This window comes from Streptomyces cinerochromogenes (assembly GCF_014648635.1).
Lineage (GTDB): Bacteria > Actinomycetota > Actinomycetes > Streptomycetales > Streptomycetaceae > Streptomyces > Streptomyces cinerochromogenes.
The window spans coordinates 1-54845 of the sequence record NZ_BMRM01000030.1 but is presented as its reverse complement, the minus strand read 5'-3'; the positions used below and the strand labels follow the sequence as shown (position 1 = coordinate 54845).

56 protein-coding genes and 1 riboswitch (1 of these 57 running past the window's edge) are annotated in these 54845 nt (G+C 72.7%); of the genes, 29 read left to right on the top strand and 27 right to left on the bottom strand.

Going from position 1 to position 54845, the window contains the following annotated elements; genetic code table 11:
• From IEZ20_RS36960 to IEZ20_RS36940, 5 genes are all read right to left on the bottom strand, one after another.
• On the bottom strand, nt 1-46 hold the beginning of the coding sequence (locus tag IEZ20_RS36960; RefSeq protein ID WP_189307054.1) for a cobyric acid synthase. It extends 1463 nt beyond the left edge of the window; 46 of the gene's 1509 nt are visible here — the first part of the coding sequence; the start codon lies at nt 44-46; the stop codon falls past the left edge of the window.
• Entirely contained in the window at nt 43-987 is a 945-nt protein-coding gene (locus tag IEZ20_RS36955; RefSeq protein ID WP_189307052.1) for a cobalamin biosynthesis protein, read from the bottom strand. The genes IEZ20_RS36960 and IEZ20_RS36955 overlap by 4 nt, the downstream gene beginning before the upstream one ends.
• 112 nt (nt 988-1099) lie before the next feature.
• Nucleotides 1100-1241, bottom strand: a riboswitch (cobalamin riboswitch).
• A gap of 128 nt (nt 1242-1369) precedes the next feature.
• Nucleotides 1370-1597: a hypothetical protein gene (locus IEZ20_RS36950; RefSeq protein WP_189307050.1), complete on the bottom strand. Its 228-nt coding sequence runs from the start codon at nt 1595-1597 to the stop codon at nt 1370-1372.
• A 35-nt stretch (nt 1598-1632) separates the two neighbouring features.
• A complete protein-coding gene (locus IEZ20_RS36945; protein WP_189307049.1) occupies nt 1633-2904 on the bottom strand; it encodes an inorganic phosphate transporter in 1272 nt (423 codons plus the stop codon).
• A gap of 143 nt (nt 2905-3047) precedes the next feature.
• Complete coding sequence (locus IEZ20_RS36940) at nt 3048-3992, bottom strand: lysozyme (RefSeq protein WP_229896454.1); 945 nt, start codon at nt 3990-3992, stop codon at nt 3048-3050.
• 239 nt (nt 3993-4231) lie between these two features.
• On the opposite strand from IEZ20_RS36940, the gene IEZ20_RS36935 reads away from it, so the two are divergent.
• From IEZ20_RS36935 to IEZ20_RS36925, 3 genes are all read left to right on the top strand, one after another.
• Nucleotides 4232-4909 (top strand): class II aldolase/adducin family protein, encoded by a 678-nt coding sequence (locus tag IEZ20_RS36935; protein ID WP_189307047.1) that lies wholly within the window; start codon nt 4232-4234, stop codon nt 4907-4909.
• Between the two features lie 157 nt (nt 4910-5066).
• Entirely contained in the window at nt 5067-6203 is a 1137-nt protein-coding gene (locus tag IEZ20_RS36930; RefSeq protein ID WP_189307045.1) for an alpha/beta hydrolase, read from the top strand.
• Between the two features lie 220 nt (nt 6204-6423).
• On the top strand, nt 6424-7842 hold the full coding sequence (locus IEZ20_RS36925) for a hypothetical protein (protein ID WP_189307043.1): 1419 nt from the start codon (nt 6424-6426) through the stop codon (nt 7840-7842).
• A gap of 48 nt (nt 7843-7890) precedes the next feature.
• On the opposite strand, the gene IEZ20_RS36920 is transcribed toward IEZ20_RS36925, so the two are convergent.
• Complete coding sequence (locus IEZ20_RS36920) at nt 7891-8307, bottom strand: VOC family protein (RefSeq protein WP_229896453.1); 417 nt, start codon at nt 8305-8307, stop codon at nt 7891-7893.
• Between the two features lie 217 nt (nt 8308-8524).
• Here IEZ20_RS36920 and IEZ20_RS36915 point away from each other — a divergent pair, with 217 nt between their 5' ends.
• From IEZ20_RS36915 to IEZ20_RS36895, 5 genes are all read left to right on the top strand, one after another.
• Entirely contained in the window at nt 8525-9361 is an 837-nt protein-coding gene (locus IEZ20_RS36915) for a hypothetical protein (RefSeq protein ID WP_229896452.1), read from the top strand.
• 95 nt (nt 9362-9456) lie between these two features.
• A complete protein-coding gene (locus tag IEZ20_RS36910) occupies nt 9457-11055 on the top strand; it encodes an ABC-F family ATP-binding cassette domain-containing protein (protein WP_189307038.1) in 1599 nt (532 codons plus the stop codon).
• Between the two features lie 363 nt (nt 11056-11418).
• The gene (locus tag IEZ20_RS36905; protein WP_004002281.1) at nt 11419-11640 is read left to right on the top strand and encodes a helix-turn-helix domain-containing protein; all 222 of its coding nucleotides are present in this window, start codon (nt 11419-11421) and stop codon (nt 11638-11640) included.
• A gap of 117 nt (nt 11641-11757) precedes the next feature.
• Nucleotides 11758-12561, top strand: coding sequence for an enoyl-CoA hydratase/isomerase family protein (locus IEZ20_RS36900; RefSeq protein WP_189307036.1), 804 nt, complete (start codon nt 11758-11760; stop codon nt 12559-12561).
• Entirely contained in the window at nt 12558-12716 is a 159-nt protein-coding gene (locus IEZ20_RS36895; protein WP_189307034.1) for a hypothetical protein, read from the top strand. Before IEZ20_RS36900 ends, IEZ20_RS36895 begins: the two co-directional genes overlap by 4 nt.
• A 143-nt stretch (nt 12717-12859) precedes the next feature.
• On the opposite strand, the gene IEZ20_RS36890 is transcribed toward IEZ20_RS36895, so the two are convergent.
• The 5 genes from IEZ20_RS36890 to IEZ20_RS36870 all read right to left on the bottom strand — a co-directional run bounded on the left by IEZ20_RS36890 (nt 12860) and on the right by IEZ20_RS36870 (nt 17680).
• The gene (locus tag IEZ20_RS36890; protein ID WP_189307033.1) at nt 12860-13615 is read right to left on the bottom strand and encodes an SDR family oxidoreductase; all 756 of its coding nucleotides are present in this window, start codon (nt 13613-13615) and stop codon (nt 12860-12862) included.
• A gap of 4 nt (nt 13616-13619) precedes the next feature.
• Nucleotides 13620-15404 (bottom strand): glycoside hydrolase family 15 protein, encoded by a 1785-nt coding sequence (locus IEZ20_RS36885; RefSeq protein WP_189307030.1) that lies wholly within the window; start codon nt 15402-15404, stop codon nt 13620-13622.
• A 98-nt stretch (nt 15405-15502) separates the two neighbouring features.
• The gene (locus IEZ20_RS36880) at nt 15503-16315 is read right to left on the bottom strand and encodes an SURF1 family cytochrome oxidase biogenesis protein (RefSeq protein ID WP_444545269.1); all 813 of its coding nucleotides are present in this window, start codon (nt 16313-16315) and stop codon (nt 15503-15505) included.
• Between the two features lie 49 nt (nt 16316-16364).
• Nucleotides 16365-16598: a metallothionein gene (locus IEZ20_RS36875; protein WP_189307026.1), complete on the bottom strand. Its 234-nt coding sequence runs from the start codon at nt 16596-16598 to the stop codon at nt 16365-16367.
• A gap of 98 nt (nt 16599-16696) precedes the next feature.
• Entirely contained in the window at nt 16697-17680 is a 984-nt protein-coding gene (locus IEZ20_RS36870; RefSeq protein WP_189307024.1) for a DEDDh family exonuclease, read from the bottom strand.
• A gap of 363 nt (nt 17681-18043) precedes the next feature.
• Between IEZ20_RS36870 and IEZ20_RS36865 the strand changes: the two genes are divergently transcribed.
• Both IEZ20_RS36865 and IEZ20_RS36860 read left to right on the top strand, forming a co-directional pair.
• On the top strand, nt 18044-18754 hold the full coding sequence (locus tag IEZ20_RS36865) for a VIT1/CCC1 transporter family protein (protein ID WP_189307022.1): 711 nt from the start codon (nt 18044-18046) through the stop codon (nt 18752-18754).
• A gap of 111 nt (nt 18755-18865) precedes the next feature.
• Entirely contained in the window at nt 18866-19915 is a 1050-nt protein-coding gene (locus IEZ20_RS36860) for a zinc-dependent alcohol dehydrogenase family protein (protein ID WP_189307020.1), read from the top strand.
• A gap of 124 nt (nt 19916-20039) precedes the next feature.
• Here the strand turns inward: IEZ20_RS36860 and IEZ20_RS36855 are convergent, their stop codons facing one another.
• Complete coding sequence (locus IEZ20_RS36855) at nt 20040-21419, bottom strand: CoA transferase (RefSeq protein WP_189307018.1); 1380 nt, start codon at nt 21417-21419, stop codon at nt 20040-20042.
• Nucleotides 21420-21512: 93 nt separating this feature from the next.
• Nucleotides 21513-23039, bottom strand: coding sequence for a S8 family peptidase (locus IEZ20_RS36850; protein ID WP_189307015.1), 1527 nt, complete (start codon nt 23037-23039; stop codon nt 21513-21515).
• A gap of 287 nt (nt 23040-23326) precedes the next feature.
• Here IEZ20_RS36850 and IEZ20_RS36845 point away from each other — a divergent pair, with 287 nt between their 5' ends.
• The 3 genes from IEZ20_RS36845 to moaA all read left to right on the top strand — a co-directional run bounded on the left by IEZ20_RS36845 (nt 23327) and on the right by moaA (nt 26467).
• Nucleotides 23327-23683 (top strand): DUF485 domain-containing protein, encoded by a 357-nt coding sequence (locus IEZ20_RS36845; protein ID WP_189307013.1) that lies wholly within the window; start codon nt 23327-23329, stop codon nt 23681-23683.
• Nucleotides 23680-25305, top strand: a complete 1626-nt coding sequence (locus tag IEZ20_RS36840; RefSeq protein ID WP_189307011.1) for a monocarboxylic acid transporter — start codon at nt 23680-23682, stop codon at nt 25303-25305. The genes IEZ20_RS36845 and IEZ20_RS36840 overlap by 4 nt, the downstream gene beginning before the upstream one ends.
• Nucleotides 25306-25477: 172 nt before the next feature.
• Nucleotides 25478-26467 (top strand): GTP 3',8-cyclase MoaA, encoded by a 990-nt coding sequence (gene moaA / locus IEZ20_RS36835; protein ID WP_229896451.1) that lies wholly within the window; start codon nt 25478-25480, stop codon nt 26465-26467.
• A gap of 103 nt (nt 26468-26570) precedes the next feature.
• Here moaA and IEZ20_RS36830 read toward each other — a convergent pair whose 3' ends face one another.
• On the bottom strand, nt 26571-26789 hold the full coding sequence (locus IEZ20_RS36830; RefSeq protein ID WP_189307007.1) for a hypothetical protein: 219 nt from the start codon (nt 26787-26789) through the stop codon (nt 26571-26573).
• A 225-nt stretch (nt 26790-27014) separates the two neighbouring features.
• On the bottom strand, nt 27015-27395 hold the full coding sequence (locus IEZ20_RS36825; protein WP_189307005.1) for a DUF3099 domain-containing protein: 381 nt from the start codon (nt 27393-27395) through the stop codon (nt 27015-27017).
• Nucleotides 27396-27641: 246 nt separating this feature from the next.
• Between IEZ20_RS36825 and IEZ20_RS36820 the strand changes: the two genes are divergently transcribed.
• A complete protein-coding gene (locus IEZ20_RS36820; protein ID WP_189307003.1) occupies nt 27642-27926 on the top strand; it encodes a GlsB/YeaQ/YmgE family stress response membrane protein in 285 nt (94 codons plus the stop codon).
• A gap of 76 nt (nt 27927-28002) precedes the next feature.
• On the opposite strand, the gene tyrS is transcribed toward IEZ20_RS36820, so the two are convergent.
• From tyrS to IEZ20_RS36805, 3 genes are all read right to left on the bottom strand, one after another.
• Nucleotides 28003-29271, bottom strand: a complete 1269-nt coding sequence (tyrS, locus tag IEZ20_RS36815; RefSeq protein WP_189307001.1) for a tyrosine--tRNA ligase — start codon at nt 29269-29271, stop codon at nt 28003-28005.
• Between the two features lie 66 nt (nt 29272-29337).
• Entirely contained in the window at nt 29338-30729 is a 1392-nt protein-coding gene (locus tag IEZ20_RS36810) for a TldD/PmbA family protein (RefSeq protein ID WP_189306999.1), read from the bottom strand.
• Nucleotides 30726-32249: a TldD/PmbA family protein gene (locus IEZ20_RS36805; RefSeq protein WP_189306997.1), complete on the bottom strand. Its 1524-nt coding sequence runs from the start codon at nt 32247-32249 to the stop codon at nt 30726-30728. The genes IEZ20_RS36810 and IEZ20_RS36805 overlap by 4 nt, the downstream gene beginning before the upstream one ends.
• Nucleotides 32250-32491: 242 nt before the next feature.
• On the opposite strand from IEZ20_RS36805, the gene fabG reads away from it, so the two are divergent.
• From fabG to IEZ20_RS36790, 3 genes are all read left to right on the top strand, one after another.
• Entirely contained in the window at nt 32492-33196 is a 705-nt protein-coding gene (gene fabG / locus IEZ20_RS36800; RefSeq protein WP_189306995.1) for a 3-oxoacyl-[acyl-carrier-protein] reductase, read from the top strand.
• Nucleotides 33197-33201: 5 nt separating this feature from the next.
• Nucleotides 33202-33969, top strand: a complete 768-nt coding sequence (gene fabI, locus IEZ20_RS36795) for an enoyl-ACP reductase FabI (protein ID WP_189306993.1) — start codon at nt 33202-33204, stop codon at nt 33967-33969.
• 157 nt (nt 33970-34126) lie between these two features.
• Nucleotides 34127-34477 carry a hypothetical protein gene (locus IEZ20_RS36790; protein ID WP_189306991.1) on the top strand — a complete coding sequence of 117 codons (351 nt, stop codon included), beginning with the start codon at nt 34127-34129 and terminating at the stop codon, nt 34475-34477.
• Here IEZ20_RS36790 and IEZ20_RS36785 read toward each other — a convergent pair.
• A complete protein-coding gene (locus IEZ20_RS36785) occupies nt 34455-35147 on the bottom strand; it encodes a FadR/GntR family transcriptional regulator (protein WP_189306988.1) in 693 nt (230 codons plus the stop codon). The two genes, IEZ20_RS36790 and IEZ20_RS36785, sit on opposite strands and share 23 nt — an antisense overlap.
• A gap of 124 nt (nt 35148-35271) precedes the next feature.
• On the opposite strand from IEZ20_RS36785, the gene IEZ20_RS36780 reads away from it, so the two are divergent.
• From IEZ20_RS36780 to IEZ20_RS36770, 4 genes are all read left to right on the top strand, one after another.
• Entirely contained in the window at nt 35272-36540 is a 1269-nt protein-coding gene (locus tag IEZ20_RS36780) for a CynX/NimT family MFS transporter (RefSeq protein ID WP_373304042.1), read from the top strand.
• 55 nt (nt 36541-36595) lie between these two features.
• Nucleotides 36596-36715, top strand: coding sequence for an SGM_5486 family transporter-associated protein (locus IEZ20_RS40525; RefSeq protein WP_256464729.1), 120 nt, complete (start codon nt 36596-36598; stop codon nt 36713-36715).
• 173 nt (nt 36716-36888) lie between these two features.
• Nucleotides 36889-37095: a hypothetical protein gene (locus tag IEZ20_RS36775; protein ID WP_189306984.1), complete on the top strand. Its 207-nt coding sequence runs from the start codon at nt 36889-36891 to the stop codon at nt 37093-37095.
• A gap of 78 nt (nt 37096-37173) precedes the next feature.
• A complete protein-coding gene (locus tag IEZ20_RS36770) occupies nt 37174-37692 on the top strand; it encodes a SixA phosphatase family protein (protein WP_189306982.1) in 519 nt (172 codons plus the stop codon).
• 102 nt (nt 37693-37794) lie between these two features.
• On the opposite strand, the gene serB is transcribed toward IEZ20_RS36770, so the two are convergent.
• Nucleotides 37795-39021, bottom strand: a complete 1227-nt coding sequence (serB, locus tag IEZ20_RS36765) for a phosphoserine phosphatase SerB (RefSeq protein WP_189306980.1) — start codon at nt 39019-39021, stop codon at nt 37795-37797.
• Between the two features lie 1083 nt (nt 39022-40104).
• On the opposite strand from serB, the gene IEZ20_RS36760 reads away from it, so the two are divergent.
• The gene (locus IEZ20_RS36760) at nt 40105-42681 is read left to right on the top strand and encodes an ABC transporter ATP-binding protein/permease (protein WP_189307094.1); all 2577 of its coding nucleotides are present in this window, start codon (nt 40105-40107) and stop codon (nt 42679-42681) included.
• A 103-nt stretch (nt 42682-42784) separates the two neighbouring features.
• Here IEZ20_RS36760 and IEZ20_RS36755 read toward each other — a convergent pair whose 3' ends face one another.
• The 3 genes from IEZ20_RS36755 to IEZ20_RS36745 form a co-directional block, all read right to left on the bottom strand.
• A complete protein-coding gene (locus IEZ20_RS36755; protein WP_189306979.1) occupies nt 42785-43561 on the bottom strand; it encodes a transglycosylase SLT domain-containing protein in 777 nt (258 codons plus the stop codon).
• A 301-nt stretch (nt 43562-43862) separates the two neighbouring features.
• Entirely contained in the window at nt 43863-44984 is a 1122-nt protein-coding gene (locus IEZ20_RS36750; RefSeq protein WP_189306976.1) for an S-adenosylmethionine:tRNA ribosyltransferase-isomerase, read from the bottom strand.
• A complete protein-coding gene (locus tag IEZ20_RS36745) occupies nt 44981-45691 on the bottom strand; it encodes an SDR family NAD(P)-dependent oxidoreductase (RefSeq protein WP_189306974.1) in 711 nt (236 codons plus the stop codon). Before IEZ20_RS36745 ends, IEZ20_RS36750 begins: the two co-directional genes overlap by 4 nt.
• A gap of 363 nt (nt 45692-46054) precedes the next feature.
• On the opposite strand from IEZ20_RS36745, the gene IEZ20_RS36740 reads away from it, so the two are divergent.
• The 3 genes from IEZ20_RS36740 to IEZ20_RS36730 all read left to right on the top strand — a co-directional run bounded on the left by IEZ20_RS36740 (nt 46055) and on the right by IEZ20_RS36730 (nt 48248).
• A complete protein-coding gene (locus tag IEZ20_RS36740; RefSeq protein ID WP_189306972.1) occupies nt 46055-47200 on the top strand; it encodes a GAF domain-containing sensor histidine kinase in 1146 nt (381 codons plus the stop codon).
• Nucleotides 47193-47834, top strand: a complete 642-nt coding sequence (locus IEZ20_RS36735; RefSeq protein ID WP_189306970.1) for a response regulator — start codon at nt 47193-47195, stop codon at nt 47832-47834. The genes IEZ20_RS36740 and IEZ20_RS36735 overlap by 8 nt, the downstream gene beginning before the upstream one ends.
• 168 nt (nt 47835-48002) lie before the next feature.
• Nucleotides 48003-48248, top strand: coding sequence for a chaplin (locus tag IEZ20_RS36730; protein WP_189306968.1), 246 nt, complete (start codon nt 48003-48005; stop codon nt 48246-48248).
• Between the two features lie 69 nt (nt 48249-48317).
• On the opposite strand, the gene IEZ20_RS36725 is transcribed toward IEZ20_RS36730, so the two are convergent.
• Complete coding sequence (locus tag IEZ20_RS36725) at nt 48318-49106, bottom strand: Rv1486c family protein (RefSeq protein WP_189306966.1); 789 nt, start codon at nt 49104-49106, stop codon at nt 48318-48320.
• A 151-nt stretch (nt 49107-49257) separates the two neighbouring features.
• Between IEZ20_RS36725 and IEZ20_RS36720 the strand changes: the two genes are divergently transcribed.
• The 3 genes from IEZ20_RS36720 to IEZ20_RS36710 all read left to right on the top strand — a co-directional run bounded on the left by IEZ20_RS36720 (nt 49258) and on the right by IEZ20_RS36710 (nt 51624).
• Nucleotides 49258-50049, top strand: a complete 792-nt coding sequence (locus IEZ20_RS36720; RefSeq protein WP_189306964.1) for an ABC transporter ATP-binding protein — start codon at nt 49258-49260, stop codon at nt 50047-50049.
• 60 nt (nt 50050-50109) lie between these two features.
• A complete protein-coding gene (locus IEZ20_RS36715; protein ID WP_189306962.1) occupies nt 50110-50541 on the top strand; it encodes an NfeD family protein in 432 nt (143 codons plus the stop codon).
• A 123-nt stretch (nt 50542-50664) separates the two neighbouring features.
• On the top strand, nt 50665-51624 hold the full coding sequence (locus tag IEZ20_RS36710) for an SPFH domain-containing protein (RefSeq protein ID WP_189306960.1): 960 nt from the start codon (nt 50665-50667) through the stop codon (nt 51622-51624).
• Between the two features lie 108 nt (nt 51625-51732).
• On the opposite strand, the gene IEZ20_RS36705 is transcribed toward IEZ20_RS36710, so the two are convergent.
• The 3 genes from IEZ20_RS36705 to IEZ20_RS36695 form a co-directional block, all read right to left on the bottom strand.
• Entirely contained in the window at nt 51733-52239 is a 507-nt protein-coding gene (locus IEZ20_RS36705; protein WP_189306958.1) for an HNH endonuclease, read from the bottom strand.
• Nucleotides 52240-52407: 168 nt separating this feature from the next.
• Nucleotides 52408-52947 (bottom strand): YbhB/YbcL family Raf kinase inhibitor-like protein, encoded by a 540-nt coding sequence (locus IEZ20_RS36700; RefSeq protein ID WP_189306957.1) that lies wholly within the window; start codon nt 52945-52947, stop codon nt 52408-52410.
• A gap of 44 nt (nt 52948-52991) precedes the next feature.
• Complete coding sequence (locus IEZ20_RS36695; RefSeq protein ID WP_189306954.1) at nt 52992-53774, bottom strand: sporulation protein; 783 nt, start codon at nt 53772-53774, stop codon at nt 52992-52994.
• Nucleotides 53775-53874: 100 nt separating this feature from the next.
• On the opposite strand from IEZ20_RS36695, the gene IEZ20_RS36690 reads away from it, so the two are divergent.
• Nucleotides 53875-54525, top strand: coding sequence for a DNA-3-methyladenine glycosylase (locus IEZ20_RS36690; protein WP_189306952.1), 651 nt, complete (start codon nt 53875-53877; stop codon nt 54523-54525).
• Nucleotides 54526-54845: the final 320 nt, after the last annotated feature.

Genomic DNA, 54845 nt, shown 5'->3' with positions numbered 1-54845 from the left:
TGCCGGCGTCGGAGGTGGTGCCGGCGACGAGGAGACCACCGTTCACTTCCCGCGTCCTTTCAGCAGCCGGCGTGCGGCGAGCGTGCCGGCGAGGGCGAGCAGGCCGACGCGGCGGGAGAGCCGTACGGCCCGGTCGATGTCGGTGACCCGGACCGGCCGCCCGGCGGCGCCGTTGAGTACGGGCCGGTGCTCGGTACGGCCGCCGTAGGAGAGCGTCCCGCCCAGGCGTACGCCGAGGGCACCCGCGAAGGAGGCCTCCACGGGACCGGCGTTGGGGCTCGGGTGCCTGCCCGCGTCCGTCCTCCAGGCGCGCAGGGCACCGCGCGGATCGGGTCCGGCCGCGGCGGCGAGTACGGCGGTCAGCCGGGCCCCCGGCCAGCCGGCGACGTCGTCGAGGCGGGCGGAGGCCCAGCCGAAGCGCCGCAGCCGGGGGGACTTGTGACCCACCATCGCGTCCAGGGTGTTGACCGCCCGGAACCCGAGGAGCCCCGGGACCCCCGCCACGGCACCCCAGACGAGGGCGCCGACGACGGCGTCCGAGGTGTTCTCGGCGACCGACTCGACCACGGCCCGGGCGATGCCGTCGGCGTCCAGCGCCTGCGGGTCCCGGCCGCACAGGTGGGGCAGCCGGGCCCGTGCGGCCTCGACGTCCCCGGCCTCCAGGGCGCGCCCGACGGCACGGGCCTCGCGGGCGAGCGAGGTGCCGCCGACGACGGCCCAGGTGGCGGCGGCGGTCAGCGCGACGGAGGCGGTGGGGGAGGGGCGTACGGCGCGTGCGGCAAGTGCGCCGAGCGCGACGGCGCCACCGGCGCACACGGTGGTGTGCAGGGCGCCCCAGCCGCGGTGGTCGTGCCACAACGCGCCTTCCACGGCCCCGGCCGCCCGGCCGAAAGCGGCGACGGGATGCCCGCGGCGGGGATCGCCGAGGAGCAGGTCGCCGAGGACGCCGGCGGCGGCGCCGTACGCGTACGTGCGATCGGCACCCATCGGCTCAGCCGGCCGTGGGCGCAGGAACGGTCCCGGTAGGCCTGGTGCTGGTCCTCGATCGGCAGCCGAGCATGGCGATATGTGTCCTCACTCAGGGTGTCCGCGCCCTGGTTCGACGTGTACCGGCGGTGAGAGTTCCTGGCTCCCGGGGTGTTCTTCCCCGGTGACAGTGGCGGGACCGCGCCGGATTCGCACCGGCTTCCTCTCCTGCCGCCGTAGATGGCCTGGGCAGTCCACCACGCGCCCGGAACGGCCGTCAACTTGCCTTTGACCTGCGTGGGGAGAGTGTGCCGATCCCCACACCGCCGGGCGTGCGGGGTGTGCCCGGGTACGGCGGAGGCTCCCTGCGCGGCGTGCGCAGGGAGCCTCCGGTGGTGCGTGGTCAGGCCTTGGCCACGATCAGGTTGATGCCGTACGCCACCGCCGCCGCGCAGGCCGCGAAGCAGAGGTAGGCGCCGGTGACGGCGAGCGCGGCGGAGCCGCCCTGCGCCGTGGCCTTCTCGCGCCGGTTCAGGCCCGCGATGCCGAGGGTGAACAGGGTCACCAGGGCCACGGTGACCCCGAGGCTGACGCCGAACACGGAGCCCAGGGCTGCCCAGTCGATCTTCATGTCGGAGCTGCTTTCTCGTAACCGTGTGCTCGGGGTCAGACCGCGGCGGCCGGCGGGGTGGCCGGGGCGGCGGGGGCCGGTTCGGCGGCCGGGGCGGAGAGGGTCACCGGGGCGGGGATGGTGGCCGTCAGGTCCTCGGTGACCGTGCCCACCGGGGGCGGGGTCACGGCGGCGATGGCGGCGGTGACGACACCGGCCGGCTCGTCGGTCTCCTCGACCACGTTGGTGTGGTCGACGACCTCGCGGCGGGAGATCTTCCAGATCGCGGCGGACGCGGCGATCAGGAAGACGGCGACGACGGCGGTGCCCCAGTCACCCAGGTCGGTGACGGACTCGGCGCCCGCGCCGACCAGCGCGGCGGCCGGGAGGGTGAGCGCCCAGGCGACGAACATGCGGGTCGCGGTGGACCAGCGGACCACACCGCCCTTGCGGCCCAGGCCCGCGCCCATCACCGAGCCGGAGACGACGTGGGTGGTGGAGAGGGAGAAGCCGAGGTGGGAGGAGGCCAGGATGGCGGTCGCGGCGCTGGTCTGGGCGGCGAAGCCCTGGCGCGGCTCCAGGTCGGTCAGGCCCTTGCCCATGGTGCGGATGATGCGCCAGCCGCCGATGTAGGTGCCGAGCGCGATGGCCAGGCCGGCGGAGAGGATCACCCAGGTGGGAGGGTTGGAGCCGGGGGCGATCGAGCCGCCCGCGACGAGGGCGAGGGTGATGATGCCCATCGTCTTCTGGGCGTCGTTGGTGCCGTGCGCGAGGGAGACCAGGCCGGCGGAGGCGATCTGGCCGGCGCGGTAGCCCTTGCGGGTGGCCTCGCCGTCGGCGGTGCCGCCGATGCCGTAGGAGAACCGGGTGGCCAGCAGCGAGGCGAGGCCCGCCACGACCGGCGCGGCGACGGCCGGGAGCAGCACCTTGGTGACGAGGACGTCACCGTGGACGGCGCCGAAGCCGGCGGAGGCGACGGTGGCGCCCACCAGGCCGCCCATCAGGGCGTGCGAGGAGCTGGACGGCAGGCCCACCAGCCAGGTCAGCAGGTTCCAGAGGATCGCGCCGACCAGGGCGGCGAAGATGACCTCGGGACGGATGCCGGTCTCGTCGACGAGACCCTTGGAGATCGTGTTCGCGACCTCCACGGAGAGGAAGGCGCCCACAAGATTGAGGACGGCGGACATGGCAACCGCGATCTTCGGCTTCAGGGCGCCTGTGGAGATGGTGGTGGCCATCGCGTTCGCGGTGTCGTGGAAACCGTTCGTGAAATCGAACGCGAGAGCGGTTATCACCACTATCGCGAGGATCAGCGAGAAGCTTTCCATTTACCCAGGCAATCGTTCGAGGTCATTGGCTGGATGAACGTAGGCAACCTGGGTGAACGCAAGATGAACTGAGGCGGGCGTGGGGATGTCCGTAACGCGCGTACGAGGTTCCGCTTTGCTCTCCCGGCCCAGGCGCCCCTTGGCTACCGGCCCCGGGCCAGGACCCGCAGCCTGCTCAGGGAGCCGTTGAAGAGATTCTGGTCACCCGGCAGCCGGCCCTTGGTGCCGTACTGCCAGAACGTCCAGTAACGCCAGCCGCCGGGCAGGGTGCCCGGCCGCGAGGTGCCGTGACGGGCGATCCACAGGGCGTGCGTGGAGGAGAAGGCGCGGCTGTTCCCGGTGCACAGCCTCCACCACTGGGCTGTGGTGTAGATCACCGGCCGGCGGCCGGTCTCCCGCTTGATCTCGTCGCTGAACGACCGGATCCAGCGGACCATCCGGTTCCTGCCCAGCCCGTAGCACTTGTGCCGCGCGTCGTACGGGTTGTACTCGATGTCCAGCGCGGGCGGCAGCGTCCAGCCGTCCGCCCGCCAGTCCCCGCCGTGCCGCACGAAGTAGGCGGCCTGCCGGGCCCCGGAGGACCGGTCGGGCCGCGCGAAGTGGTACGCGCCCCGGATCAGGCCGGCCTCGCGGGCGCCGGTGTACTGCCCGGGGAAGTAGGGGTTGCGGTAGTCCGTGGACTCGGTCGCCTTGATGTACGCGAACCGGGCGCCCCTGGCCCGGGCGGCGGCCCAGTCGACCCGCTTCTGGTGCGACGACACGTCATGCCCCCGGGGCAGCCCGGCGCCGACCCTCAGCAGCCCGGCCGCGTCCGGCCCCGCCGCCTCCGGCGCCGCGGCGGCGTCCGGCCCCGCCGCGTCCGGCTCCGTGGCGGCGTCCGGTCGCAGCGGTCCGGTCGGCTGCGGGGAGTCCGCCGGTGTCGACGCCGCCGGTGCGGACGCCGCCGGTGCGGACGCAGGCGGTGCGGCCGGCCCGGTCGGTGCGGTCGGTGCGGCCCACGCGGGTGCGGGGCCCGCGAGGGTGAGGGCCGCCGTGGCCGCGGTGAGAACCGCGGCGCGGCGGCGGGCGAGGGTGCGTTCACGGGCCATGCGTCTCCCCGGGGTCGCGGACGGCGACAGCCCTCGCCCTCGCGGGCGGCGGCGGTCGTCCAGTGGGCAAGAGGGACCATTGAAAAGCCCGGAGATCACCGCATGGGTGACGATATGGTGCGGTTTTGGATGTTCAGTCGTAGAATCCGCCCGTTCGGCCGTGTGCTCTCCGCACGGTCTCCGCGCGGAAGCCGCCGCCCCCGCCCGCTCCCCGCGCCCCCGGCTGGCAGGATCACCGCATGGCTGAACCGCTTCTGCACACGGACGACGGGCACGAGGACGAGGCACGGCTCTGGGCGGAACTGGTCGCGACGGCGCGCCGCACCGTCGCCGACGGACTGGTCGTCGGCACCTCCGGCAACGTCTCCGCCCGCATCGGGGACCTGGTGCTGGTCACCCCCTCGGGCGTTCCCTACGACCGGCTCACCCCCGCCGACATCACCGGCGTCGACCTCACCGGACGCCAGGTGCTCGGCACGCTCGTCCCGACCAGCGAGCTGCCCATGCACCTCGCCGTCTACCGCACCACCGACGCCCGTGCCGTCGTCCACACCCACGCCGTGCACGCGACCGCGGTCTCCACGCTCGTGCCCGAGCTGCCCCCGGTCCACTACATGGCCGGCGCCCTCGGCGGTCCCGTACGGGTCGCCCCCTACGCCACCTACGGCACCGACGAACTGGCCGGGAACATGCTCCGCGCCCTCGCCGGCCGCTCCGGCTGCCTGCTGCAGAACCACGGCACGATCACCTACGGCGCCACCCTCGACCAGGCCTACGACCGCACCGCCCAGCTGGAGTGGATGTGCCGGCTGTGGCTGACGGCGTCCTCGGTGCCGGGCCTGACACCGTCCCTGCTCACGGAGGCACAACTGACGCAGGCCGGGGAACGCTTGAAGGGGTACGGCCAACGGAGGTGACCCCGTGCCCCGCAACAACCCGCCCCGATCCCTGACCGCTCCGCTCGACCTGCTCCGTCGCACCGGTGCGAGCCGGCCGGGCCCGATCCGCCGCACCGGCGCCCGGCGCCCCCCGCTTCCACTGGCCGGGGGCCCGGTCCGCGCCGACACTGGACCCGTGCGCACCGCAAAGGCGACCGCCACCGCACTCACCGCCGTCCTGGCGGCCGGCACGGCTTCCGTGGTCGCCGGCCGGCTCGCCAGCGCCGCCGCGCTGAAGGCGCCCGCGGGGCGTCCGCTGCCCACCGAGCCCCGCCTCACCGTGCACGGCACGGCCGCCGGCCGGATCACGCTCACCCGTGACCTGGCCGCGCTGCGCCCCGGCACCTACGGACTGGCCGGTGACGGCTCCCACGCGGTCGTCGGCCCCGTCCTGGAGGCCGCCGAGCACACCGCCGACACCGTCGTACGCCGCCTGGAACGCGTCACCCACGGCACCCTCGCCCCCGGCGACGCGGTGTGGCTCACCCCGAACCTGTACGTCGGCGACCCCGGCGCCGCCCTCGGCCTGGACCACGCCGACGTCGACGTGCCCGGGGAACTCGGATCCCTGCCCGCCTGGTTCGTGCCCGGCGACCGGAACACCTGGGTGATCGCCGTCCACGGCCTCGGCACCACCCGGGAACACGTCCTCAACGTCATGGGCTTCCTGCACGGCCGCCGGCTGCCGGTCCTCGCCCTCGCCTACCGCGGCGACCTCGGCGCCCCGCGTCCGCCGGACGGGCTGAACCACCTCGGCGAGACCGAGTGGCGGGACGTCGAGGCGGCGATCCGCTACGCCCTGCGCCACGGCGCCCGCCGGGTCGTCCTGCTCGGCTGGTCCACCGGCGCCACCATGGTCCTGCGCGCCGCCGAACGCTCCGCCGTCCGCGACCGCGTCGCCGGGCTCGTCCTCGACTCGCCGGTGCTCAGCTGGGAGGCCACGCTGCGCGCCCTGGCCCGGGCCCGGCACACGCCGTCGTCGCTGCTGCCGCTCGCCGTGCGGGCCGCGCAGGGCCGGGCCGGACTGTACGCCGACGGGACCGCCGGGACCGCCGGGACCGCCGACGCCGCCCGGCTGCGGGTGCCCACCCTGATCTGCCACAGCCCGGACGACCAGGTCGCCCCCTACGAGTTCTCCCGCAGGCTCGCCCGCCGCCGCGCCGACCTCGTCTCCCTGCACACCGTCGCGCACGCCCCGCACGGGGCCATGTGGAACGCGGACCCCGGGGAGTACGAGGAACAGCTGCGCCGGTTCCTGACCCCGCTGATGTGACACCCGGACCCCGGACCCCGGACAGGCGGACCCCCGGCCCCCGGGCCCCGCCCCCGGACCGCATCCGGCCGACACCGGCACGAAGCATTCCGTTTCAGGCCGTACGGTTGGCGCGATCGCGTCGCTCCGGCCCGTCCCGCGCCCCGTGCATTGGCCAGCCCGGTAGCCCGCCGTGACATTCCGTTTGGGTTTTCGGACCGTCAACCGGAAGACTGCACCCGTGACGTCCCGTATCCCGCGCGACTCCAGGCTCCGACTCGTCCGACCGCGACCCCTGGCCGCCGCCCCCAGAGCTGTGAACCAGCGGCGCCCACAGCGCCCCGCACCCCGGCCGCCGGAGGGCACACCCGCCCCGGCCGAACTGGCCGGAATGGCCCGCACCAGGCTGGCCGGCGCGGCCCGCGTCGCCCGCTGGGCCGACGCCGCCCTCGGCCCCGGCCGCACCGGTGCCACCACCGACGGCAAGGCCACCCTCTCCGCCGCCACCGCCGAACGCGCCGCCGCCGAACTGGGCCTGACCGCCGCTCAGGTGCGCGCCGACTGGGACACCGCCCGCCTCGCCGGACTCGTCGAGGTGCACGGCGACAGCGCGCGTCCCGGCTGGCGGCTGCGCGCCTGGGACCGCGACGACAGCGCCGTACTGCGCGGCTGGGTCGCGCTCTTCGACGCCTGGTCGCTCGCCTGCCCGGAACCCGACGGGCACGAACCGGCCGCCGTCGCCGAGGTCGTCTCGGCCATGCCCCAGGTGCTCTCCTTCCTCCAGCTGTCCGCCGGCCCGGTCCCGGTCGAACAGCTGCTCGACCTGCTCCAGCAGCGGGTCACCGAACTGCGCACCGAACGCTGCGAGGTCTCCTACGAGCCCGGCACCGGCGAGCCCGCCGGATCCCCGGTCCCCGCGGACCCGGCACCCGCCGAGGACGCCCCGCTCGCCCCGCTGCTCGACTGGGCGCTGAGCGCCCTCGCCGCCGTCGGCGCCCTCACCTACGGCGACGGCCAGGCCACGCTCACCCCGCTGGGCAGCTGGGCGGTCTGGGTCAAGCTGGAGCAGATCTGCGTGGCCGCGCAGAGCCCCGCCGGCAACATCGAGCAGTCCGCCGAGGACATGCTCCGCGGCTGCGCCCAGCTCCGCCCCAACGCGGCCCGCGCCGAGTACCGCGCCTGGCTCGCCGCGCGCCCCGTCGGCAGCGCTGTCACCGAGCTGATCGGCGCCGCCCGCGGCGACGACGCCCTGCTGCGCGGCCTGGCCTTCGAGGCGCTGCGCGTCGTCGGGGCCCCCGCCGAGCCCGACGTACGGTCCGTCGTGGACGAGCCGGCGCTGCGGCCGTACGCGCTGCTGTGGCTCGCCGAGCACGACGGGATCGACCCGGAGGACGCCCACGAGGTGCTCACCCGGGAGGAGGCCACCTGGCTGTGGGTGGACACCGCCGCCGCCGTCGCCGACCACGGCGAGGCGCCGATGCTGGTCCGGCACCTGGAGTCCGCCGTGCAGCCCACCGTGCCCCAGCTGCTCGACGAGGTCCGCGCCGTCGGCCACCCGCGCACCGTGCAGGTCCTGGTCGCGCTCGCCGCCGCCCACCCCGACCCGGCCCTGGCCAAGGCCGTCCGCCGGGCCGCGTTCCAGGTGCACACCGGCGGCTGAGCCGGAGGCCGAGCGGTACAGGAGGGGGGAGGAGCGCGGCGGAGCGGCTCAGACGCCGAGGTCGGGGGCGTACGTCCCGAAGCTCCAGACATTGCCCTCGGCGTCCCGGGCCATGTAGTCCCGCGAGCCGTAGTCCTGGTCCGTCGGGGGCACCAGGATCTCCACGCCGTGCTCGACGGCCCGCTGGTGGTGCGCGTCCACGTCGTCCACCACGACGTACACCCCGGCGGGTCCGGCGTCCTTCATCACCGTGTCGAAGACACCGCCGCGGCCCTTGGAGCCGATCATCACCGCGCCGTTGCCCTGGACCAGCTCGGCGTGCATCACCGTGCCGTCCTCCGTCTCGTACACCGACAGCTCGGTGAAGCCCAGGGCCTCCGTCAGCTGCCGGATCGCCGCCCTCGCGTCCGCGTACAGCAGCGTGGGACAGATGCCCGGCCGTGCGCCGCCGCCCGTGCCCGCCATGCCGATCACTCCTTCGTGCACCGGTTCCGCCATGCGTCTGCGAGTCTCGCAGCCGCCACCGACAACGCCCCGGCGGAAGGCTCCCGGAACCCCGCCGCCGGGCGAACCGCCGAACGGGGGACATCCCGTCCGCACCTGCCGGGACAGCCCGCCGGCCCGGCCGGCGGTGACTACGCTCGGCGCCTGATCCGGACGGCGGAGACCAGGAGGGGGCAAGGTGGCGCTTCCACCCCACTCCCCCCGCCCGACCGCCGCGGGCGGCCCCCGCCGCGCCGCCGCAGCCCGCCCCCGCCGGCCCGTCGCAGCCCGCCCCCGCGGGGCCGGCCCGCCCGCCCGGCCCCGCACCCCCGCCCTGCTCCGCCGCGCCGCCGCCGGCCTCCTCGTCGCGGTCCTCGCGCTCGGTCTGCTCGGGGCGGCCCGCCACCTCAGGCCCGCCCCCTACGGCGACCGCCTGCTGAACCGCGCGCAGGGCGAACCCGGGCCGGGTCAGTGGGCGGCGCGGGCGCACGCCGGTGCCGTGGCCGGCTTCGACAGCCGTACCGGCGCGCTGCGGTGGCGCTACGCGCGCGCGGGGCACCGCCCGCTCGCCGTGCTCCCCGCCCGCGGGGAGGTGATCGCGCTCTGGGACGACGGGCTGCTCACCGACACCGACGGCCGGTCCGTGCGCTGGCACCGGGCGCTGCCCGACGCGGCCGAGTGGCTCCCGGCCCAGGGCGGCACCGGCGTGCTGCGCCCCCTCGGCCGCGGCATCCTGGCGGTCGTCACCCCGCGCCGGGTCACCGCGTACCGCACCGCCGACGGGGACCTGCGCTGGGTGCTGCCCGCCCGCACGGGCTGCGCGTTCCGGCCGGAGAGCGCCCTGTGGCGGGGCACGGCCCTGCTCCTGGCCCAGCCGTGCGCGGACTCCGCCTGGACCGGCCAGCTCGTGGCCCTGGACGACCTGGGCCGGATCGCGCCCGGCCGCACCCCGCTGGGCAACGATCTGCCCAGCTCGCGGCCCGGGCGCCGGCCGCGGCGCCCGGACGCAGGAAAAGCCCTTGCACGCCCCCGTTAGACTGGTCCCCATGGCCATTCTCCTCGCGCATTAGACGGCGGGAACGTCCTCAGCCGCCCACCCGCCAATCTCCCTGTACGCCCTGGAGTCTGTCCTTGATCTCCGCCTCCGGTATCGAGCTGCGCGCCGGTGCGCGCGTCCTCATCGAGAACGCCACCTTCCGTGTCGCCAAGGGTGACCGCATCGGCCTCGTCGGCCGCAACGGCGCGGGCAAGACCACCCTCACCAAGGTCCTCGCCGGTGAAGGCATCCCCGCCTCCGGCACCGTCACCCGCTCCGGCGAGGTCGGCTACCTCCCGCAGGACCCCCGCACCGGCGACCTCGACGTCCTCGCCCGCGACCGCGTCCTCTCCGCGCGCGGCCTGGACGTGCTGATCCGCAAGATGCGCGAGAACGAGGAGCGCATCGCGAACGGCAAGGGCTCCACGCGCGAGAAGGCCCTGAAGCAGTACGAGCGCCAGGAGACGGAGTTCCTCACCAAGGGCGGGTACGCCGCCGAGGCCGAGGCCGCCACCATCGCCGCCGCGCTGAACCTGCCCGACCGGGTGCTCGGCCAGCCGCTGCACACGCTCTCCGGCGGTCAGCGCCGCCGTATCGAGCTGGCCCGGATCCTCTTCTCGGACGCCGACACCCTGCTGCTCGACGAGCCGACCAACCACCTCGACGCGGACTCGATCATCTGGCTGCGGGACTACCTGAAGACCTACCGCGGCGGCTTCATCGTGATCTCCCACGACGTCGACCTGGTCGAGACGGTCGTCAACAAGGTGTTCTACCTGGACGCCAACCGCGCCCAGATCGACGTCTACAACATGGGCTGGAAGCTCTACCAGCAGCAGCGTGAGGCCGACGAGAAGCGCCGCAAGCGCGAGCGGCAGAACGCCGAGAAGAAGGCCGCGGCCCTCCATTCGCAGGCCGACAAGATGCGGGCCAAGGCGACCAAGACGGTCGCCGCGCAGAACATGGCCAAGCGTGCCGACAAGCTCCTCGCGGGCCTGGAGGCGGTGCGGATGCAGGACAAGGTCGCCAAGCTCCGCTTCCCCGAGCCCGCGCCCTGCGGCAAGACCCCGCTGACCGCCGAGGGCCTGTCGAAGTCGTACGGCTCGCTGGAGATCTTCACCGACGTCGACCTCGCCATCGACAAGGGCTCGCGGGTCGTCATCCTCGGCCTCAACGGCGCCGGCAAGACCACGCTGCTGCGGCTGCTCGCGGGCGTGGAGACGCCGGACACCGGCCAGGTCGTCCCCGGTCACGGCCTCAAGCTCGGCTACTACGCGCAGGAGCACGAGACCCTGGACGCCGACCGCACGGTCCTGGAGAACATGCGCTCGGCCGCCCCCGACATGGACCTGGTCGAGGTCCGCAAGGTGCTCGGGTCGTTCCTGTTCTCCGGCGACGACGTCGACAAGCCGGCCGGGGTCCTCTCCGGCGGCGAGAAGACCCGCCTCGCCCTGGCCACCCTGGTCGTCTCCTCCGCGAACGTGCTGCTCCTGGACGAGCCGACCAACAACCTGGACCCCGCCAGCCGCGAGGAGATCCTCGGCGCCCTGCGCACCTACAAGGGCGCGGTCGTCCTCGTCACCCACGACGAGGGGGCCGTCGAGGCGCTCCAGCCGGAGCGGATCATCCTGCTCCCGGACGGCGTCGAGGACCTGTGGGGGGCCGGCTACGCGGATCTCGTCGCCCTGGCGTGACCGACCCGGCGTGACGGACCCCGCGTGATCGAAAGCCTGATCCACTCTGTATGGATCATTCGGCCGATCCGTGATCCATCATCTGTGTGAGATCTCCTCGTATCGAGGTGTGTCGTACACGGATTTTCCGGCCGATCCCCTGGCAGTCGGGGGGTCGGCCGGTCCGCGTCTCTGACCTGGTACTTCGCGAATCCACCCGTACGGCCCCTCGGACAGCACCCGGTGGAATTCCTGCTTCCGCTTGTGGGGATCGGCTCCTGTCGTCACAACGATGTCTCACCGACCTTGCCGAATGGGTGGCCATCGGGCCCGGGAGGGGTGATCATGAGGAGACCAGAGCGCACTTCCCATGAGGAGGCACGGGTGGCCGAGACTCTGAAGAAGGGCAGCCGGGTGACCGGCGCCGCGCGCGACAAGCTCGCGGCAGACCTGAAGAAGAAGTACGACTCCGGTGCGAGCATCCGGGCGCTGGCCGAGGAGACCGGCCGCTCGTATGGCTTCGTGCACCGGATGCTCAGCGAGTCGGGCGTCACGCTCCGTGGGCGTGGCGGAGCGACCCGGGGCAAGAAGGCCGCTTCGTCCTGACTCCGGGCGGCCCATCGGCTTCGATGGTGGCCACCCGGTCGGCGGACCGACCGGCCGGGTGGTTACTGTGCAGTCACTTAGCTTCGCTCTGCTGACCGCACCCATCGGAGGCGCCCCATGGCTTCGCCCGAGCAGGACCTCGCTCCCGCACTCGACAAGGACGGCGTACGGCTCACCGTCGACGACGCGCTCGCCACGGTGACGCTGACCAACCCGGCCAAGCGCAACGCACAGAGCCCCGCCCTGTGGCGGGCGCTCGCCGAGGCCGGGCGGCTGCTGCCGGGCTCCGTCCGCGTCGTCGTGCTGCGGGGCGAGGGCAAGTCCTTCTCCGCCGGGCTGGACCGCCAGATGTTCACCCCGGAGGGGATCCCGGGCGAGCCGTCCTTCATCGAACTCGCGCGCCGTGACGACGCCGGGCTCGACGCGACCATCGCCGAATACCAGGAGGCGTTCACCTGGTGGCGGCGGACCGACCTCGTGTCCATCGCCGCCGTCCAGGGACATGCCATCGGGGCCGGCTTCCAGCTCGCGCTCGGCTGCGACCTGCGGGTCGTCGCCGACGACGTGCAGTTCGCCATGCGCGAGACCAGCCTCGGCCTCGTACCCGACCTGACCGGCACGCACCTGCTGGTCGGGCTCGTCGGATACGCCCGCGCGCTGGAGATCTGCGCGACCGGCCGGTTCGTCGGGGCCGAGGAGGCGGTGTCGAGCGGGCTGGCCAACCTCGCGGTGCCCGCCGGCGAACTCGACGGTGCCGTACGGGACCTGGCGGCCGCGCTGCTGGCCGCGCCGCGGGACGCCGTCGTGGAGACCAAGGCGCTGCTCCAGGGTGCGGTGGACCGTACGTACGACGAGCAGCGCGCGGCCGAGCGGGCCGCCCAGGCCCGGCGGCTGCGGGACCTGGCCGGCCTCGGCGAATGACCTCCCCGGTCGGCCCCGGGCAGCTCCCGGCGGTGACCGGCACGGTCACCGCCGGCCTGTCCGGCAGGACGTCGCGCGCCGTCGCGCGGGCCTGCCCGGCCACGTCCGGGGCCCGGTGCGCCGAGCAGCTCGCCGGTTCCCCGCGGAGCCGGTGACGCGCCGCCCCGGCCGGCCGGGATGCCGATCGACGGACACCGGCGACGGCGCGAGCGCGTCCCCGCGGCGGAGGTCCGGCCGGGGGAGGCCGAGCACCGTGCTCACCGGGTCGGACGGGCGGTGAGCGGGTGCCGTGCGGCCGTCAGAATCCGTGCCGCGAGCCGCCGTCCACCGGCACCATGACCCCGGTCAGGTACGAGGCCGCCGGCGACAGCAGGAACGCCGCCACCCGCCCGAACTCCTGCGGCGCCCCGTACCTCCGCAGCGGAATCCGCGACTCACTGGCCGCCCGCGTGGCGTCGGGGTCGGCCGAGCGCGCGTCCAGCTCGCGCACGCGGTCCGTGTCGATGCGCCCCGGCACCAGCCCGACCACCCGGATCCCGCGCGGCCCCAGCTCGTCGGAGAGGGACTTGGCGAACCCGGCGAGTCCGGGCCGCAGCCCGTTGGACACGGTCAGCCCGGGGATCGGCTCGTACACCGAGCCCGAGAGCACGAACCCGATGACACCGCCCTCCTCCAACTCGGCCGCCGCCGCGCGAGCGAGCCGCACCGCGCCCAGGAACACCGACTCGAACGCGGCACGCCACTGCTCGTCGGTGATGTCGGCGGCGAACCCGGGCGGCGGCCCGCCCACGCTCACCAGCACCCCGTGGAAGCCGCCGAAGTGCTCACGGGCCGCGGCGACCAGCCGCTCGGGGGCCTCCGCGTCGGCGTTGTCCACGGCCACGCCCACCGCGTTCGGGCCCAGTTCGGCGGCCGCGTCGGCGACCCGCTTCTCGTCCCGGCCCGTGACGACCACCTTCGCCCCGTCCGCGATCAGCTCCCGCGCGGTGGCGTTGCCCAGCCCGCGGGTGGCGCCGGTGACGACGTACACCCTGTCCTTCAGTCCAAGATCCATGGCCCTATCCTGCCTGCTCGCACCCGAACAGGGTGAGGGCGGTGTCCACCAGGCCGACATGGCTGAAGGCCTGCGGGAAGTTGCCCAGCTGGCGGCCGTCCAACGGGTCGTACTCCTCGGCCAGCAGACCCACGTCGTTGCACAGGCCCACCAGCCGGTCGAACAGTTCGCGCGCCTCCTCCGTCCGGCCGGTCAGATGCAGCGCGTCGGCCAGCCAGAACGAGCAGGCGAGAAAGGCGCCCTCGCCGCCCGGCAGCCCGTCGACCACCGAGTCGTCGGTGTCGTAGCGGCGCAGGAAGCCGCCGTGGCCGAGGTCGTCGCGGATCGCGTCGACCGTGCCGACCACCCGCGGGTCGTCCGGCGGCAGGAAGCCCACGCGCGGGATGAGCAGCAGGGAGGCGTCGAGTTCCCGGGAACCGTAGGACTGGGTGAAGGTGTTGCGCTCCGGGTCGAAGCCCTTCTCGCACACCTCCCGGTGCACCTCGTCCCGCAGCCTGCGCCAGCCCTCCAGGTCGCCGCTCAGCTCCTGGTGCTTCTCCAGGGTCTGCACGGCCCGGTCGGCGGCCACCCACACCATCAGCTTGGAGTGCACGAACTGCCGCCGGCCGCCGCGCACCTCCCACAGCCCCTCGTCCGGCTGCCGCCACGCCGACTCCAGGAACGTCATCAGCGAGCGCTGCAGGGCCCACATGTGCGGCTTGGTGGGCAGGCCGGAGGAGCGGGCCAGCGACAGCGCGTCCATCACCTCGCCGTACACGTCGAGCTGGAGCTGGTCGACGGCGGCGTTGCCGCTGCGTACGGGGGAGGCGCCGCCGAAGCCGGGCAGCCAGGGCAGTTCGGTCTCCGACAGCCGCCGTTCGCCCGCGACGCCGTACATGATCTGCAGGTCGGCCGGGTTGCCGGCGACGGCGCGCAGCAGCCAGTCCCGCCAGGCCTCGGCCTCCTCGTGGTAGCCCGCCCTCAGCAGCACGCCGAGCGTGAGGGTGGCGTCGCGCAGCCAGCAGTACCGGTAGTCCCAGTTGCGCACGCCGCCCGGCTGCTCGGGCAGCGAGGTGGTCGGCGCGGCGACGATCCCGCCGGTCGGGGCGTAGGTGAGGGCCTTGAGGGTGATGAGGGAGCGGACGACCGCGTCCCGGTACGGGCCGTCGTAGCGGCACCGGCGGGCCCAGCGTCGCCAGTCGGTGACACTGCTCTCCAGCGCCTCGTACGGGTCGATGAGCGGCGGACGCTTCTCGTGCGAGGGGTGCCAGGTGAGCACGAACGCGATCCGCTCGCCCTCGGCGACGGTGAACTCCGCGTGGGTGCCGAAGTCCTCGCCCCAGGTGCGCACGGCCGGCTCGGACCGCAGCCAGACGGAGTCCGGCCCGGCGACGGCCACCCGGTGACCGTCCGAGCGGCGCACCCACGGTGTGATCGAGCCGTAGTCGAAGCGCAGGCGCACCGTGCTGCGGACGGTGACCCGGCCGCTGACCCCCTCCACGATCCGTACGAGGTCGGGGGCGCGCTCGCGCTGCGGCATCAGGTCGGTGACGCGCACCGTGCCCTCGGCCGTCTCCCACTCGGTGTCCAGGACGAGGGTGTCGGGCCGGTAGGCGCGGCGGGCGCAGACGTCCGCTCCCACGGGTGCGATCCGCCAGTGGCCGTGGTCCTCGTCGCCCAGCAGCCGGGCGAAGCAGGCACCGGAGTCGAAGCGCGGCAGGCAGAGCCAGTCGATCGAGCCGTCCCTGCCGACCAGGGCCGCGGTCTGCTCGTCTCCGATGAGGGCGTAGTCCTCGATGCGCGCGTTCACGGGATGCGGTTTCCCGGCGGACCAGGGGGCCAATCAGCGGTGCGCCGGGGGAGTGAGGCTGTCTCCCCGCGGGAGCCCGGGTCCGGGGACCCCTGGGGTCACACCGCGGCCGACTCGCTCTCCTCCGGCGTCCTCTCCTGCGGCTGCCGCTCCGCCGCGGCCTCCTCCCGGTCGCGGATCTCCCGCCGGACCAGGAACCACCAGCCGACCGGAACGGCCGCCGCGAACAGCCACCACTGGATCATGTACGCGTAGTTCAGCGGGGCGTCCTCGCTGCCCGGGTCGGAGATCTGCTCCGGGGAGCCGCTCTTGGCCCGGGGCGCGGTCTGCTGGATGTAGCCGCCGAGCACGTCGGCGCCGAGCCGGTGTGCCTCCTCGGCGCTGTTGATCAGCATGATCTGCCGGTCGGGGAGGCCCTTGACGTTCTTGATGCCGCTCGCCGCGGTGGTCTCGTCGGCCATCAGGCGCCCCGTGACGGTGATCCGGCCGGCCGGCGGGGCGGGGACCTTCGGGAAGGCGGTCTGCACGCCGTTCGCGGGGATCCAGCCGCGGTTGACCAGCAGCACCTTGCCGTCGTCGAGGACGAACGGGGTGAGGACGTGGAAACCCACCTGGTCGTCGGAGTTCGTCCGGCGCCGGACCACGACCTCCCTGGCGGTGTCGAAGGTGCCGGTCGCGGTGACCGTGCGGTACTTCTCGGCGCGGGTCACCTGGTGTCCGGGGGAGGTCAGCCGCTCGACCGGGACCGGCTCGGCGTGCAGCGCCGTGGAGACCAGGTCGTTGCGGGCGGTGCGCTCCTCGTACCGGTGCTGCTGCCAGAAGCCCAGCCGGATCATCGTCGGGATCAGCGCGATCGCGACGAGCGTGAGGATCACCCACTGGCGGGACAACAGGAAGCGGTAACGGTGCACCCCACGACGGTACCTCCGGACCGTGGGGTGCATTCGGGCGGGTACCGGGTCAGACGTGGTCGACGATCCCCGCCTTCCCCTGTTCCCGGGCGCAGTGGGCGCCGCAGTAGAACATGCCTTCGGCCTCCACGCCCTGGCCGATGATGGAGACCTTGCAGTTCTCGCAGACCGGGGCCATGCGGTGGATCGCGCAGGAGAAGCAGTCGAAGACGTGGACGGCACCCTGTGCGCGGACCTCGAAGGTCATCCCGTAGTCATTGCCGCAAACTTCGCATTTCGCCATGCGCCACAGGGTGGGCCGTCGCCGGTCCCCGGGCGAGCCGGGGCCGGGTGAGTCGTGCGGCAATCACCCGTCCGTACGATCACCCGACCGTGTGGCGTCTACTCGTCGGCGGGCTCGACGTCCCCGAGCAACTGTCCGAACGCGGCCTCGTCCACGACCGGGGTGCCGTACTGCCGGGCCTTGACCGTCTTCGACGTGCCCGAGTCGGGGTCGTTGGTCACCAGCAGGCTGGTCAGCCGGGAGATGCTGGTGGCGACATGCAGCCCGGCCTCGACGGCGCGGTCCTCCAGCAGCTCCCGCTCGGTCGACGTGTCGCCGGAGAAGGCCACCCGCATGCCCTGTTTGAGGCGTTTGCCGTCTTCGTAGCGCCCCGGGTTGGGATAGGGGCATGCGGGCCTTTTGCGGGAGGGGCGCCAACTGCTGCCCCGGTAGCCGCCGTAGCCGCCCGACGACTGCCGCGGCACCGGCCGGTCCGACCACTCCGTCAGCGGCCGGCACTCCAGCAGCGGCAGCCGGACGCCGCCCGCCGCCGCGGCCCGCAGACTGGGCCGGAACGCCTCCGCCAGCACCCGTGCGTCGTCCAGCGCGTGGTGCGCCCGCTGCTGCACGACCCCGAAGTGCGCCGCCAGCGACTCCAGCTTGTGGTTCGGCAGCGGCAGCCCCAGCTCCTTCGACAGCGCGATGGTGCACAGCCGCTGGCGCACCGGCGCCTCGCGCCGCACGCGCGCGTACTCCCGCGCGATCATCTGCCAGTCGAAGACCGCGTTGTGCGCGACGAGCACCCGGCCGTCCAGCCGGGCGGCGAACTCCTCGGCGATGTCACCGAACAGCGGCGCGCCGTCGAGCACCTCGCTCGTCAGACCGTGTATCCACACCGGTCCCGGATCCCGCTCCGGGTTGACCAGCGTGTACCAGTGGTCCTCGACCTCCCCGCGCGCGTCCAGCCGGTAGACGGCCGCGGAGATGATCCGGTCGTCCCGGGCCAGGCCGGTGGTCTCCACGTCAACGACCGCGTATCCCTTCGGATACGCGGCCGGCCACTGGGTGGGGGAGGACACTGCGGTCGCACGGTCTTCGAGCATGGTCACTGAGGATACGGGCCACGACTGACAACGCGGTCCCTCAGGCCCCCACCGCCCGCCCCGGGCTCGCCCTCCCGCTCGGTCACCGCACACACATGCCCCGGGCCGGGCGAGTTCGGCGGTCGTACGCCGGTCACCGCGGCGCCGCCCCGACGGCCCGCGCCGCAGGCCCGCCGCGGCACGTCGGCGCGCCAACCGCCCGTATCCGCAGGGCCGCCGCGGCGCGTCGGCGAACCCCCGCCGGAGCACGCGGGGTTGACGCGGCCACAGTGCCTCACCCGGCCGCTTCCCGAGGGCGGGGAGCGGCCGGTGCGCGGGGCGTCGGTGCGGCGCCCGGGCCCCGGGGGTGGGATCCTCCCTGCTGTGACGGAACCCACCCACGACGAGGCCCACGGCGGCGCCCTGGGCTCCCGGCTGAACTGGCTCCGCGCGGCCGTGCTCGGCGCGAACGACGGCATCGTCTCCACCGCGGGACTGGTCGTCGGCGTGGCCGGCGCGACCGGGAGCCGGAGCGCCCTGCTCACCGCCGGACTGGCCGGCCTGCTCGCCGGCTCCATGTCCATGGCGGCCGGCGAGTACGTCTCCGTGTCCACCCAGCGCGACTCCGAGATGGCCGCGCTGGCCCTGGAGAAGCGGGAGCTGCGCGAACAGCCCGAGGCCGAACTGCGGGAGCTGACCGCACTGCTGGAGGGGCGCGGCCTGTCCCACCAGGTGGCCCGCGAGGCCGCCGAACAGCTCACCGCGCGCGACGCGCTGAAGGCCCACGCGCGCGTGGAGCTGGGCATCGACCCCGACGAGCTGACCAACCCCTGGAGCGCGGCCTGGGCGAGCTTCCTGTCGTTCACCGTGGGCGCGCTGCTGCCCCTGCTGGCCATCGTCCTGCCCCCGCCGGGCCTGCGCCTGACCGTCACCGTCGTCTCCGTCCTGGCCGCCCTCGTCCTCACCGGCTGGACCAGCGCCCGCCTGGGCGCCGCCGACCCGAGGCGGGCGGTGCTGCGCAACGTGGCGGGCGGGGCGCTGGCGATGGGGGTGACCTACGGGGCGGGGAGCCTGCTGGGGGCGGTGGGGGCCTGACCGCACCTCGCCGCGCGCCCCGCGCGGGAGGCGACGTACCGTGAAGGGCGCACGGCCACCCCGAGCGCACCCCGCGACCTCGCACCACCCCGCACGAGAAGGATCCCCGTCATGCGCGCCACCACCATCCACGCCCCGTACGACATGCGCGTGGAGGACGTTCCCGAGCCCGTGGTGCAACTGCCCACCGACGCCGTCGTGCGGGTGCTGCGGGCCTGCATCTGCGGCAGCGACCTGTGGGCCTACCGCGGTGAGGCGGCCCGGCAGCCGGGGCAGCGGATCGGGCACGAGTTCCTCGGGATCGTCGAGGAGACCGGCTCCGACGTGAGCACCGTCAGGCGCGGTGACCTGGTGGTCGCGCCCTTCATGTGGTCCGACGGCGTCTGCGACTACTGCCGCGAGGGCCTGACCACGTCCTGCGAGCACGGCGGCTTCTGGGGCTCCGTCGGCTACGACGGCGGCCAGGGCGAGGCCGTACGCGTGCCCTTCGCCGACGGCACCCTCGTCCGGCTGCCGAAGGAAGCGGCGTCCGACGACCACCTGCTGTCCGCCCTGCTGACCCTCTCCGACGTCCTCGGCACCGGCCACCACGCCGCCCTCGGCGCGGGCGCCCGGCCCGGCGCCACGGTCGCCGTCGTCGGTGACGGCGCGGTCGGCCTGTGTGCCGTCCTGGCCGCCAAGCGGCTCGGCGCCGAGCGGATCATCGCGCTCGGCCGGCACGAGGTCCGCACCGACATCGCGCGCCGGTTCGGCGCCACCGACGTCGTCGCCGAGCGCGGGGACGCGGCCGTCGAGGCCGTCCGCGAACTGACCCGCGGGCAGGGCGCCCACTCCGTCGTGGAGGCGGTCGGCACCGAGCAGTCCATGCGGACGGCCGTCGACATCACCCGCGACGGCGGCGCCATCGGCTTCGTGGGCGTGCCCCACGGCAGCGGCACCGGCCTGGACCTCGGTGTGATGTTCGACCGCAACATCGCCCTGCGCGGCGGCGTCGCCCCGGTCCGCGCCTACATCCCCGACCTGCTGCCCGACGTGCTCGACGGCACGATCGACCCTTCCCCGGTGTTCGACATGACCGTCGACATCGAGGGCGTCCCGTCCGGCTACAAGGCCATGGACGAGCGCACGGCCCTGAAGGTGCTCGTCACCAACGGCAACTGACCGACGAGGCCCCGGGACGCCCCGACAGGGCCCCTACGACTGCGGGGCTCGGTACCGCGGGGCCTGGTGCGACCGCGGGGCCTGGTACGGCCGCGGGGCCTGGTGCGACCGGCCGGGCCCGGACTCACCGCCACGCGGCCGGCTCCGCTCCCCAGGGTGTGGCAGGCCGGGCCCAGTCGGTGGGGGCGCCGGTGAAGGACACGGCCGGGCGGGCGTGCCGCAGCCGGCCGAGGGGGCTGTCGGTCTCCGTCAGCCAGGGGTCCGGGCCCGGGCAGGGCGCGCCCTGGTCCGCGACCGCCGGGTGGATGCCGTTCGTCAGCCAGTGGGCGGTCCGGGCCAGCGCCAGCCGGACCAGCCGGCTCCCGCCGTCGTACGACTGCTCGGTCAGGGCCCGCAGCACGGCCGCCGCCAGCAGGTAGCCCGTGCCGTGGTCCAGGGCCTGCGCGGGCAGCGCGCCGGGCCGGTCCGCCGTGCCCTCGGTGACCGCGATGCCGGTCGCGACCTGCACCAGGCTGTCGAAGCCGCGCCGCCCGGCCCACGGCCCGTACCCGCCCCACGCCGACACCTGGGCCACGACCAGACCGGGGTGCCGCTCGGCCAGCGCGCACGGGGCGAGCCCGAACCGGTCGAGGGCGCCCGGCCGGTACCCGGTCACCACGACGTCGGCCGTGCTCAGCAACTCCTCCAGGGTGTCCCGGCCGGCGCCCAGATCCAGCGTGGCGGACCGCTTGCCGAAGCCCGTGTCGGCGTGCAGGTCCGGGAGTTCCGGCAACCACGGGGCGTCCACGCGCAGCACGTCCGCGCCCAGCAGGGCCAGGGTGCGGGTGGCGACCGGGCCCGCCAGCACCCGGGTCAGGTCCAGCACGCGCAGCCCGGCCGCGGGCAGCAGGGGAGCGGCGGCCCGGTCCAGGGACGGCAGCACGCGCGCGGGTGCCGTGTCCAGCACCGCCCGCTCGACCAGCGGCCGTGCGGCCATCTCGGCGGCCTGCGGGTGCGCCCGCCACTCCCGCGGGGTGCGCAGGGCCACGGCGAGACCGCCGGCGTCCTGGACGGCCTCCTCGGTCTCCAGCGCGGAGCACTCGGCGAGCCGGCCGGCGACCCGCTCCGCCGAGGCGTCCGCCGGCAGGCCCAGCGCGGCGAGCAGCCGGTCCCGGTGGTGCGGATAGTTGGCGTGGGTGCGCACCCAGCCGTCGGCGGTGCGCCAGAACCGCGACAGCGGCGCGAACGCCACCGGCGCCCGGCCGTCGACCTGGACCAGTCGCTCGCTGTGGAAGGCCGCCGCCACCGCGCCGTCGTCCACGGTGACCGCCGGCACCTCCGCGAACCCGGCCCGCCGCGCCCCCAGCTCCGCGGCGGCCAGCGCACACGCCCCCACGCACGCGCGTGCCAGCTCCCGGACGGGCAGCCGCGCTTCCAGCACGTCCCGGCGCACGACGGCCGAGACATGCGACAGCAGACCGGGCCGCCCGCCCAGCGCCTCCCAGGCATCCTTGATTTCAGTCATGACTTCACTATGCATTATTGATTCAATCAACATCAGCAGCGATGGCGATCAAGAGTGCATGGTGAGGTGGACGCCCTGGATGTGAACCGCCGGCTACTTGACCGCCCGCAACGCGTTGACGACACCGAAGCCGTAGAAGCCGTTCACCCGCTTGCCCCCGGCGCACGTCGCGTCCACGACTCCGTCGCCGTCACCGTCGTACGGCTCCGTCGGGCAGCCCGGGTTGTCCGCCTGCGCCTTCAGCAGAGCCTGCAGCTCGGCCGGAGTGGCGTGCGGGTGCGCCGACTTGAGCAGCGCGGCCACCGCGGCGACGTGCGGCGAGGCCATGGAGGTGCCCTGCAGGAAGCCGTACTGGTTGTTCGGCAGGGTGGACAGGATGCGGCCGTTCTTCGACGGCGTGTCCGGGATCTGGTACTTGTCGCCGCCCGGACCGGCGACGTCGACCACGCCCCGGCCGTAGCTGGAGTAGTACGACTTGGCGCCCTTCACGCCCACCGCGCTGACGGTCACCACGCCGGGCAGCTGGGTCGGCACGTCGAAGCACTCGTGCGGGTCGACCGTGCGGGTGTGGGCCGTCGAGTCGTCGGGGCTGGAGTCGTCCACGATCGCGTCGGCGTCCAGGTCGTCGTTGGAGTTGCCCGCCGAGGCGACGTTGAGCGTGCCCTTGCGCTGTGCGTACAGCTGAGCCCTGTTGACCGCGTCAACGATGGCACGTTGATCGGGGTCGTCCATGCAGTTGTACAGCCATGGATCGACGTAGTAGCTGTTGTTGGTGATCTCGATGCCGTGGTCCGCGGCGAACACGAACGCGCAGACCACGCTCTCCGGGTAGAACAGCGAAGTCGAGTCCGGCTGGGCCACGGTGATGCTCGCGACCTTCACCCCGGGCGCCACCCCCGCCACGCCGATGCCGTTGCGGGCCGCGGCGATCTCACCGGCCACATGGGTGCCGTGGTAGTGGTCGGCGTCCGCCGGCCGCCACGCGCCGTACGTGGTGTCCGCCTTGCCGCTCACGCAGTTCGCCGACTGGGACGCGGAGAAGTTCGGGGCGATGTCCGGATGGGTGTCGTCGACGCCCGTGTCGATGACCCCGACCGTCACGTTCCGGCTGCCCGGGTTGATCCGGGCGGCCCTGTCGGCGCCGATCGCCCGCAGGTCCCACTGGTCGGCCTCCAGCGGCTCCTCGCCCGCCGCCGCACTCGCCGCGAGCCGTGTCAGCTCCGCCCGGGACAGCACCTGGGCCGCGCCCTCCTCCGTGGTCCCCGCCGCGCTGAGCGGTGCCGTGCGGGTCGCGCCCGCCGAGTCGACCCCGCGCACCGCACGCATCCGCGCGCCGAAGTCCGGGTTCGCGGAGTGGGCGACGATGACGCCGATCCGGTCGTAACCGGCCACGACCGTCCCGCCGTTGCGCACTATCTCGCGCCGCACGGACTCGATCGTGCGGTGGTCGGTGCGGGTGTTGACCACGTAGGCGAGATTCGGACCGTCCGCCGCCCGCGCCACCGTGCCGGCGGCGGGCGCCGCCGAGGCCACCGACGGCAGGAAGCCGAGCGAGGCGGTCAGCGACAGCACGACCGGCACGGCGAGCGCGAGGCGGCGTCTGGAGCGCAGATGAGCCATGGGATCTCCACATCATCCGGATACGGAACCGCCCGAGACACAGGTGGTGCTCGGGCAGGTACATGACGAGTGGTGCAGGCCGAAGCTATCTGCCGCGCGCGATCTCCGAAAGAGTCCGGCGGACGTGAACCGGTCCGCACGGGGCGCCGTGACCGTGGACGGGGGATCCGTCGAGCCGGCACCCCCGCCGCCGGGATCACACAACGGAGTCGCATCGCGACTACCGGTAACGTGACCCCCGGTCCTGTGAGGCCAGACAGCGCATGTCCGTGACGCGAGGAGAGCCCGTGGCTACCGAGACACCGCCACCCGCGAAACCCCCAGCTTCCCTTCCCTCCACCGAGGAGTTCACCGAGGTGCAGCAGAGCGCGGAGTTCGGTGAACTGCGCCGCGCCCACCGCTCCTTCGCCTTCCCGCTGACCATCGCCTTCACCGCCTGGTACCTGCTGTACGTCCTGCTCTCCAACTACGCGGGCGATTTCATGGGCACCAAGGTCGTCGGCAACATCAACGTGGCCCTCGTCCTGGGCCTCGCCCAGTTCCTCACCACGTTCCTCATCGCCTGGTGGTACGCGCGGCACGCCGCCGCCGAGCTCGACCCGAAGGCCGAGGCCATCAAGTCCCGGATGGAGGGCGGAGCATGAGCCCCGCGTCGCACACCCTGCTCGCCGCCGGCGAGGCGAGCGAGCACCGGACGCTGATCATCACCCTGTTCGCGGTGTTCGTCGCCGCGACCCTCGTCATCACCGTCTGGGCCGGCCGGCAGACCAAGGACGCCGCCGACTTCTACGCCGGCGGACGGCAGTTCACCGGCTTCCAGAACGGCCTCGCCGTCTCCGGCGACTACATGTCCGCCGCGTCCTTCCTCGGCATCGCCGGCGCCATCGCCCTCTTCGGCTACGACGGCTTCCTGTACTCCATCGGCTTCCTCGTCGCCTGGCTCGTCGCCCTGCTCCTGGTCGCCGAACCGCTGCGCAACTCGGGCCGCTACACCATGGGTGACGTACTGGCCTACCGGATGCGCCAGCGCCCCGTCCGCACCGCCGCCGGTACCTCCACGATCGTCGTGTCGATCTTCTACCTGCTCGCGCAGATGGCCGGCGCCGGCGTCCTCGTCTCCCTGCTCCTCGGCATCACCAGCGACGGCGGCAAGATCGGCATCGTCGCCCTGGTCGGCGTGCTGATGATCGTGTACGTCACCATCGGCGGCATGAAGGGCACCACCTGGGTCCAGATGGTCAAGGCGGTCCTGCTGATCATCGGCGCCCTGCTGCTGACCTTCCTGGTGCTGCTGAAGTTCGACTTCAACATCTCCGACCTGCTCGGCAGGGCCGCCGACAACAGCGGCAAGGGCAGCGCGTTCCTGGAGCCCGGCCTGAAGTACGGCGCCACCGGCACCACCAAGCTGGACTTCCTCTCGCTCGGCATCGCCCTCGTCCTCGGCACCGCCGGCCTGCCGCACATCCTGATCCGCTTCTACACGGTCCCCACCGCCAAGGCCGCCCGGAAGTCCGTGATCTGGGCGATCGGCCTGATCGGCGCCTTCTACCTGATGACCCTCGCCCTCGGCTTCGGTGCCGCCGCGCTCATCAAACCGGACGAGATCATCGCCTCCAACAAGGCGGGCAACACGGCGGCCCCCCTGCTGGCCCTGCACCTGGGCGGCGTCGACTCCGGCTGGGGAGCCGTCCTGCTCGCCACCATCTCCGCGGTCGCCTTCGCCACGATCCTCGCGGTCGTCGCCGGCCTGACCCTGGCCTCCTCGTCCTCGTTCGCCCACGACATCTACGCGAACGTCATCAGGAAGGGACAGGCCACCGAGAAGCAGGAGGTGAGCGCCGCCCGATGGGCCACCGTCGGCATCGGCGCGGTCTCCATCGTGCTCGGCGCCCTGGCCCGCGATCTGAACGTGGCGGGCCTCGTCGCCCTCGCCTTCGCGGTCGCCGCCTCCGCCAACCTGCCGACCATCCTCTACAGCCTGTTCTGGAAGCGGTTCACCACCACGGGCGCGCTGTGGTCCATCTACGGAGGCCTGGTCACCGCGGTCGGCCTGGTGCTGTTCTCCCCGGTCGTCTCCGGCAAGCCGACCTCGATGTTCCCGGAGGCCGACTTCCAGTGGTTCCCGCTGGAGAACCCCGGCATCATCTCCATCCCGGTCGGGTTCCTCCTCGGCGTCGTGGGCACCCTGATGTCGAAGGAGGCCCCGGACGAGGGCAAGTACGCGGAACTGGAGGTGCGGTCCCTGACCGGCACCGGGGCGCACTGAGGATTCCTACGGACGACCGCGTCGCAGGGGACTGTACGGTCCTACGACGCGGTCGCGCCGTACCTCGTGGGATCAGGTCGCTGTCGATGTCGGTGAGGTCACGTAGGCTCACAGGTGACGGAGGACGTACGCACCACCGAAAATGAGTGACCGGGAGAGGGAGGGGGCCCACGTGCTCATCGACACCTACGGCCGAGTGGCCACCGACCTGAGGGTCTCGCTGACCGACCGGTGCAACCTGCGCTGCACCTACTGCATGCCCGAGGAGGGCCTGCAGTGGCTGGCCAAGCCCGACCTGCTCACGGACGACGAGATCGTCCGGCTCATCGACATCGCGGTCCGCGTCCTCGGCGTCGAGGAGGTCCGCTTCACCGGCGGCGAACCGCTGCTGCGCCCCGGCCTGGTCGGCATCGTCGAGCGCGTGGCGGCCCTGGACCCGCGCCCGCAGATGTCCCTCACCACCAACGGCATCGGCCTCCACCGCACCGCGACCGCCCTGAAGGCGGCGGGCCTGGACCGGGTCAACGTCTCCCTGGACACCCTCCGCCCGGACGTCTTCAAGACCCTCACCCGCCGCGACCGCCACAAGGACGTGCTGGACGGCCTCGAAGCCGCCCGCGAGGCCGGTCTGACCCCCGTCAAGGTCAACACCGTCCTGATGCCGGGGCTGAACGACGACGAGGCCCCGGACCTCCTCGCCTGGGCGATGGAGCACGAGTACGAGCTGCGGTTCATCGAGCAGATGCCCCTGGACGCCCAGCACGGCTGGAAGCGGGAGGGCATGGTCACCGCCGGGGACATCCTCGCGTCCCTGCGCACCCGCTTCGACCTCAGCCCCGAGGGCGCGGACGAGCGCGGCTCGGCACCGGCGGAACGCTGGGTCGTCGACGGCGGTCCGCACCGGGTCGGTGTGATCGCCTCGGTCACCCGGCCGTTCTGCGCCGCCTGCGACCGCACCCGCCTCACCGCCGACGGCCAGATACGCACCTGCCTGTTCGCCACCGAGGAGACCGACCTGCGCGCGGCGCTGCGCTCGGGCGCCCCGGACGAGGAGATCGCCCGCATCTGGCGCCAGGCGATGTGGGGCAAGAAGGCCGGAGCCGGCCTGGACGACCCGTCGTTCGTGCAGCCGGACCGCCCGATGTCCGCGATCGGCGGCTAGACCCGGCGGTCCGGACCGGGCGACGGGGCTCAAGGTCCCGGGCTCAAGGGCACCGCGGGATCGGGCCCCGAGTTCAAGGGCGCCCCGGGTTCAGGTCCCGGGTTCAGGCCTCCTCGGCCGCCCGCCACTCCTCGAACGCCACCACGTCCTTCAGGAATCCCCGGACCCCGAGGAACTGCGACAGATGCTCGCGGTGCTCCTCGCAGGCCAGCCATGTCTTGCGCCGCTCCGGGGTGTGGACCTTCGGGTTGTTCCACGCCAGCACCCACACGGCGGCGGCACGGCAGCCCTTGGCGGAGCAGATCGGCGTCTCGTCACTCACGGTTTCGTCTCGGGGTCGTCTCACGAAGGGGCGCAAACAGGGCGACGCCGGGCAGCCACGGGGGGAGCTGCCCGGCGTCGGTCCATCGCTCCGACGGGGGATGCGGAGCGCGTACGCAGTATGTCACGGGTACCCCGCCGCCCGGCACCGGAACAGCAGGATTGATCTGAGCTTTTCTTGAGCATGGCGCATAAATGCATTCCGCTTCGGCCGCGTCCGCCCTGCTCAGACGGGTCCGGGGCGCTCACCGCGCACTCCGGCCGCCGGATTCGGCGGCACGTCCTCGCCCTCGGACTTCTCCTGGACCGGCGAGATCATCGGCCGCACCGGCGTGGCGACGAACGTCGACGGAAGGGACGGCGGCCGCTCCCGGCCCGCGTTGGCGATCACCACGGCGATGTAGGGCAGGACCGCGCCGAGCACCAGCGCGGCGATGGCGACATGCCGCTCGACGTTCCACAGGGCGACCGCCAGGATCACCGAGACGGTACGGATCGACATCGAGATCACGTAACGCCGCTGCCGTCCCCGCACATCCTCGGCGAGCCCGGTCCGGGCACCGGTGATCCGGAACACCTGAGCGCTGCCGCCGTGCTGTTTCCGCATCACATTCCACCATCCGCCCGCATCGGACTCTTCCCGGCCCGCACCCTCGTCCACACCCGGCGGGGAAACCGGGCCGGGACACCTCCCACGGTACGCCGCGCCCCCGCCGCCTTCGAGACCGGGTCGCCCTCTGCCTGCGACGACACCCGGACCCCCGCCGCGCACGGGGGAACCCGACGTGCGCCGTACGGCGGACCGAACCACACTGGCTGCAATGCTCACGTCGAGCCGTACGAGGAGGCAGCCATGGGCTGGTTGTGGGCGATCATCGTGGGATTCGTGCTGGGCCTCATCGCCAAGGCGATCATCCCGGGCAAACAGCACAGCCCCCTGTGGCTGACCACGATCTGCGGCATGCTGGGCGCCATCGTGGGCAACGCGGTCGCCCGCGCGGTCGGCGTGGAGGCGACCCCGGGCATCGACTGGAGCCGGCACATCTTCCAGCTCGTGGCCGCCATCATCATCGTCGCGGCCGTGGACGCCCTCTACATGGCGACGCTGGGCAAGCGGAAGCAGCAGCAGCGGGCCTGAGCCTTCGCAGGCCTGCGAAGGCCTGCGAAGACAGGGGCGCGGGGCCGCGTCGGCGTCCCCACGCCCCCGACGGCGCTCAGGCGCCCGTGACCTCCACTGCGGCCAGGTTCTTCTTCCCGCGCCGCAGCACCAGCCACCGCCCGTGAATCAGATCCTCCGCCGCCGGCACCGCGTCCTCGGCGGTGACCTTCACGTTGTTCACGTAGGCCCCGCCCTCCTTCACGGTCCGCCGCGCGGCGGACTTGCTGGCGACCAGGCCGACCTCGGCGAACAGGTCCACCACCGGAGCCAGCTCGGTGACCTGGACGTTCGGCACCTCGGCCAGCGCCGCGGCCAGCGTCCGCCCGTCCAGCTCGGCCAGCTCGCCCTGCCCGAACAGGGCACGCGACGCGGCGATCACCGCGGCCGTCTGGTCGGCGCCGTGCACCAGCGTCGTCAGCTCCTCGGCGAGCGCCCGCTGAGCCGCCCGGGCCTGCGGACGCTCCTGCGTCTGCCGCTCCAGCTCCTCGATCTCCTCACGGGACCTGAAGCTGAAGATGCGCAGGAACTTGGAGACGTCCCGGTCGTCCGCGTTGACCCAGAACTGGTAGAACGCGTACGGCGTGGTCATCTCCGGGTCGAGCCACACCGTCCCGGACTCGGTCTTGCCGAACTTGGTGCCGTCCGCCTTGGTGATCAGCGGGGTGCCCAGCGCGTGCACCACGGCGTCCGGCTCGGCCCGGTGGATCAGGTCCGTGCCCGAGGTGAGGTTGCCCCACTGGTCGCTGCCGCCGGTCTGCAGCGTGCAGCCGTGCCGCCGGTACAGCTCCAGGAAGTCCATGCCCTGCAGGATCTGGTAGCTGAACTCGGTGTAGCTGATGCCCGCGTCGGAGTTGAGCCGCCGGGAGACGGCCTCCTTGGCGATCATCTTGTTGACCCGGAAGTGCTTGCCGATGTCCCGCAGGAACTCGATGGCCGACAGGCCCTGGGTCCAGTCCAGGTTGTTGACCATCACCGCGGCGTTCGGACCGTCGAAGTGGAGCAGCGGCTCGATCTGCGCGCGCAGCCGCTCCACCCAGCCGGCCACGACCTCCGGCGCGTTCAGCGTGCGCTCGGCCGTGGGCTTCGGGTCGCCGATGAGACCCGTGGCACCGCCGACCAGCGCCAGCGGACGGTTGCCCGCCTCCTGGATGCGGCGCATCGTCAGGATCTGCACCAGGTTGCCGAGGTGCAGGCTGGGCGCGGTCGGGTCGAAGCCGCAATAGAACGTGACGGGACCGTCCGCGAACGCCTTGCGCAGTGCGTCCTCGTCCGTGGAGAGGGCGATGAGCCCCCGCCACTTCAGCTCGTCGACGATGTCCGTCACGGTTCTCGTGTCTCCTTGGTGATCTTCTGGCGGCCGGGTGACACCCGACCACGAACGTCTACGAGGTTATACGCCCTGGCTGACAGAGCTCATGTTGAAATCGGGGATCCGCAGCGCGGGCATCGCGGCCCGGGTGAACCAGTCGCTCCACTCACGCGGGAGCGTCTTCTCGGTCCGCCCCGCCTCCGTGGCCCGGCCCAGCAGGTCCACCGGCGACTCGTTGAACCGGAAGTTGTTCACCTGCCCGGTCACCTCACCGTTCTCCACGAGGTAGACGCCGTCCCGGGTCAGGCCCGTCAGCAGCAGCGTGGCCGGGTCGACCTCGCGGATGTACCACAGGCAGGTCAGCAGCAGCCCGCGCTCGGTGTCCGCGACCATCTCCTCCAGGGACCGGTTGCCGCCGTCCAGGATCAGGTTCCCGAGCGCCGGCGCGACCGGCAGCCCGGTCAGGGCGGCGCTGTGCCGGGTCGTCGTCAGGTGCCGCAGCACGCCCCTGCTGATCCACTCCGTGGCGTGGGCCGGCAGCCCGTTGTCGAACACCGACTGGTCGCCGCCGGAGGAGTGGGCGATGAGGAAGGGCGGGCACTCCAGACCCGGCTCGTTCGGGTCGCTGCGCAGGGTCAGCGGCAGCTCGCTCAGCCTCTCGCCGACCCGGGTGCCGCCGCCCGGCTTGGAGAACACCGTCCGGCCCTCGGCCGCGTCCCGGCCCGACGCCGACCACAGCTGGTAGATGAGCAGGTCCGCCACGGCGGTGGGCGGCAGCAGCGTCTCGTAGCGCCCCGCGGGCAGGTCGACGCGCCGCTCCGCCCAGCCGAGCCGTACGGCCAGCTCGGCGTCGAGTGCGCCCGGGTCGACGTCCTTGAAGTCCCGGGTGGACCGGCCGGCCCACGCCGAACGGGTGCGGTCCGGGGACTTGGCGTTCAGCTCCAGGGTGCCGGTGGGCTGGTCGTGCCTGAGGCGCAGCCCGGTGGACGTGCCCAGGTACGTCGACACCAGCTCGTGGTTGGCGAAGCCGTACAGCTCCCGGTCGCCGGCACGCGCGCGTGCGAAGGCCTCGCCGAGGGCCGGGGCGAAGTCGGCGAACACGGCGGAGGACGTCTCGGCGGGCGCGTCCGTGAAGTCCGGTGACTCCGGCACCCCGCTGACCAGCGGCTGCGCGTCCTCGGCGGGCCCGGCACCGCGCGCGGCGGCCTCGGCGGCCCGCACCAGCGGCTCCAGCTCCTCCGCGGTGACCGCGGACCGTGACACCACCCCCGAGGCGGTGCCCTCCTTGCCGTCCACGGTGGCGATCACGGTGAGCGTACGGCCCCGGGTCACGCCGTTGGTGGTGAGCGCGTTGCCCGCCCAGCGCAGGTTGGCGGTCGAGTGCTCGTCGGCGATGACGACACAGCCGTCGGCGCGGGACAGCGCGAGTGCCTGCTCGACGACTTCGTGCGGCTTGTTGGTGCGGGCGCTCATCGGCCGGCCTCCTGCGTGGTGTTCAGAATGTTGACGCCCTTGAAGAGGGCGGACGGGCACCCGTGGGACACGGCGGCCACCTGGCCCGGCTGGGCCTTGCCGCAGTTGAAGGCACCGCCGAGGACGTACGTCTGCGGTCCGCCCACGGCGGCCATCGAGCCCCAGAAGTCCGTGGTCGTGGCCTGGTAGGCGACGTCCTTCAGCTGCCCGGTGATCCGCCCGTTCTCGATCTTGAAGAAGCGCTGGCCGGTGAACTGGAAGTTGTACCGCTGCATGTCGATCGACCAGGACCGGTCGCCGACCACGTAGATGCCCCGGTCGACGCCCCCGATCAGGTCCTCCGTGGACAGCCCGGCCGGATCCGGCCGCAGCGACACGTTGGCCATGCGCTGCACCGGGACGTGCGCGGGCGAGTCGGCGTACGCGCAGCCGTTGGAGCGCTCGAACCCGGTCAGACGGGCGATCCGCCGGTCCAGCTGGTAGCCGACGAGCGTGCCGTCCTTCACGAGGTCCCAGGACTGGGCCTCGACGCCCTCGTCGTCGTAGCCGATGGTGGCGAGGCCGTGCTCGGCGGTGCGGTCACCGGTGACGTTCATCAGCTCGGAGCCGTACCGCAGCTTGCCCAGCTGGTCGAAGGTGGCGAAGGAGGTGCCGGCGTACGCGGCCTCGTAGCCGAGCGCCCGGTCCAGCTCCGTCGCGTGCCCGATGGACTCGTGGATGGTCAGCCACAGATTGGACGGGTCGATCACCAGGTCGTACAGGCCCGGTTCCACGCTGGGCGCCCGCATCTTCTCGGCGAGCAGCTCGGGGATCCGCTCCAGCTCGGCGTCCCAGTCCCAGCCGGTCCCGGTCAGGTACTCCCAGCCGCGGCCCACCGGCGGCGCGAGGGTGCGCATCGAGTCGAACTCCCCGCTCGACTCGTCGACCGACACCGCCGTGAGCTGCGGATGCAGCCGCACCCGCTGCTGGGTCGTCACCGTCCCGGCCGTGTCGGCGTAGAACTTGTTCTCGTGGACGGTGAGCAGCGAGGCGTCCACGTGGTCGACGCCGTTCGCGCGCAGCAGCCGGCCGCTCCACTCCGCGAGCAGCGCCGACTTCTCCTCGTCCGGCACCGAGAACGGGTCGATCTCGTACGACGAGACCCACGTCCTGTCGGCGTGCACCGGCTCGTCGGCCAGCTCCACCCGCTCGTCCGACCCGGCGGCCTTGATCACCTGCGCGGACAACTTCGCCATGGCCACCGCCTGCGAGGCGACCCGGGCGGCGGCGTCCATGGTCAGATCGACCCCGGAGGCGAAGCCCCACGTACCGCCGTGCACGACCCGGACCGCGTACCCGAGGTCGGTGGTGTCCGAGGATCCGGCGGGCTTGCCGTCCCGCAGCCGCCAGGCGGCGCTGCGCACCCGCTCGAACCGGAAGTCCGCGTGCTCGGCGCCCAGCGCACGCGCGCGTGCGAGCGCGGCGTCGGCGAGCGCCCGTAGGGGAAGCGCCGTGAAGGCTTCGTCGATGGAATGAGGCACGGAGGTCTCCCTGCTGTCGTGGCCTGTCGGGTCCGATCATGTCCCGGGAGCGGCCCGGCGGACCACATGTTTCGGGTCCGGGAACCGGCTCGTTCTGTAGGGACCCGACAGTGACACCCCCGCGCCACTGTCGGTGCCCGCTTGCCCGCGGACGCGGCGGTACCGATAGGTTTTCGACTGAAGCCGCCTGCCATCCACGGGTTCGGGCGGATGTGTCAGACCGCTATCGAAAGGGTGATCCGTTGAGCCGCTCGGTTCTCGTCACCGGAGGCAACCGGGGCATCGGCCTCGCCATCGCCCGCGCTTTCGCCGACGCCGGCGACAAGGTCGCGATCACGTACCGCTCGGGTGAGCCGCCGGCCGGCTTCCTGGCCGTCAAGTGCGACATCACCGACCCGGAGCAGGTGGAGCAGGCCTACAAGGAGATCGAGGACCAGCACGGTCCGGTGGAGGTCCTGGTCGCCAACGCCGGCGTCACCAAGGACCAGCTGCTGATGCGGATGTCCGAGGAGGACTTCACCTCGGTCATCGACACCAACCTGACGGGCACCTTCCGGGTCGTCAAGCGCGCCAACCGCGGCATGCTGCGCGCGAAGAAGGGCCGGGTCGTCCTCATCTCGTCGGTGGTCGGTCTGCTCGGCTCGGCGGGCCAGGCGAACTACGCCGCCTCCAAGGCCGCCCTGGTCGGCTTCGCGCGTTCCCTCGCCCGGGAGCTGGGCTCGCGCAACATCACCTTCAACGTCGTCGCGCCCGGCTTCGTCGACACCGACATGACCAAGGCGCTCACCGACGAGCAGCGCGACAACATCGTGTCGCAGGTGCCGCTCGGCCGTTACGCGCAGCCGGAGGAGATCGCCGCGACGGTGCGGTTCCTCGCCTCGGACGACGCCTCGTACATCACTGGAGCCGTCATTCCGGTTGACGGCGGACTGGGAATGGGTCACTGATCACCATGAGCGGAATTCTTGAGGGCAAGCGCATCCTGGTCACCGGGGTGCTGATGGAGTCCTCCATCGCCTTCCACGTCGCCAAGCTCGCCCAGGAGCAGGGCGCCGAGATCATCCTGACCGCGTTCCCGCGGCCCACCCTGACCGAGCGCATCGCCAAGAAGCTCCCCAAGCCGGCCAAGGTCATCGAGCTGGACGTCACCAACGACGAGCACCTCGCGCGTCTGGCCGACGTGGTCGGCGAGGAGCTGGGCGGCCTCGACGGCATCGTCCACTCCATCGGCTTCGCGCCGCAGGACGCGCTCGGCGGCAACTTCCTGAACACGCCGTTCGAGTCGGTGGCCACCGCCATGCACGTCTCGGCGTTCTCCCTGAAGTCGCTGACCATGGCCTGCCTGCCGCTGATGCAGAACGGCGGCTCGGTCGTCGGCCTCACCTTCGACGCCCAGTACGCCTGGCCGCAGTACGACTGGATGGGCCCGGCCAAGGCCGCGCTGGAGGCGACCAGCCGCTACATGGCGCGCGACCTGGGCAAGCAGAACATCCGCTGCAACCTCATCTCGGCGGGCCCGATCGGTTCCATGGCCGCCAAGTCCATCCCGGGCTTCAGCGAGCTGGCCTCCGTGTGGGACACCCGTGCCCCGCTGGAGTGGGACCTGAAGGACCCGGAGCCGGCCGGCCGCGGTGTCGTCGCCCTGCTGAGCGACTGGTTCCCGAAGACCACGGGCGAGATCATCCACGTCGACGGCGGCCTGCACGCCATCGGCGCCTGACCTCCCGCAGCACACCGACGCCCCGTCTCCCGCCGCCGGCGGGGGAGCGGGGCGTCACCCGTTCGGCTCACCGGCCGGGCCGCCGCCGCGCAGGCGGCGCACCCTGGATTACGCCTTCCCGCACGTCCCTCCGCAGCCCGGCCGAGGAGGTCCCCTTGTGCGCCTGTCCCGCAGCCTGGCCCCGGTGACCGTGGCCCTGGTCCTCGTGCTGTCCCTGCCGTACGACGCGCTGCCCCACGCGCGCGTGAGCGACGCCAAGCCGCCCCCGCCGAGCCGGTTCGGCGCCTCCTGCCGTACGGCGGTCCGCGGCTCCCATGTGGAGGCCTACTGCCACAACCCCTATGTCGACATCGACCGGGTACGGCTGCACATCGAGTGCGCCCGCTGGTGGGACATCGACAGCGACAGCGCCCCGGTGGACGCCTGGCCCGCCATGACCGTACGGCTGACGGGCCGGTGCTGGAAGGAGGTCCGCTCGGTCTGGATCAGCCACCAGAAGGCGCGGTGAACCGGCCCGGGTCGCACAGGAACGGATAGCTCGCGGCCTCGGTCGCCGCCGCCTCCGCGTCCCCGGCGCGGATCGCGTCCAGCAGGCGCGAGTGGTCCATGTGGGTCTCCGGGGTCAGCTCCGCCCCGACGTCCGCGCGCAGCCAGTCCCGCAGCACCTCGCCCAGGTCGGCGTACATCGCGGTCATCACGTCGTTGTGGGAGGCGGCCACCACGGCCAGGTGGAAGGTGGCGTCGGCCGCCACGAAGGCTTCCGCGTCGCCGGTCTCCCATGCCTCCTCACGCCGGGCCATCAGCGTGTCCAGCTGTTTGAGGTCCTTCTCGGTGCGCCGTTCGGCGGCCAGCTTCGCCGCGGCCGACTCCAGCGTGGCCCGCAGCTCGGCGATGTGCCGCGGGTCGGCGCCGGCGAAGCGGCGGTGCATCACGCCGGCCAGCTCGCTCGTGGCCACCACGTAGGTGCCGGAGCCCTGGCGGATGTCCAGCAGACCGTTGTGGGCGAGCGCGCGGACGGCCTCGCGGACGGTGTTGCGGGCGACACCGAGCTGCTCGACCAGTTCCGGCTCCGTCGGGATGCGCGAGCCGACCGGCCACTCGCCGGAGGTGATCTGCTGCCGCAACGCGGCGATGACCTGCTCGGACAGCGCCGATCGGCGCGGGTGGCTCAAAGGCATGGCACACCTTCGCACGACAGGCCCGCGCGCGTGGGCCGCGGGGATGGACAACCAATCATCCCATGATTCTATGATGGGTCTCATGGTTAGTGAGGAAACCCGGACAGTGGAGACCCGTACGGCGATGTCATCGACCGAACGCGGCACGGCCGGCGCCGCCCGGGAGGCGGCGCCCGGCGCGACGCACCGCACGCGTGCGTGGGCGGCCCGGCTGGTCGTCCTCGGCATCGTGCTCTCCGCGCTCAACCTCCGCCCCGCCATCACGAGCCTCGGCGCCCTCCTGGAGGAGGTCCGCGACGGGCTCGGCATGAGCGGCAGCGTCGCCGGCCTGCTCACCTCCGTGCCCCCGCTGTGCTTCGCCGTCTTCGGCGTCACCGCGCCCCGCCTGGCCCGCCGCTTCGGCCCGGCCGCCGTGGTGTGCGCCGGCATGGCCGCCATCGCCACCGGCCTGCTCGTACGGCCGTACGTCGGCGGCACGGCCGGATTCCTGGCCGCCAGCGCGCTCGCCCTCATGGGCATCGCCGTCAGCAACGTCCTGATGCCGGTCATCGTCAAGCGCTGGTTCCCCGACCGGGTCGGCTCCATGACCGGCCTGTACTCGATGGCCCTCGCCCTCGGCACCTCCCTCGCCGCCGCGGTGACCGTCCCCCTGACCGACGCCATGGGCGGCGGCTGGCAGCCAGGCCTCGCCGTGTGGGCGGCCCTCGCCGCCGCCGCGGTGCTGCCCTGGCTCCCCCTCGTCCGCGACCGCGGCACCGCCGCCCGGCCGGAGGGGCCGGTGCGCGAGCCCGCGGACCAGCACGCTCCGCTGCGGATCACCCGCAGCCGCACGGCCTGGGCCCTCGCCGTCTTCTTCGGTCTCCAGGCCACCGCCGCCTACATCACCATGGGCTGGATGCCGCAGATCTTCCGGGACGCCGGCGTCCCGGCGGGCACCGCGGGCGTGCTGCTCGCCGTCACCATGGTGATGGGCGTCCCGCTGGCCTTCGTCATCCCGCGGGTCGCCACCCGGCTGCCCCACCAGGGCCCGATCGTGCTGGTCCTGGGCGCCTGCGGACTCGCCGGGTACGCCGGGCTGTACCTCGCCCCGGCCGGCGGCTCCTGGGCCTGGGCGCTGCTGCTGGGCGTGTCCAACTGCGCCTTCCCGCTCGCGCTGACCATGGTCGGCATGCGGGCCCGCAGCGGTCCGGGCGTGGTCCAGCTGTCCGCGTTCGCGCAGAGCACCGGCTACCTGATCTCCATCCCCGGCCCGCTGCTGGTCGGCGTCCTCTACCAGCAGAGCGGCGGCTGGGGGCTGCCGATCGCCCTCATGGCGGGCCTCATGGTGCCGCAGATGGTGGTGGGCTTCCTGGCGGGCCGCGACCGCACGGTGGAGGAGGAGGCGACGCGCTGACCCGCCGGGGTGCCCCGGCGCCGCCGGACGCGGGGCGGGGTGCGAGACTGGGCGCATGCAGCCTGTGCTCGACCCGAACCCCAAGAACGGCCAGAAGAAGATGCTGCTCGTCTTCGGCTCGTTCCTCGCCATCTTCGTGATCATCGCCATCGTGGCGACCATCGCCTCCCCCTGACGGCGGCCCCGCCCCCGGCCCGGGGTGGGGCTGGCCCCCCCATCCCCTAGGGGGTCAGGGTCAGGGTCAACTGGGTGGAAGTCCGGATGGGTTGGCGGCCCCGGATTCCGTAGCTTCGAGAAGTGACCGCGGCAGGCGGTCACGGACCCGCTCGAAGACCCACGGAGGCGACCATGCCGGCCCGCACCCACTCCCGGCCCCACCCGGCGACCACGGGCGGCGTCGACACCAGGCTGCCCTGGTGGGCGCTCGCCCTGCCCGCCCTCGCGTTCCTCGTGCTGCTCGCCCTGATACTGAACCCGTCGGACGCCCACGCGGCGAGCGGCGACCCGGCGATCGCGCGCCTCCTGGAACGCGCCCAGCAGCTCCTCGCACGCTGACGGCAGGCCCCCTCACGCGGTGAATCCGCATGTCAACTCCCTGCGCCGGGTGGCCTGTTTCATGCGAAGCTGGGTCCCATGAGCGTCGCAGAACCCCGCAGGATCGTCCTCTTCCGGCATGCGAAAGCCGACTGGCCCCAGGTCCCCGACCACGAGCGCCCGCTCGCCGAGCGGGGCCGCACGGACGCCGCAGTCGCCGGACGCAAGCTGGCCGACACCGGCATCACCTTCGACCTGGCCCTGTGCTCCACGGCGACCCGCACCCGCGAGACGTGGAAGCTCGCCGTCCACGAGCTGACGCACCGGCCGAAAACCGTCTACGAGGAGCGGGTGTACGAGGCCTCGCCCGGCGAGCTGATCGCCGTGCTGAACGAGGTACCGGACGAGGCGCGCAACGTGATCCTGATCGGCCACAACCCCGGCGTGCACGGCCTGGCCGACATCCTGGCCGGCGCGGCCGAGGACGACGCTCGCGCGCGGATGAACCGCCGCGGTTTCCCCGCCGCCGCCTTCGCCCTGCTCTCCTTCGACGGCCCCTGGAAGAGCCTGGAGCCCGCCGTGGCCACGCTCACGGACTACTGGGCGCCCTCCGACTGATCCGCCGGCCGACCCGGCCGAGGCAGGGCGCCGACGCCGGAGGGCCCGGCACCGCACAGGGTGCCGGGCCCTTTCGGGGGCGGGAAGGCCGTGGGGCCCCGCTCAGCCCTCGTCGTCGTGCATGTCGGCGGCCTCGACCTCTTCCCGGGTGATGCCGAGCAGGTAGAGGACCGTGTCGAGGAAGGGGAAGTTCACCGCCGTGTGCGCCGCCTCGCGCACCACCGGCTTGGCGTTGAAGGCCACGCCCAGGCCCGCCGCGTTCAGCATGTCCAGGTCGTTGGCGCCGTCGCCGATCGCCACCGTCTGCGCCAGCGGCACCCCGGCCTCCGCGGCGAACCGGCGCAGCAGCCGGGCCTTGCCCGCCCGGTCCACGATCTCGCCGGTGACCCGGCCGGTCAGCTTGCCGTCGACGATCTCCAGCGTGTTGGCCTGCGCGAAGTCCAAGCCCAACCGTTCCTTCAGATCATCGGTGACCTGGGTGAAGCCGCCGGAGACGACCCCCACCTGGTAGCCGAGGCGCTTCAGGGTACGGATCAGCGTGCGCGCGCCCGGCGTCAGCCGGACCTCCTGGCGCACCTTCTCCACCACCGACGCGTCCAGCCCCTTCAGCAGGGCCACGCGCGCGTGCAGCGACTGCTCGAAGTCCAGCTCCCCGCGCATCGCCGCCGCCGTCACCTCGGCGACCTGGTCCTCGCAGCCGGCGTGCGCGGCGAACAGCTCGATGACCTCGTCCTGGATCAGGGTCGAGTCCACGTCCATGACCACCAGTCGCTGGGCACGCCGGTGCAGACCGGCCGAGACCACCGCGATGTCGACACCCAGTGCCGCCGCGTCGGAGGCCAGCGCCGTGCGCAGCGGTCCGGTCTCCACACCGGACACCGCGAACTCCACCGCCGTCACCGGGTACTTGGCGAGCCGGAAGATACGGTCGATGTTGCCGCCGGCCTTCGCGATCCGGGCGGCGATCGCGGCCGTCGACTCGGCGGTGAGCGGATGGCCGAGGACGGTCACCAGGGAGCGGCCGAGGCCGCGCGGCCGGTTGTCGCCGTGCCCCGAGATGATCTCCGCCTGCATCTTCATCGACTCGGCCCAGCTGTGCACGGTGGCCCGCAGGTCGCCCTCCAGACCGGCCGGGGGCTGGGTCACCAGCACGCACAGCACCAGGCGGCCCCGGGTGACGACCTGCTCGATGTCGACCACGTCGACGAGGTAGGCGGCCAGGGTGTCGAACAGGCCGGCCGTGATGCCCGGCCGGTCCTTGCCGAAGATCTTGACGAGGAGGGTGGGGACCTCGGAGGTCTCTGAGGCGGAGGTCTGCGAAGCGCTCATGGTGTCACCACCGTATCCGGCACCCAGTGCCTTCCGCCCCTGAGGTCCGCCTGACGGACACGGAACAACAGGTGTCCGGCCGGTGACGGCGACCTTGCCGGCGGAGAACGGCGCCGCGCCGGGGCGGGGGCGGGGCAGGTGCGGCGTGGGTGCGGTGCGGGTGCGGTGTGGGTGCGGTGTGGGTCTGGGGGCGGGGGTGGCTCGATGGGGGAGCGGACGGGGGTGCGGCGGTGCGGGCTCGGACGGGGGGCCGGTGCGGTGCCGTCCTGACGGCAGGCCGACCCGGCTCCACCACGAGGGTCCCACGAGCGGCTTCGGACGGCAGGTCCACGGGGGCGGAAGTGGGGAGTCGGGAGGCCCACCGGGGCGCGGTCGGGAGCCGGGAGGCCCGAGGGGGCGGGGCCGAGGGCGGGCCTGACGCCGTGCACGCGTTGCCGGCCCGCCGTCCTGGCGTCCCGGGCCCCGCTGTCCCGGTCGGCCCGCTGTCCTGGCCCGCCGCTGTCCTGGCCCGCCGCTGTCCTGGCCGGCCCGCCGTCCCGCCGTCCCGGCCCCCGCCCGCCCCCGCCCATCCCGGCTGGCCCGCCACCTGGCGTCGACGGCACCCCGCCTCGACCGGCCCGCCGGCGCCGAGTACCTCCGGGACCAGCCGAGTGCCTCCGGGGCCATGGGACGCCCCGCGATGGCCGCGCCCCGCGCACTTCCCCGGCCGCGGGCCCACCGTGCCCCACCGCCGTGCCCCCGGCTGCCCCCCGCCGTGCCCCCCCGGGCTGCCCCTCTGCCCCGCCGCCCCGCACCGCCGTACCCCGAGCCGCCGATCCGGCTTCCACCCTCCCCGCACCCCCCGCGCCCCCCGGCGCACCACGCCCCGGCACGCGAGGAGTTCAGCCGAAGCCCCCACAACTCCCGCCGGACGGAGGCGTCGTGGAGAGGACCGGCGGGGTGCGTCGGAGCGCGCGTCGGCGCCCTTGGCAAGGCCCGGGTTTCGGTCAGGCGGCCGGGCCTGAAATAGTGCCCCACGATGTTCGACATCCCTAGACTCCCTGCGACGGGGGGAATTCGGGGGACAACTCAGTGGGGCATGGAGTGCCGGAACTCGTACTCGAAACAAACGGACGTACCTGGACGCTTGATCCATCCAGGTCATACACCCTCGGACGCGATCCGCAGGGGGACATCGTCTTCGACGACGCCAGGGTGTCCTGGCGGCACGCCACGGTCAGCTTCAACGGCCGCAGTTGGGCCATCGAAGACCATGGCAGCACCAACGGCACGTTCGTGCAGGGCCAGCGCATCCAGCACGTGGAGATCGGTCCGGGCTCGGCGCTGCACCTCGGCAACGCGACCGACGGGCCGCGGCTGAACCTGTCCGCGGCCACGGCCCCGGTCGGCGGCCCGGCACAGCAGCCCCAGCAGCCGCAGGCGGCGGCCCCGTACGCGCCGCAGGGCGCCGACGCACCCGGCTGGGCCCAGCAGGCCGCCCCGCAGCAGGCCGTGCCCCACCAGGCACCGCCACAGCAGCAGGCCCAGGCCGGCTGGCAGCAGCCGCCCGCCTTCCCGCAGCAGCAGGGCGGCGTCCCGGCCGAGCAGTACGTACAGAACACGCCCGGTGGTGGCGCGGGGGCGCCGCCGGTCCACGGCGACCGGAGCCCGACCACGTTCCACCAGTTCGCGCTCGGCCGCGTGATGCGCATCGGCCGTGCCCTGGAGAACGACCTGGTCGTGTCCGACCTCCAGGTCTCCCGGAACCACGCCGAGTTCCACGCCACGCCCGACGGCCGCTTCGAGATCCGTGACCTCGGCTCGCACAACGGCACCTACGTCAACGGTCAGCCGATCGCCAAGGGCGGCTCGGCGCTGCTCGGCCCGAGCGACATCGTGGGCGTCGGCCACTCGACGTTCCGGATCGTCGGCGACCGGCTTGAGGAGTTCGTCGACACCGGTGAGGTCTCCTTCTCGGCCCGCCACCTGACCGTCACGGTCGACGGCGGCAAGCAGATCCTGAAGGACGTCTCCTTCGGCGTGCCCGAGAAGTCGCTGGTCGCCGTGATCGGACCGTCCGGTTCCGGCAAGTCGACCCTGCTCAAGGCGCTCACCGGCTACCGGCCCGCCAACCAGGGCGAGGTCCTCTACGACAACCGGAACCTGTACAAGCAGTTCGCCGAGCTGCGCCAGCGCATCGGTCTGGTCCCGCAGGACGACATCCTGCACAAGGAGCTGACCGTCAAGAAGGCCCTGAAGTACGCGGCCAAGCTGCGCTTCCCGGCCGACACCACGGCGCAGGAACGCGACGCCCGCATCGACGAGGTGCTGCGCGAGCTGAAGCTCGACATCCACAAGGACAAGAAGGTCACCTCGCTCTCCGGCGGTCAGCGCAAGCGCGTGTCGGTGGCGCTGGAGCTGCTCACCAAGCCGTCGCTGATCTTCCTGGACGAGCCGACCTCCGGTCTCGACCCGGGCATGGACCGCGACGTCATGCAGCTGCTGCGCGGCCTCGCCGACGACGGCCGCACCGTCCTCGTCGTCACCCACTCGGTGGCCGAGCTGGCCCTGTGCGACAAGCTGCTGGTGATGGCGCCGGGCGGCGCGGTCGCCTACTTCGGCCCGCCGGAGGAGGCGCTGAACTTCTTCGGCTACGACAGCTGGGCCGACGTCTTCTCCGCCTTCGAGAACTACCGCGACTACGACTGGGCGGGCCGCTGGAAGGGCTCGCAGCACTACCAGATGTACGCCGCGGACGTGGACTCGGTCGCCCCGCAGGCGGTGCAGATGCCGCCGATGCAGGCGATCAGGCCGCCCAAGCCGCAGGGCTGGTTCTCCCAGTTCGTCACCCTGGTGCGGCGCTATGTGTCGGTCATCGCCTCCGACCGCGGCTTCCTGGCGCTGATGGTGCTCCTGCCGGCCGTCATCGGCTCGGTCAGCCTGCTGATCCACCCGGACCGCGGCCTGCTGCCCAACGGCCCCAACCCGCAGACCGGCCAGATCGTGCCCAACGGCACCGCCACCACCGTGCTGCTGATCCTGGCGGTCGGCGCCTGCTTCGCCGGTGCCGCCAACTCCGTCCGCGAGCTGATCAAGGAACGGGTGATCTACGAGCGGGAGCGGGCGACGGGGCTGTCCCGGTCGGCGTACCTGATGTCGAAGGTGTTCGTGCTCGGCGTGATCACCGGGTTCCAGGGCCTGCTGGTCGGCGTCATCGGCTTCGGCCGGCGTGAGGTCCCGGACGAGGGCCTCGTCCTCGGTCACGCCACCCTGCTGGAGCTGTCCCTGCCGATCATGGGGCTGGGCTTCGCGGCGATGATGTTCGGCCTGATCATCTCCTCGCTGGTGAAGACGGCCGAGAAGACCATGCCGCTGCTGGTCATGTTCGCGATCATCCAGGTCGTCTTCACGGGCTGCCTGTTCGCCCTGCACGGCACGGTCGGCGTCAACGAGTTCTCGTACCTGATGCCGTCCCGCTGGGCGGTCGCCGCGGCCGGCACCACGCTGGACTTCAACCGGATCAGCCCGCCGGAGACCGCCGGCGACAACGACCCGCTGTGGAACCACACGGTGGGCGCCTGGGCCGGGGACATGATCGCCCTGATCGCGCTCGGTGTGGTCTGCGGCTTCTTCGTGGCCCGCTTCCTGCGCCGCCACGAGCCGGAGGTCATGCGCAAGTAGGCCCCGCGCCGGCAGCGCGTGTGTGTACGACGCCGAAGGGCGGCGCCCCGTGACCGGGGTGCCGCCCTTCGGCGTTGCGTCGCAGAGGTCCCGCGCCAGGGCCTCAGTACGCGCTGTTGACGTTGTCGATCGAGCCGTACCGGTGGGCCGCGTAGTTGGCGGCGGCGGTGATGTTCGCGACCGGGTCGTAGATGTTCCAGGACGTGCCCGCGACGTGGTAGGCCTGGAAGGTCGGGGGGATCACCTGCAGCAGACCCTTGGACGGGATGCCGTTGACGGCGTTGATGTCCCAGTTGTTGATGGCCATGGGGTTGCCGGAGGACTCCCGCATGATGTTGCGGTGCAGACCGCTGTAGCTGCCCGGGATGCCCTTGGCCTTCATGATGTCCAGGGCCTGGCGGATCCAGCCGTCGAGGTTGTTCGCGTACGTCTTCGCGGCGACCGGCTGCATCTGCGGGCGCTCCACGGAGCGGGTGGCGGCGGCCTTGGCGGCGCGCACCTGCGCGGCCTTCTTCGCGGCGGCTTCGGCGGCGGCCTTCTTGGCGGCGGCCTCCACGGCCTTGGCGGCGGCGGCCTTCTTCGCGGCGGCCGCGTCGGCGGCCTTCTTCTGCGCCGCGAAGGCGTCGAGCTTGAGGGTGTCGGCGGCGAACTGGTCCGTGACCGTGCCCTTGACGTTCTGCAGGACGGTGCCGGCGGCGGCCTGGGAGGTCGCGACCTGGGAGGCCGTGGCCGGGGCACCGGTGGTGACGGTCTCGGCGCTGCTGGGAGCGGCCGAGAGGGCCAGGGCGGCGGTGCCCAGCGCAGCGACACCGGCAACGGCGATCTTGTGCTGCTTGGTCAGCGCGCGACTATAAGCTCGGTTGAGGATGTTCTTGGGCATGGCTGATGGACCTCTTCGTGTAGCGCGGAGGTCGCTCCTGCGTCCGCCGGGGGAATCAGCTCCTCCCGCACGAACGCCGCTGGGCGTGAACCCTGCGGCGCTGAGCGACGGAAGCAATTCTTAGCTGGCGCAAAATGCCCAGGCAAAGGTGTGACGTACTATCCGGGATAGTGGATCAGGGATGGGCAAAACGGGACAGACAGGGCCGTCTGTCCCGTTCATGTGGGGCGGTTTATCTCCTATGCCCTTTCGTACGTGATGCAGGCCCTATGTGCGGGCTCACACCGGGCGCCCGGCCGTCTCACCATCCGTTGCCGGCGCAACGCGATGCGTGAGGGCTCTCGTCCGGAAGGATGAGATGGACGTCGCCGAACTCGTGCCACAGGTAGCGCCCGCGCAGCGCCTCCTCGTAGGCCCGGCCGACCGCAGCCCTCCCGGCGACCGCCTCCAGCATCAGCAGATGGGAGGCCTCCGGTTCGTGCAGCCCGGTCAGCAGCCCGTCCACCACCCGCACCCCGCGCCCGGGCGCCACCACCAGATCCGTCCACCCCCGGGCCGCCCGCACCACCCCGTCCGGGCCCGCGGCCGACTCCACGGCCCGCACGGCCGTCGTCCCCACCGCGATCACCCGGCCACCACCGGCCCGCACGGCGTTGATCACCCGCGCCGACGCCTCCGGCACCGCGAACCGCTCCGGATACGGCGGCTCGTGCGCCTCCGCCGACGACACACCCGTGTGCAGGGTCACCGGCGCGAACTGCACGCCCCGGCTCACCAGCTCCGCCACCAGCCGCGCGGTGAACGGCCGGGCCGCACTCGGCATCTCCGCGCTGCCCGCCCCGTCCGGCGAGGCCAGCGCGAACACCGTCCGGTACACGGACAGCGGCTGGTCCTTCTCCGTATAGGAGTAGCGAATGGGCCGCCCGTGCTCCCGCAGCACCTCCGCCACGTCCGCCCCTGCGGCCCGCGCCCACCACAGCCGCTTCCCGTCCGCACTCAGCGGTTCCTCCAGCAGCAGCCGGCCCCCGCCCGGCAAGGACACCCTTGTCCCCGCGGGCGAGCCCGCACGCGCGCGCGTAGTGCCGCGCCCGTCCGGATCCCGCAGCTCCACCGCCCACCGACCGTCGTCCCCGCGCGTGGAGACGTGCACCACCACGCGCGCGTGCCCGATCCGCCCGTTCACCGCGGCGGCCAGCGTCTCGGAGGTGTTCACCACCAGCAGGTCCCCGGCCCGCAGCAGCCGCGGCAGCTCGCGGAACGCGTGATGCGCCACCGCCGTACCGCGCGACACCAGCAGCCGTACGGCGTCCCGCCCCAGCCCGGGCCCCCGCTGCTCGGCCGGCACGCGCGCGTACAGCTCCTCGGGCACCCTCCCCCACTCCCGGACAGGCCCGTGCGGGGGCACCCCCGCCGCCGGCGTCACCGTGCCTCCAGCAGCGCCGCCGCGGTGTACCGGCCGCTCGCCGGGCGCCGGTCGAGCAGTCGCAGGAAGGCCGGCGCGATCTCCTCCGGCGCCGGCGTCCCCGACAGATCCTCGTCCGGTTCCGCCGCGGCCAGCATGTCCGTCCGCATCCCGCCCGGATCCACCCACCAGACCCGCAGCCCCGGCTCCTCCACCGCGAGCACCGCGGACAGCTGGTCCAGCGCCGCCTTCGTCGCGCCGTAGGCGCCCCACGTCCGGTAGGCCTCCACGGCCGCGTCCGAGCTGACGTTCACCACCGCGCCGGCGGGCGCCCTCCGCAGCAGCGGCAGCGCCTCCTGGAGGAGCCCCAGCGGAGCCACCAGGTTCGTCTCCAGCGCCGCCCGGAAGCCCTCCAGCGGCTGACCGCCCAGCGGCACCAGCGGCTCGGCACCCAGGATCCCCGCGTTGTTCACCACCAGATCGAGACCGCCGAGTCCCTGCGCGGCCGCGACCAGCACCGCCCGGTGCCCGCTGCCGGTGACGTCCCCCGGCAGCGCCACCACGCGCGTGCCGTGCTTCGCACCGTGCCGCGTGACGGCCGCGGCGGCCTCCTTCAGACCGTCGGCGCCCCGCGCGCCGAGCACCAGGTCCCAGCCCCGCGCGGCCAGCGCCTCGGCGAGCGCCCGCCCCAGCCCCCTCGAGGCCCCCGTGATGATCGCTACCGGCATGACTACCGTCCCCTCGTCACCCACCGCCCCCGACGGGCGGTGGCCACACCGTAGGAACGGCACCGCCCGGGCCGCCTCGGACGCGGGCCGCAAAGCTCCAGGGCCCTTCGACGTACGCCCCCAGCCTCGGCCCGGACACCTACGTCTCCCGCCCAAGGCCGTCGACCTACGTCTCCCGCCCAGGACCATGGACCTACGTCTCCCGCCCAGGGCCGCCGACCTGAGCCTTTCCCGCCCGGCCCCACGCCCCCCGCCCTACGCCCCGCCTCGGTGACCTACGCCCCCCGTCCCGGGCCGAGCGGACCGGCGCTCGCCGTCCCGGGGCGGATCCGCGCTGTCGGACCCCGCCGGTACCGTGAGGGCATGAGTCAAGGCCCCCGGTCCGGCCTCGCCGCGGTGAGTTCCGCGCTGCTGGCCATGAGCAGGCACCTGGAGGTGCGCGACGTCCTCAAGACGATCGTCGCCTCCGCCCGCGAGCTGCTCGACGCGCAGTACGCCGCCCTCGGCGTCCCCGACGACCACGGCGGCTTCGCCCAGTTCGTCGTGGACGGCGTCAGCGACGCCCAGTGGCGCGCCATCGGCCCGCTCCCGCGCCAGCACGGCATCCTCGCCGCGATGCTGCACCAGGCGGAGGCCGAGCGCCTCGCCGACGTGCGCAAGGACCCCCGCTTCGAGGGCTGGCCGGCCGCCCACCCCGACCTGGTCGACTTCCTGGGCCTGCCGATCAAGGACGGCGACGAGGTCATCGGCGCCCTGTTCCTCGCGAACAAGCGCTGCGCCAAACCGGAGGGAAGCTGCGGCTTCACGCAGGACGACGAGGAACTGCTCGCCATCCTCGCCCAGCACGCCGCCATCGCCCTCACCAACGCCCGCCTCTACGAGCGCAGCCGCGAACTGACCATCGCCGAGGAACGCTCCCGCCTCGCCCACGAACTGCACGACGCGGTCAGCCAGAAGCTGTTCTCCCTGCGCCTGACCGCCCAGGCGGCAGCCGCGCTCGTGGACCGCGACCCCGCCCGCGCCAAGGGCGAACTGCACCAGGTGGCCTGTCTCGCCGCCGAGGCCGTCGACGAACTGCGCGCCGCCGTGGTGGAGTTGCGGCCCGCCGAGCTGGACGAGGACGGCCTGGTCGCCACCCTGCGCACCCAGACCAAGGTCCTCGACCGCGCCCACAGCGCGCGCGTGACCTTCACCAGCAACGGCTTCCGCGCCCTGCCCGCCGCCCAGGAGGAGGCCCTGCTCCGGGTCGCCCAGGAGGCCCTGCACAACGCCCTGCGCCACTCCGGCGCCGACCGGGTCGACGTCAGCGTGGAGCGGCGCGGCGGCGGAGCCGTCCTGCGCGTCACCGACGACGGCGGCGGCTTCGACCCCACGGCCGTCCGCCGCGCCGGACGCCACCTCGGCCTGGTCTCGATGCGGGACCGGGCGAGCGGGGTCGGCGGCACGCTGACCGTGGAATCGGCGCCCGGCAAGGGCACCACGATCGAGATGGAGGTCCCCGGTGGGTGAACCGATCAAGGTGCTGCTGGTCGACGACCACCAGGTCGTCCGCCGGGGCCTGCGCACCTTCCTGGAGGTCCAGGACGACATCGAGGTCGTCGGCGAGGCCGCCGACGGCACGGAGGGAGTCGCCCGCACCGAGGACCTGCGGCCCGACATCGTCCTCATGGACGTCAAGATGCCGGGCATGGACGGCATCGACGCCCTGCGCAGACTGCGCGAACTCGACAACCCCGCGCGCGTGCTGATCGTCACCAGCTTCACCGAGCAGCGCACGGTCGTCCCCGCCCTGCGCGCGGGCGCCGCCGGGTACGTCTACAAGGACGTGGACCCCGACGCCCTGGCCGCCGCCATCCGCTCCGTGCACGCCGGGCACGTCCTGCTCCAGCCGGAGGTCGCCGACGCCCTGCTCTCCCAGGAGGAAGCCCACACCGGCCAGGGCAGGGGCGGGTCGCTCACCGAGCGGGAACGCGAGGTGCTCGGCCTGATCGCGGACGGCCGCTCCAACCGGGAGATAGCCCGCGCTCTCGTCCTGTCCGAGAAGACCGTCAAGACGCACGTCTCCAACATCCTGATGAAGCTCGACCTCGCCGACCGCACCCAGGCCGCGCTGTGGGCCGTACGCCACGGCGTGACCGGCTGAGACGCCCCACCGACGTCTCACCCGAGGCGACACGGAGGGTTACGGCCCAGGCAGAGATTCATACCGTCGTGGGAATGTCACCCGGACGGCGCATCCTGCGGTGATCTCCGCCGTTCTCCAGTGCGTGCCGCGGTGATCGCCGCGGTGAAAGCCCAGGAGGGGTAGACAGTGAAGAACCTGAAGAAGGCAGCGGCCGTGACGATGGTGGCCGGTGGCCTGGTGGCCGCAGGTGCCGGCCTGGCCTCCGCCCACGGCGGCGCCCACGCGGCCGGCGAGGCCGCCGGCTCCCCGGGCGTCGGCTCGGGCAACGTCGCCCAGGTCCCGGTCCACGTCCCGGTGAACGCGGTCGGCAACAGCGTGAACGTCATCGGCGTGCTGAACCCGGCCTTCGGCAACCTCGGCCTGAACCACTGAGGACCGCCCGGCGGCGCCCCCAGGCCTCCCGGACCCACCGGGAGGCCTGTCGGCCGCCCGGGGGCGCGGTTACCGCGCTCCCCGTTCCCGTTCCTCCACGTACGCGTTGTACGCCGCCACCTGCGCCCGCCGGGCCGTCCGCTCGACCGGCCTCAGCGCCTCCGCCCGCGCCCTCATCTCGGCCGAGCTGACCGCACCCCCGTGCCCGTTGCCGTACGCCAGCGACACCAGCAGGCCCACCCGCCGAGCCAGCTCCAACACCCGGACCGCACGCGGCGGGTACCCCGGTGCCAGCACCTCGCGCCCACGCTCGGCCCGCGCCCGGTAGGCGTCGATCGCCGCCTCCGCCACCGGACCCGACCCGGCGACATCCAGCTTCGACAGCACCTCGGTCGCCTCCCTGAGCGCCTCCGCCAGCTCCCGCTCGGCCTCGCCCAGCGACGGAACGTCGGCGGGCGGCGCCTGGCGCACCGGCAGCACGTGCCAGACCACCTCGACGTGCACATCACCCTCCGGCCCGGCCTCGTCCACCTCGGGCACCAGCCCGAACGCGGCGCCGTGACAGACCACCGCCTCCTCGGCCTCCAGCGCCCGCGCGTTGAACTCCGGCGGACCGCTCAGCCCCAGCGGATGCCCCGGCGCCGGCAGCGCCACCCGCAGCCCGCTCACCCCCAGCGCGCGCAGCCGCCCCAGCGCGAGCGTCAGCCCGACCGGCGCGGACTCGCCGGGCAGCCCCTCCACCCGGTGCACCGCGTCCTCGCCCACGATGGCGAGTGCGGCGTCATCCGGAGAGGCAAGTCCGGCCAAAAGGGCATTTCCCCAAGCGGCAAGGCGTCCTGAACGCGGTTCCGAGAGCATGCCCCCACCCTAAGGACCGGACCGATGGAATGGAGCGGGGCACTCGTGGCGTAGATTTCATAAGGGCTGCGCCCACCGGCGCGGCGGACCCGAGCCACAGGCGTACGCGAGTGCCGAGACCGGCCACACTGCAAGGGGAGACAACGCGCTCATGAGCGATGTTCTGGAGCTTCAGGACGTATCCGTGGTCCGTGAGGGCCGGGCTCTGGTGGACCAGGTCTCCTGGTCGGTGAAGGAGGGCGAGCGCTGGGTCATCCTCGGTCCGAACGGCGCCGGCAAGACCACCCTCCTGAACGTCGCCTCCAGCTACCTCTTCCCCAGCAAGGGCACCGCCACCATCCTCGGCGACACCCTCGGCAAGGTCGACGTCTTCGATCTGCGCCCCCGCATCGGCATGGCCGGTATCGCCATGGCCGACAAGCTCCCCAAGCGCCAGACCGTCCTGGAGACGGTGCTCACGGCCGCCTACGGCATGACCGCCACCTGGCACGAGGACTACGACGAGGTCGACGAGCAGCGCGCCCGCGCCTTCCTGGACCGCCTCGGCATGAGCGACTACCTGGACCGGAAGTTCGGCACCCTCTCCGAGGGCGAGCGCAAGCGCACCCTGATCGCCCGCGCCCTGATGACCGACCCCGAGCTGCTCCTGCTGGACGAGCCCGCCGCCGGTCTCGACCTCGGCGGCCGCGAGGACCTGGTCCGCCGCCTCGGCCGGCTCGCCCGCGACCCCATCGCCCCCTCCATGATCATGGTCACGCACCACGTCGAGGAGATCGCTCCCGGCTTCACCCACGTCCTCATGATCCGCCAGGGCAAGGTCCTCGCCGCCGGCCCGCTCGAGCTGGAACTCACCTCCCGCAACCTCTCCCTCTGCTTCGGCCTCCCGCTCGTCGTGGAGCAGGTCGGCGACCGCTGGACCGCCCAGGGCCTGCCCCTGTCCTGACCCCGCTGCTCCCCCCTTCGCGCCCTGTCCGCCGCCCGACCACGGCCCTACCATGACCATGTGAACGACATCGACGCATGGGTGTGGTGGCTCGTCGGCGCGGCGGCGCTCGGAATCCCCCTCGTGGTCACCGCGATGCCGGAGTTCGGCATGCTCGCGGTGGGAGCCGTCGCGGCGGCGGTCGTCTCCGCCCTCGGCTTCGACGCCGTCCTCCAGGTCCTCACGTTCGTCGTCGTCTCCGTCGCCCTCATCGCCGTCGTCCGGCCCATCGCGGCCCGACACGGCCGACAGCGCCCCCAACTCGCCACCGGCGTCGAGGCGTTGAAGGGCAGGCAGGCCGTCGTGCTGGAACGGGTCGACGCGTCCGGCGGCCGCATCAAACTCGCAGGGGAGGTCTGGTCGGCCCGTGCCCTCGACACCGGCCGCGCCTACGACGTGGGCCAGGAGGTGGACGTCGTGGACATCGAAGGAGCCACCGCGATCGTCATCTGAGGACAACTCACCGAGAACGACTCACGAGTTGCGCGACGGTCTGTCAGACTCGACCAGCAAGATCCTCAACAGTCATGAGATCGGCCGAAGGCGCCGAGGCGGAGAAGGGTACGGGGAACGACGATGGAACCGGTCATCATCGTCTTGATCATCCTGGTGGTGTTGGTCTTCATCGCCCTGATCAAGACCATCCAAGTCATCCCACAGGCCAGCGCCGCCATCGTGGAGCGCTTCGGCCGCTACACGCGGACGCTGAACGCGGGACTCAACATCGTGGTCCCGTTCATCGACACCATCCGCAACCGCATCGACCTGCGCGAACAGGTCGTACCGTTCCCGCCGCAGCCGGTGATCACCCAGGACAACCTGGTCGTGAACATCGACACGGTCATCTACTACCAGGTCACCGACGCCCGGGCCGCCACCTACGAGGTCGCCAGCTACATCCAGGCGATCGAGCAGCTCACCGTCACCACGCTGCGCAACATCATCGGCGGCATGGACCTCGAACGGACCCTGACCTCCCGCGAGGAGATCAACGCGGCCCTGCGCGGCGTCCTCGACGAGGCCACCGGCAAGTGGGGCATCCGCGTCAACCGCGTCGAACTCAAGGCCATCGAGCCGCCCACCTCCATCCAGGACTCGATGGAGAAGCAGATGCGCGCCGACCGGGACAAGCGCGCCGCGATCCTCACCGCGGAAGGCACCCGCCAGGCCGCCATCCTCACCGCCGAGGGCGAGAAGCAGTCCCAGATCCTGCGCGCCGAGGGCGAGGCCAAGGCGGCGGCCCTGCGCGCCGAGGGCGAGGCCCAGGCCGTCCGCACGGTCTTCGAGGCCATCCACGCGGGCGACCCCGACCAGAAGCTCCTGTCCTACCAGTACCTCCAGATGCTCCCCAAGATCGCGGAGGGCGACGCCAACAAGCTCTGGATCGTCCCCAGCGAAATCGGCGACGCCCTCAAGGGCCTCTCCGGAGCGATGGGCAACTTCGGCCCCCTGGGCGGAGGTTCGGGCAACGGCGGGTCGTCGGGCAACGGCGGCACGACCGGCACCGAGCGCCGGGAGAAGCCGAGCATCGACTGAGGCACGGGAAAACGCCGGGTTCCTCCCGCGCCCCCTCAGGGGCGCGGGGAACCGCGCGAGAGGCGACGGACGGCCCGTGGCCGCCGGCCGACAGAACCCGGCAGACGCCTAGGCCGCGTCCCGAGCGAGCCACTCGGGAAGGGCGTCGAAGTCCTCGGCCCCCAGCGCGAGCAACATCGCATCGGCCGGCGTCGGCTCGAACGGCTCCCGCAACAGCGCCATCCCCGCCTCCTCCGGAGTCCGGTTCGCCTTCCGGTGGTTGTCCTCCGCACACGCGGCGACCGTATTCAGCCACGTGTCCTGCCCACCCTGCGACCGCGGCACCACATGGTCCACGGTCGTCGCCCGGCGCCCGCAGTACGCGCACCGGTGCCGGTCCCGTACCAGCACCCCCCGCCGCGACCACGGGGCTTGTCTTCGGAACGGCACCCGCACGTACCGGCACAACCGGATGACCCGAGGCGCTGGTATGTCGACATCGGCACCCCGCATCCGCAGCACGGGATGGGCCTGCTCGACCACGGCCTTGTCCTGCAGCACCAGCACCACCGCACGGTTCAACGTCACCGTCGACAGCGGCTCGAAGCTCGCGTTCAGAACCAACGTGTCACGCATCCAGCCCACCTCCCGTGTGCACCTGCCCACCCCCCGGCGGGCTTGGATCAACTCTGGACGGGCGCGCCGAGATGGACAACGCAATAAAAAATGCCCGCCTCCGATCACTTCCAAGACCGGAGGCGGGCAAACGTTCAATGAAGCCTTGGCTGAATCCGTGCGCCGGGGTCAGCCCTGCGCGGGGTTCTCGTACTCACCGATGAGCTGGGCACGCGCGATCGTGTGGAACCGCAGGTTGAAGCCGACGACAGCCGGAGACGCGTCCGCGTCCGGACCCAGCTTCTCCTGGTCCACCGCGTACACCGTGAAGACGTACCGGTGCGGACCGTCCCCGGGCGGCGGAGCGGCACCGCCGAAGTCCTTCGTCCCGTAGTCGTTCCGCGCGTGAACGGCACCCGGGGGAAGCCCCTCGAACTTGCCGCTGCCCGCACCCGCCGGCAGCTCCGTCACCGAGGCCGGGATGTCGAACAGGACCCAGTGCCAGAACCCGCTGCCGGTCGGCGCGTCGGGGTCGTAGCACGTCACGGCGAAGCTCTTGGTCTCCGGCGGGAAACCCTCCCAGCGCAGCTGCGGCGAGGTGTTGCCCTCCGCGTGGACCTGGGCGCTCTTCAGCGTCGCGCCCTCCGCGATGTCCTCGCTCGTCACCGTGAACGACGGCACGGGCGGGTGGAAATCGTGGGGGAGCGGCCGCCGCTTGAGCTCGGTCACCTCGGTACCTCCTGATCGATGATCTGGAACCAGCAACTCCGAGCCTAGAACCAGTTGCGCTTGCTGCCGACCTCGGACAGCCACTGGTTGAGGTAAGCCGCCCAGTCGGTCCCCTGCCAGTCGTTCAGCCCCACCTGGAAGGACCGGTAGGTGTCGCTGCCCTCGCTGAACAGACCCGGCTTCTTGTCCATCTCCAGGACGACGTCCATCGCGTGCTCGTCGGCGACGAAGCTCAGCTCCACCTGGTTCAGACCCCGGTACTGCGACGGCGGGAAGAACTCGATCTCCTGGTAGAACGGCAGCTTCTGCCGCGTACCCCGGATGTGGCCGCGCTCCATGTCCGCGTTCTTGAAGCGGAAGCCCAGCTGGATGAACGCGTCCAGGATCGCCTTCTGCGCCGGCAGCGGGTGCACGTTGATCGGGTCCAGGTCGCCGGAGTCCACGGCCCGCGCGATCGCCAGCTCGGTGGTCACACCGATGTTCATCCCGCGCAGTGCCTGGCCGTCGATCATGGTGACCGGCGTCTCCCAGGGGATCTCCAGCCCGAACGGCACCGCGTGCACGGCCCCCGCCTGCAGCTCGAAGGCCCCGCCGAGCTGCACCTTCGTGAACTCGATGTCCTGCTTGTACTCCTGGTCGCCGCTCTCGACCTCGACCTTGGCCTGGAGCCCGACGGACAGCCCCTCGATGTTCTGGTTCACGGACCCGCCCTGGATCCGCACCTCGCCCTGGACGACACCACCCGGTACGACGTTGACCTCGGTCAGCACCGTCTCGACCGACGCCCCGCCGGCCCCCAGGCTCGCGAGCAGCTTCTTGAACGCCATGACTCTCCCTTTACGAATGGACCCTCGACCCGTACAAACGCGATCCGCCCACGTCCGGTTCCGCCGGTGCGGCGCCCCGTCTGGACTACCCTCGGAGGGCATGATCGCGCCCCCGGACCGTACGCCACTGCCCCGAAGCTTCTTCGACCGCCCGGTCCTGGAGGCCGCGCCCGACCTCCTCGGCCGCATCCTGGTCCGGACGACACCCGACGGCCCGATCGCCCTCCGTCTCACGGAGGTGGAGGCCTACGACGGCCAGAACGACCCCGGCTCCCACGCCTACCGCGGCCGCACCGCACGCAACGCGGTGATGTTCGGCCCGCCCGGACACGTGTACGTCTACTTCACCTACGGCATGTGGCACTGCATGAACCTCGTCTGCGGACCCGAGGGCCGGGCCGGAGCGGTGCTGCTCCGCGCGGGCGAGGTCGTGGAGGGCGCCGAGCTGGCCCGCAAGCGACGCGTTTCGGCCCGGAACGACAAGGAACTGGCCAAGGGCCCGGCCCGGCTGGCCACCGCCCTGGAGGTCGACCGGGCCCTGGACGGCACGGACGCGTGCACCTCCGGCGAGACCCCCCTGAGGATGTTGACCGGGACCCCGGTCCCCTCCGGCCAGGTACGCAGCGGTCCCCGCACCGGTGTCGCCGGCGAGGGCGGAAACGGCGACCTCCACCCCTGGCGCTTCTGGGTCGCCGACGACCCGACCGTCAGCCCCTACCGCGCCCACGCTCCGAGGCGCCGCCGAAGTTGACTCGGCCCGGCAAGGTGCGTAATGTGGCCCGAGCCGCTGAACCGGGTACGGCGATCGCCTGCAGCCGGAGCGGCCAACCCACTACCTAGCCACAACCCTTCAACGGGGTCGTTTCTGGCGCGCTCGCGCGTCCGAATTCGAACTCGCGGGACTCGATTATGAGTCGCCGAGGGAAGCCGCTAAAGTAGTGAACGTCGAAAGGCCGGAGGCGAAAGCCAAAAGCCCGCAGACGAATCCCGCCGACCGGGAATCGGATACCGATAAGGATCTGATAGAGTCGGAAACGCAAGACCGAAGGGAAGCGCCCGGAGGAAAGCCCG

What these genes read in the sequence shown, in the direction of transcription:
- IEZ20_RS36725 (WP_189306966.1), bottom strand. Translation starts at nt 49,106, where the DNA reads ATGCTCTCGGAACCGCGTTCAGGACGCCTTGCCGCTTGGGGAAATGCC.
- IEZ20_RS36950 (WP_189307050.1), bottom strand. Translation starts at nt 1,597, where the DNA reads ATGAAGATCGACTGGGCAGCCCTGGGCTCCGTGTTCGGCGTCAGCCTC.
- IEZ20_RS36695 (WP_189306954.1), bottom strand. Translation starts at nt 53,774, where the DNA reads ATGGCGTTCAAGAAGCTGCTCGCGAGCCTGGGGGCCGGCGGGGCGTCG.
- IEZ20_RS36710 (WP_189306960.1), top strand. Translation starts at nt 50,665, where the DNA reads ATGGAACCGGTCATCATCGTCTTGATCATCCTGGTGGTGTTGGTCTTC.
- IEZ20_RS36890 (WP_189307033.1), bottom strand. Translation starts at nt 13,615, where the DNA reads ATGGATCTTGGACTGAAGGACAGGGTGTACGTCGTCACCGGCGCCACC.
- IEZ20_RS36870 (WP_189307024.1), bottom strand. Translation starts at nt 17,680, where the DNA reads ATGCTCGAAGACCGTGCGACCGCAGTGTCCTCCCCCACCCAGTGGCCG.
- IEZ20_RS36770 (WP_189306982.1), top strand. Translation starts at nt 37,174, where the DNA reads ATGAGCGTCGCAGAACCCCGCAGGATCGTCCTCTTCCGGCATGCGAAA.
- IEZ20_RS36825 (WP_189307005.1), bottom strand. Translation starts at nt 27,395, where the DNA reads ATGCGGAAACAGCACGGCGGCAGCGCTCAGGTGTTCCGGATCACCGGT.
- IEZ20_RS36810 (WP_189306999.1), bottom strand. Translation starts at nt 30,729, where the DNA reads ATGAGCGCCCGCACCAACAAGCCGCACGAAGTCGTCGAGCAGGCACTC.
- IEZ20_RS36900 (WP_189307036.1), top strand. Translation starts at nt 11,758, where the DNA reads ATGGCTTCGCCCGAGCAGGACCTCGCTCCCGCACTCGACAAGGACGGC.
- IEZ20_RS36940 (WP_229896454.1), bottom strand. Translation starts at nt 3,992, where the DNA reads ATGGCCCGTGAACGCACCCTCGCCCGCCGCCGCGCCGCGGTTCTCACC.
- IEZ20_RS40525 (WP_256464729.1), top strand. Translation starts at nt 36,596, where the DNA reads ATGCAGCCTGTGCTCGACCCGAACCCCAAGAACGGCCAGAAGAAGATG.
- IEZ20_RS36740 (WP_189306972.1), top strand. Translation starts at nt 46,055, where the DNA reads ATGAGTCAAGGCCCCCGGTCCGGCCTCGCCGCGGTGAGTTCCGCGCTG.
- IEZ20_RS36850 (WP_189307015.1), bottom strand. Translation starts at nt 23,039, where the DNA reads ATGGCTCATCTGCGCTCCAGACGCCGCCTCGCGCTCGCCGTGCCGGTC.
- IEZ20_RS36855 (WP_189307018.1), bottom strand. Translation starts at nt 21,419, where the DNA reads ATGACTGAAATCAAGGATGCCTGGGAGGCGCTGGGCGGGCGGCCCGGT.
- IEZ20_RS36690 (WP_189306952.1), top strand. Translation starts at nt 53,875, where the DNA reads ATGATCGCGCCCCCGGACCGTACGCCACTGCCCCGAAGCTTCTTCGAC.
- fabI (WP_189306993.1), top strand. Translation starts at nt 33,202, where the DNA reads ATGAGCGGAATTCTTGAGGGCAAGCGCATCCTGGTCACCGGGGTGCTG.
- IEZ20_RS36860 (WP_189307020.1), top strand. Translation starts at nt 18,866, where the DNA reads ATGCGCGCCACCACCATCCACGCCCCGTACGACATGCGCGTGGAGGAC.
- IEZ20_RS36945 (WP_189307049.1), bottom strand. Translation starts at nt 2,904, where the DNA reads ATGGAAAGCTTCTCGCTGATCCTCGCGATAGTGGTGATAACCGCTCTC.
- IEZ20_RS36785 (WP_189306988.1), bottom strand. Translation starts at nt 35,147, where the DNA reads ATGCCTTTGAGCCACCCGCGCCGATCGGCGCTGTCCGAGCAGGTCATC.
- IEZ20_RS36775 (WP_189306984.1), top strand. Translation starts at nt 36,889, where the DNA reads ATGCCGGCCCGCACCCACTCCCGGCCCCACCCGGCGACCACGGGCGGC.
- IEZ20_RS36755 (WP_189306979.1), bottom strand. Translation starts at nt 43,561, where the DNA reads ATGCCCAAGAACATCCTCAACCGAGCTTATAGTCGCGCGCTGACCAAG.
- IEZ20_RS36720 (WP_189306964.1), top strand. Translation starts at nt 49,258, where the DNA reads ATGAGCGATGTTCTGGAGCTTCAGGACGTATCCGTGGTCCGTGAGGGC.
- IEZ20_RS36705 (WP_189306958.1), bottom strand. Translation starts at nt 52,239, where the DNA reads ATGCGTGACACGTTGGTTCTGAACGCGAGCTTCGAGCCGCTGTCGACG.
- serB (WP_189306980.1), bottom strand. Translation starts at nt 39,021, where the DNA reads ATGAGCGCTTCGCAGACCTCCGCCTCAGAGACCTCCGAGGTCCCCACC.
- IEZ20_RS36820 (WP_189307003.1), top strand. Translation starts at nt 27,642, where the DNA reads ATGGGCTGGTTGTGGGCGATCATCGTGGGATTCGTGCTGGGCCTCATC.
- IEZ20_RS36840 (WP_189307011.1), top strand. Translation starts at nt 23,680, where the DNA reads ATGAGCCCCGCGTCGCACACCCTGCTCGCCGCCGGCGAGGCGAGCGAG.
- IEZ20_RS36895 (WP_189307034.1), top strand. Translation starts at nt 12,558, where the DNA reads ATGACCTCCCCGGTCGGCCCCGGGCAGCTCCCGGCGGTGACCGGCACG.
- IEZ20_RS36920 (WP_229896453.1), bottom strand. Translation starts at nt 8,307, where the DNA reads ATGGCGGGCACGGGCGGCGGCGCACGGCCGGGCATCTGTCCCACGCTG.
- IEZ20_RS36780 (WP_373304042.1), top strand. Translation starts at nt 35,272, where the DNA reads ATGTCATCGACCGAACGCGGCACGGCCGGCGCCGCCCGGGAGGCGGCG.
- IEZ20_RS36745 (WP_189306974.1), bottom strand. Translation starts at nt 45,691, where the DNA reads ATGCCGGTAGCGATCATCACGGGGGCCTCGAGGGGGCTGGGGCGGGCG.
- IEZ20_RS36935 (WP_189307047.1), top strand. Translation starts at nt 4,232, where the DNA reads ATGGCTGAACCGCTTCTGCACACGGACGACGGGCACGAGGACGAGGCA.
- IEZ20_RS36955 (WP_189307052.1), bottom strand. Translation starts at nt 987, where the DNA reads ATGGGTGCCGATCGCACGTACGCGTACGGCGCCGCCGCCGGCGTCCTC.
- IEZ20_RS36875 (WP_189307026.1), bottom strand. Translation starts at nt 16,598, where the DNA reads ATGGCGAAATGCGAAGTTTGCGGCAATGACTACGGGATGACCTTCGAG.